General features: G+C 68.0%; 73 protein-coding genes and 1 pseudogene (1 of these 74 cut by a window edge). 18 read left to right on the top strand and 56 right to left on the bottom strand.

The window, feature by feature from the left end; all coding sequences use genetic code 11:
* The 3 genes from FV560_RS16425 to FV560_RS16435 all read right to left on the bottom strand — a co-directional run.
* Positions 1-788 (bottom strand): recombinase family protein (locus FV560_RS16425; RefSeq protein ID WP_159622654.1); only part of this gene is annotated, 788 nt, incomplete at its 3' end.
* Positions 785-970, bottom strand: coding sequence for a hypothetical protein (locus FV560_RS16430; protein WP_159622655.1), 186 nt, complete (start codon positions 968-970; stop codon positions 785-787). The genes FV560_RS16430 and FV560_RS16425, both read right to left, overlap by 4 nt.
* Positions 967-1,266 (bottom strand): hypothetical protein, encoded by a 300-nt coding sequence (locus FV560_RS16435; RefSeq protein ID WP_159622656.1) that lies wholly within the window; start codon positions 1,264-1,266, stop codon positions 967-969. The genes FV560_RS16430 and FV560_RS16435 overlap by 4 nt, the downstream gene beginning before the upstream one ends.
* Positions 1,267-1,318: 52 nt before the next feature.
* Between FV560_RS16435 and FV560_RS16440 the strand changes: the two are divergent.
* From FV560_RS16440 to FV560_RS16450, 3 genes and pseudogenes are all read left to right on the top strand, one after another.
* A pseudogene (locus FV560_RS16440) lies at positions 1,319-1,948 on the top strand (CpaF family protein); the annotation flags it as partial.
* A gap of 106 nt (positions 1,949-2,054) precedes the next feature.
* On the top strand, positions 2,055-2,804 hold the full coding sequence (locus FV560_RS16445; protein ID WP_338049713.1) for a type II secretion system F family protein: 750 nt from the start codon (positions 2,055-2,057) through the stop codon (positions 2,802-2,804).
* The gene (locus FV560_RS16450; protein WP_159622766.1) at positions 2,804-3,736 is read left to right on the top strand and encodes a type II secretion system F family protein; all 933 of its coding nucleotides are present in this window, start codon (positions 2,804-2,806) and stop codon (positions 3,734-3,736) included. Before FV560_RS16445 ends, FV560_RS16450 begins: the two co-directional genes overlap by 1 nt.
* Before the next feature lie 554 nt (positions 3,737-4,290).
* Here the strand turns inward: FV560_RS16450 and FV560_RS16455 are convergent.
* The 5 genes from FV560_RS16455 to FV560_RS16475 form a co-directional block, all read right to left on the bottom strand.
* Positions 4,291-4,593 carry a hypothetical protein gene (locus FV560_RS16455; protein ID WP_159622659.1) on the bottom strand — a complete coding sequence of 101 codons (303 nt, stop codon included), beginning with the start codon at positions 4,591-4,593 and terminating at the stop codon, positions 4,291-4,293.
* 41 nt (positions 4,594-4,634) lie between these two features.
* Positions 4,635-4,853: a hypothetical protein gene (locus FV560_RS16460; RefSeq protein ID WP_159622660.1), complete on the bottom strand. Its 219-nt coding sequence runs from the start codon at positions 4,851-4,853 to the stop codon at positions 4,635-4,637.
* Between the two features lie 122 nt (positions 4,854-4,975).
* A complete protein-coding gene (locus FV560_RS16465; RefSeq protein WP_159622661.1) occupies positions 4,976-5,386 on the bottom strand; it encodes a hypothetical protein in 411 nt (136 codons plus the stop codon).
* A 41-nt stretch (positions 5,387-5,427) separates the two neighbouring features.
* Complete coding sequence (locus FV560_RS16470) at positions 5,428-6,414, bottom strand: peptidoglycan-binding domain-containing protein (protein WP_159622662.1); 987 nt, start codon at positions 6,412-6,414, stop codon at positions 5,428-5,430.
* A gap of 65 nt (positions 6,415-6,479) precedes the next feature.
* Positions 6,480-6,812: a hypothetical protein gene (locus tag FV560_RS16475; protein WP_159622663.1), complete on the bottom strand. Its 333-nt coding sequence runs from the start codon at positions 6,810-6,812 to the stop codon at positions 6,480-6,482.
* Between the two features lie 161 nt (positions 6,813-6,973).
* Here FV560_RS16475 and FV560_RS16480 point away from each other — a divergent pair, with 161 nt between their 5' ends.
* Positions 6,974-7,288, top strand: a complete 315-nt coding sequence (locus FV560_RS16480; protein ID WP_159622664.1) for a hypothetical protein — start codon at positions 6,974-6,976, stop codon at positions 7,286-7,288.
* A 35-nt stretch (positions 7,289-7,323) separates the two neighbouring features.
* On the opposite strand, the gene FV560_RS16485 is transcribed toward FV560_RS16480, so the two are convergent.
* The 5 genes from FV560_RS16485 to FV560_RS16505 all read right to left on the bottom strand — a co-directional run bounded on the left by FV560_RS16485 (position 7,324) and on the right by FV560_RS16505 (position 14,365).
* Positions 7,324-7,935 carry a hypothetical protein gene (locus FV560_RS16485; RefSeq protein WP_159622665.1) on the bottom strand — a complete coding sequence of 204 codons (612 nt, stop codon included), beginning with the start codon at positions 7,933-7,935 and terminating at the stop codon, positions 7,324-7,326.
* 64 nt (positions 7,936-7,999) lie between these two features.
* Entirely contained in the window at positions 8,000-8,863 is an 864-nt protein-coding gene (locus FV560_RS16490) for a hypothetical protein (protein WP_159622666.1), read from the bottom strand.
* On the bottom strand, positions 8,860-10,617 hold the full coding sequence (locus FV560_RS16495; RefSeq protein ID WP_159622667.1) for a DUF5047 domain-containing protein: 1,758 nt from the start codon (positions 10,615-10,617) through the stop codon (positions 8,860-8,862). Before FV560_RS16495 ends, FV560_RS16490 begins: the two co-directional genes overlap by 4 nt.
* Positions 10,617-11,432 (bottom strand): hypothetical protein, encoded by an 816-nt coding sequence (locus FV560_RS16500; RefSeq protein ID WP_159622668.1) that lies wholly within the window; start codon positions 11,430-11,432, stop codon positions 10,617-10,619. Before FV560_RS16500 ends, FV560_RS16495 begins: the two co-directional genes overlap by 1 nt.
* Positions 11,432-14,365 carry a tape measure protein gene (locus tag FV560_RS16505; RefSeq protein WP_159622669.1) on the bottom strand — a complete coding sequence of 978 codons (2,934 nt, stop codon included), beginning with the start codon at positions 14,363-14,365 and terminating at the stop codon, positions 11,432-11,434. Before FV560_RS16505 ends, FV560_RS16500 begins: the two co-directional genes overlap by 1 nt.
* A 60-nt stretch (positions 14,366-14,425) precedes the next feature.
* On the opposite strand from FV560_RS16505, the gene FV560_RS16510 reads away from it, so the two are divergent.
* Positions 14,426-14,890 (top strand): hypothetical protein, encoded by a 465-nt coding sequence (locus FV560_RS16510; protein ID WP_159622670.1) that lies wholly within the window; start codon positions 14,426-14,428, stop codon positions 14,888-14,890.
* Here FV560_RS16510 and FV560_RS16515 read toward each other — a convergent pair.
* From FV560_RS16515 to FV560_RS16635, 25 genes are all read right to left on the bottom strand, one after another.
* On the bottom strand, positions 14,887-15,171 hold the full coding sequence (locus FV560_RS16515; protein ID WP_159622671.1) for a hypothetical protein: 285 nt from the start codon (positions 15,169-15,171) through the stop codon (positions 14,887-14,889). The genes FV560_RS16510 and FV560_RS16515 overlap by 4 nt on opposite strands.
* A gap of 59 nt (positions 15,172-15,230) precedes the next feature.
* A complete protein-coding gene (locus FV560_RS16520; RefSeq protein WP_159622672.1) occupies positions 15,231-15,893 on the bottom strand; it encodes a hypothetical protein in 663 nt (220 codons plus the stop codon).
* A 97-nt stretch (positions 15,894-15,990) separates the two neighbouring features.
* Positions 15,991-16,500: a phage tail tube protein gene (locus tag FV560_RS16525; RefSeq protein ID WP_159622673.1), complete on the bottom strand. Its 510-nt coding sequence runs from the start codon at positions 16,498-16,500 to the stop codon at positions 15,991-15,993.
* A gap of 1 nt (position 16,501) precedes the next feature.
* Positions 16,502-16,729 (bottom strand): hypothetical protein, encoded by a 228-nt coding sequence (locus tag FV560_RS16530; RefSeq protein ID WP_159622674.1) that lies wholly within the window; start codon positions 16,727-16,729, stop codon positions 16,502-16,504.
* Positions 16,730-16,748: 19 nt separating this feature from the next.
* On the bottom strand, positions 16,749-17,162 hold the full coding sequence (locus tag FV560_RS16535; RefSeq protein WP_159622675.1) for a hypothetical protein: 414 nt from the start codon (positions 17,160-17,162) through the stop codon (positions 16,749-16,751).
* Positions 17,162-17,518, bottom strand: a complete 357-nt coding sequence (locus FV560_RS16540) for an HK97-gp10 family putative phage morphogenesis protein (RefSeq protein WP_235020184.1) — start codon at positions 17,516-17,518, stop codon at positions 17,162-17,164. The genes FV560_RS16535 and FV560_RS16540 overlap by 1 nt, the downstream gene beginning before the upstream one ends.
* Positions 17,518-17,922 carry a DUF6093 family protein gene (locus FV560_RS16545; RefSeq protein WP_159622676.1) on the bottom strand — a complete coding sequence of 135 codons (405 nt, stop codon included), beginning with the start codon at positions 17,920-17,922 and terminating at the stop codon, positions 17,518-17,520. The genes FV560_RS16540 and FV560_RS16545 overlap by 1 nt, the downstream gene beginning before the upstream one ends.
* A gap of 59 nt (positions 17,923-17,981) precedes the next feature.
* Positions 17,982-18,377 carry a hypothetical protein gene (locus FV560_RS16550; protein ID WP_159622677.1) on the bottom strand — a complete coding sequence of 132 codons (396 nt, stop codon included), beginning with the start codon at positions 18,375-18,377 and terminating at the stop codon, positions 17,982-17,984.
* A 49-nt stretch (positions 18,378-18,426) separates the two neighbouring features.
* Positions 18,427-19,497, bottom strand: a complete 1,071-nt coding sequence (locus FV560_RS16555; RefSeq protein WP_159622678.1) for a phage major capsid protein — start codon at positions 19,495-19,497, stop codon at positions 18,427-18,429.
* Positions 19,498-19,511: 14 nt separating this feature from the next.
* On the bottom strand, positions 19,512-19,865 hold the full coding sequence (locus tag FV560_RS16560) for a DUF2190 family protein (RefSeq protein WP_159622679.1): 354 nt from the start codon (positions 19,863-19,865) through the stop codon (positions 19,512-19,514).
* A 1-nt stretch (position 19,866) separates the two neighbouring features.
* A complete protein-coding gene (locus FV560_RS16565) occupies positions 19,867-21,354 on the bottom strand; it encodes a hypothetical protein (protein WP_159622680.1) in 1,488 nt (495 codons plus the stop codon).
* 192 nt (positions 21,355-21,546) lie between these two features.
* Positions 21,547-22,602, bottom strand: a complete 1,056-nt coding sequence (locus FV560_RS16570; RefSeq protein WP_159622681.1) for a phage minor head protein — start codon at positions 22,600-22,602, stop codon at positions 21,547-21,549.
* Between the two features lie 3 nt (positions 22,603-22,605).
* Positions 22,606-24,159: a hypothetical protein gene (locus FV560_RS16575; RefSeq protein WP_159622682.1), complete on the bottom strand. Its 1,554-nt coding sequence runs from the start codon at positions 24,157-24,159 to the stop codon at positions 22,606-22,608.
* Between the two features lie 3 nt (positions 24,160-24,162).
* Positions 24,163-25,656, bottom strand: coding sequence for a phage terminase large subunit (terL, locus tag FV560_RS16580; RefSeq protein ID WP_159622683.1), 1,494 nt, complete (start codon positions 25,654-25,656; stop codon positions 24,163-24,165).
* Between the two features lie 160 nt (positions 25,657-25,816).
* On the bottom strand, positions 25,817-26,590 hold the full coding sequence (locus tag FV560_RS16585) for a hypothetical protein (RefSeq protein ID WP_159622684.1): 774 nt from the start codon (positions 26,588-26,590) through the stop codon (positions 25,817-25,819).
* A 67-nt stretch (positions 26,591-26,657) separates the two neighbouring features.
* Positions 26,658-27,029, bottom strand: coding sequence for a DUF6221 family protein (locus FV560_RS16590; RefSeq protein ID WP_159622685.1), 372 nt, complete (start codon positions 27,027-27,029; stop codon positions 26,658-26,660).
* Positions 27,026-28,009, bottom strand: a complete 984-nt coding sequence (locus FV560_RS16595) for a hypothetical protein (protein ID WP_159622686.1) — start codon at positions 28,007-28,009, stop codon at positions 27,026-27,028. Before FV560_RS16595 ends, FV560_RS16590 begins: the two co-directional genes overlap by 4 nt.
* A complete protein-coding gene (locus tag FV560_RS16600) occupies positions 28,006-28,263 on the bottom strand; it encodes a hypothetical protein (protein WP_159622687.1) in 258 nt (85 codons plus the stop codon). Before FV560_RS16600 ends, FV560_RS16595 begins: the two co-directional genes overlap by 4 nt.
* Before the next feature lie 32 nt (positions 28,264-28,295).
* The gene (locus FV560_RS16605) at positions 28,296-28,973 is read right to left on the bottom strand and encodes a hypothetical protein (protein WP_235020185.1); all 678 of its coding nucleotides are present in this window, start codon (positions 28,971-28,973) and stop codon (positions 28,296-28,298) included.
* Positions 28,970-29,179 (bottom strand): DUF7848 domain-containing protein, encoded by a 210-nt coding sequence (locus tag FV560_RS16610; RefSeq protein WP_159622688.1) that lies wholly within the window; start codon positions 29,177-29,179, stop codon positions 28,970-28,972. Before FV560_RS16610 ends, FV560_RS16605 begins: the two co-directional genes overlap by 4 nt.
* The gene (locus FV560_RS16615; protein ID WP_159622689.1) at positions 29,176-29,766 is read right to left on the bottom strand and encodes a RuvC family protein; all 591 of its coding nucleotides are present in this window, start codon (positions 29,764-29,766) and stop codon (positions 29,176-29,178) included. The genes FV560_RS16610 and FV560_RS16615 overlap by 4 nt, the downstream gene beginning before the upstream one ends.
* A gap of 14 nt (positions 29,767-29,780) precedes the next feature.
* On the bottom strand, positions 29,781-30,248 hold the full coding sequence (locus FV560_RS16620) for a hypothetical protein (protein WP_159622690.1): 468 nt from the start codon (positions 30,246-30,248) through the stop codon (positions 29,781-29,783).
* Positions 30,245-32,839 (bottom strand): bifunctional DNA primase/polymerase, encoded by a 2,595-nt coding sequence (locus FV560_RS16625; protein ID WP_235020189.1) that lies wholly within the window; start codon positions 32,837-32,839, stop codon positions 30,245-30,247. Before FV560_RS16625 ends, FV560_RS16620 begins: the two co-directional genes overlap by 4 nt.
* 2 nt (positions 32,840-32,841) lie before the next feature.
* The gene (locus FV560_RS16630) at positions 32,842-33,642 is read right to left on the bottom strand and encodes a helix-turn-helix domain-containing protein (protein WP_159622692.1); all 801 of its coding nucleotides are present in this window, start codon (positions 33,640-33,642) and stop codon (positions 32,842-32,844) included.
* Between the two features lie 85 nt (positions 33,643-33,727).
* The gene (locus tag FV560_RS16635; RefSeq protein WP_159622693.1) at positions 33,728-34,063 is read right to left on the bottom strand and encodes a hypothetical protein; all 336 of its coding nucleotides are present in this window, start codon (positions 34,061-34,063) and stop codon (positions 33,728-33,730) included.
* A gap of 22 nt (positions 34,064-34,085) precedes the next feature.
* Between FV560_RS16635 and FV560_RS16640 the strand changes: the two genes are divergently transcribed.
* The gene (locus FV560_RS16640; RefSeq protein ID WP_159622694.1) at positions 34,086-34,388 is read left to right on the top strand and encodes a hypothetical protein; all 303 of its coding nucleotides are present in this window, start codon (positions 34,086-34,088) and stop codon (positions 34,386-34,388) included.
* 293 nt (positions 34,389-34,681) lie between these two features.
* Here FV560_RS16640 and FV560_RS16645 read toward each other — a convergent pair whose 3' ends face one another.
* From FV560_RS16645 to FV560_RS16720, 16 genes are all read right to left on the bottom strand, one after another.
* The gene (locus FV560_RS16645; RefSeq protein ID WP_159622695.1) at positions 34,682-35,074 is read right to left on the bottom strand and encodes a hypothetical protein; all 393 of its coding nucleotides are present in this window, start codon (positions 35,072-35,074) and stop codon (positions 34,682-34,684) included.
* Complete coding sequence (locus FV560_RS16650; RefSeq protein ID WP_159622696.1) at positions 35,067-35,252, bottom strand: hypothetical protein; 186 nt, start codon at positions 35,250-35,252, stop codon at positions 35,067-35,069. Before FV560_RS16650 ends, FV560_RS16645 begins: the two co-directional genes overlap by 8 nt.
* Positions 35,245-35,736, bottom strand: a complete 492-nt coding sequence (locus FV560_RS16655) for a hypothetical protein (protein ID WP_159622697.1) — start codon at positions 35,734-35,736, stop codon at positions 35,245-35,247. Before FV560_RS16655 ends, FV560_RS16650 begins: the two co-directional genes overlap by 8 nt.
* Entirely contained in the window at positions 35,733-36,005 is a 273-nt protein-coding gene (locus FV560_RS16660; RefSeq protein ID WP_159622698.1) for a hypothetical protein, read from the bottom strand. Before FV560_RS16660 ends, FV560_RS16655 begins: the two co-directional genes overlap by 4 nt.
* Positions 36,002-36,616, bottom strand: a complete 615-nt coding sequence (locus tag FV560_RS16665) for a hypothetical protein (protein ID WP_159622699.1) — start codon at positions 36,614-36,616, stop codon at positions 36,002-36,004. Before FV560_RS16665 ends, FV560_RS16660 begins: the two co-directional genes overlap by 4 nt.
* Positions 36,613-37,044 (bottom strand): hypothetical protein, encoded by a 432-nt coding sequence (locus FV560_RS16670; RefSeq protein ID WP_159622700.1) that lies wholly within the window; start codon positions 37,042-37,044, stop codon positions 36,613-36,615. Before FV560_RS16670 ends, FV560_RS16665 begins: the two co-directional genes overlap by 4 nt.
* Before the next feature lie 98 nt (positions 37,045-37,142).
* A complete protein-coding gene (locus FV560_RS16675) occupies positions 37,143-37,961 on the bottom strand; it encodes a DUF2303 family protein (RefSeq protein ID WP_159622701.1) in 819 nt (272 codons plus the stop codon).
* On the bottom strand, positions 37,954-38,331 hold the full coding sequence (locus tag FV560_RS16680) for a hypothetical protein (protein WP_159622702.1): 378 nt from the start codon (positions 38,329-38,331) through the stop codon (positions 37,954-37,956). The genes FV560_RS16675 and FV560_RS16680 overlap by 8 nt, the downstream gene beginning before the upstream one ends.
* A 101-nt stretch (positions 38,332-38,432) precedes the next feature.
* Complete coding sequence (locus FV560_RS16685) at positions 38,433-39,209, bottom strand: hypothetical protein (RefSeq protein ID WP_159622703.1); 777 nt, start codon at positions 39,207-39,209, stop codon at positions 38,433-38,435.
* A gap of 41 nt (positions 39,210-39,250) precedes the next feature.
* Positions 39,251-40,102, bottom strand: coding sequence for a hypothetical protein (locus tag FV560_RS16690; RefSeq protein WP_159622704.1), 852 nt, complete (start codon positions 40,100-40,102; stop codon positions 39,251-39,253).
* Complete coding sequence (locus FV560_RS16695) at positions 40,099-40,566, bottom strand: hypothetical protein (RefSeq protein WP_159622705.1); 468 nt, start codon at positions 40,564-40,566, stop codon at positions 40,099-40,101. The genes FV560_RS16690 and FV560_RS16695 overlap by 4 nt, the downstream gene beginning before the upstream one ends.
* Positions 40,566-40,856, bottom strand: a complete 291-nt coding sequence (locus FV560_RS16700; protein ID WP_159622706.1) for a hypothetical protein — start codon at positions 40,854-40,856, stop codon at positions 40,566-40,568. The genes FV560_RS16695 and FV560_RS16700 overlap by 1 nt, the downstream gene beginning before the upstream one ends.
* Positions 40,853-41,233 carry a hypothetical protein gene (locus FV560_RS16705; RefSeq protein WP_159622707.1) on the bottom strand — a complete coding sequence of 127 codons (381 nt, stop codon included), beginning with the start codon at positions 41,231-41,233 and terminating at the stop codon, positions 40,853-40,855. Before FV560_RS16705 ends, FV560_RS16700 begins: the two co-directional genes overlap by 4 nt.
* Before the next feature lie 103 nt (positions 41,234-41,336).
* Positions 41,337-41,588 carry a hypothetical protein gene (locus FV560_RS16710; protein ID WP_159622708.1) on the bottom strand — a complete coding sequence of 84 codons (252 nt, stop codon included), beginning with the start codon at positions 41,586-41,588 and terminating at the stop codon, positions 41,337-41,339.
* Positions 41,589-41,662: 74 nt separating this feature from the next.
* On the bottom strand, positions 41,663-41,854 hold the full coding sequence (locus tag FV560_RS16715) for a hypothetical protein (RefSeq protein WP_159622709.1): 192 nt from the start codon (positions 41,852-41,854) through the stop codon (positions 41,663-41,665).
* Positions 41,851-42,126 carry a helix-turn-helix domain-containing protein gene (locus FV560_RS16720; RefSeq protein WP_159622710.1) on the bottom strand — a complete coding sequence of 92 codons (276 nt, stop codon included), beginning with the start codon at positions 42,124-42,126 and terminating at the stop codon, positions 41,851-41,853. The genes FV560_RS16715 and FV560_RS16720 overlap by 4 nt, the downstream gene beginning before the upstream one ends.
* Before the next feature lie 201 nt (positions 42,127-42,327).
* Here FV560_RS16720 and FV560_RS16725 point away from each other — a divergent pair, with 201 nt between their 5' ends.
* The 11 genes from FV560_RS16725 to FV560_RS16775 all read left to right on the top strand — a co-directional run bounded on the left by FV560_RS16725 (position 42,328) and on the right by FV560_RS16775 (position 49,121).
* On the top strand, positions 42,328-42,885 hold the full coding sequence (locus FV560_RS16725) for a helix-turn-helix domain-containing protein (RefSeq protein ID WP_159622711.1): 558 nt from the start codon (positions 42,328-42,330) through the stop codon (positions 42,883-42,885).
* Complete coding sequence (locus FV560_RS16730) at positions 42,885-43,475, top strand: DUF6932 family protein (protein WP_159622712.1); 591 nt, start codon at positions 42,885-42,887, stop codon at positions 43,473-43,475. Before FV560_RS16725 ends, FV560_RS16730 begins: the two co-directional genes overlap by 1 nt.
* Positions 43,472-44,392 carry a hypothetical protein gene (locus FV560_RS16735; protein WP_159622713.1) on the top strand — a complete coding sequence of 307 codons (921 nt, stop codon included), beginning with the start codon at positions 43,472-43,474 and terminating at the stop codon, positions 44,390-44,392. The genes FV560_RS16730 and FV560_RS16735 overlap by 4 nt, the downstream gene beginning before the upstream one ends.
* Positions 44,393-44,423: 31 nt before the next feature.
* Entirely contained in the window at positions 44,424-44,834 is a 411-nt protein-coding gene (locus tag FV560_RS16740) for an ImmA/IrrE family metallo-endopeptidase (protein ID WP_159622714.1), read from the top strand.
* Positions 44,835-45,044: 210 nt separating this feature from the next.
* A complete protein-coding gene (locus tag FV560_RS16745; RefSeq protein ID WP_159622715.1) occupies positions 45,045-45,263 on the top strand; it encodes a hypothetical protein in 219 nt (72 codons plus the stop codon).
* Positions 45,260-45,496, top strand: coding sequence for a DUF3263 domain-containing protein (locus FV560_RS16750; protein WP_159622716.1), 237 nt, complete (start codon positions 45,260-45,262; stop codon positions 45,494-45,496). The genes FV560_RS16745 and FV560_RS16750 overlap by 4 nt, the downstream gene beginning before the upstream one ends.
* Positions 45,496-46,962, top strand: coding sequence for a recombinase family protein (locus tag FV560_RS16755; protein ID WP_159622717.1), 1,467 nt, complete (start codon positions 45,496-45,498; stop codon positions 46,960-46,962). The genes FV560_RS16750 and FV560_RS16755 overlap by 1 nt, the downstream gene beginning before the upstream one ends.
* Entirely contained in the window at positions 46,959-47,609 is a 651-nt protein-coding gene (locus FV560_RS16760) for a hypothetical protein (protein WP_159622718.1), read from the top strand. The genes FV560_RS16755 and FV560_RS16760 overlap by 4 nt, the downstream gene beginning before the upstream one ends.
* Before the next feature lie 173 nt (positions 47,610-47,782).
* Positions 47,783-48,154, top strand: a complete 372-nt coding sequence (locus FV560_RS16765) for a TadE/TadG family type IV pilus assembly protein (RefSeq protein ID WP_159622719.1) — start codon at positions 47,783-47,785, stop codon at positions 48,152-48,154.
* 8 nt (positions 48,155-48,162) lie between these two features.
* On the top strand, positions 48,163-48,630 hold the full coding sequence (locus FV560_RS16770; protein WP_159622720.1) for a pilus assembly protein: 468 nt from the start codon (positions 48,163-48,165) through the stop codon (positions 48,628-48,630).
* Positions 48,627-49,121, top strand: coding sequence for a pilus assembly protein TadG-related protein (locus FV560_RS16775; protein WP_159622721.1), 495 nt, complete (start codon positions 48,627-48,629; stop codon positions 49,119-49,121). Before FV560_RS16770 ends, FV560_RS16775 begins: the two co-directional genes overlap by 4 nt.
* Positions 49,122-49,196: 75 nt before the next feature.
* Here the strand turns inward: FV560_RS16775 and FV560_RS16780 are convergent, their stop codons facing one another.
* Positions 49,197-49,706, bottom strand: coding sequence for an anthrone oxygenase family protein (locus FV560_RS16780; protein WP_159622722.1), 510 nt, complete (start codon positions 49,704-49,706; stop codon positions 49,197-49,199).
* A 351-nt stretch (positions 49,707-50,057) separates the two neighbouring features.
* On the opposite strand from FV560_RS16780, the gene FV560_RS16785 reads away from it, so the two are divergent.
* Complete coding sequence (locus FV560_RS16785) at positions 50,058-52,187, top strand: heavy metal translocating P-type ATPase (RefSeq protein WP_159622769.1); 2,130 nt, start codon at positions 50,058-50,060, stop codon at positions 52,185-52,187.
* A 149-nt stretch (positions 52,188-52,336) separates the two neighbouring features.
* Here FV560_RS16785 and ehuA read toward each other — a convergent pair whose 3' ends face one another.
* Positions 52,337-52,564: the final stretch of an ectoine/hydroxyectoine ABC transporter ATP-binding protein EhuA gene (gene ehuA, locus FV560_RS16790; protein ID WP_275401916.1), read on the bottom strand. It continues 573 nt past the right edge of the window; 228 of the gene's 801 nt are visible here — the last part of the coding sequence; its start codon lies off the right edge, out of view — the gene reads right to left on this strand; the stop codon is at positions 52,337-52,339.

Here is a 52,564-nt window from a genome sequence, read left to right on the forward strand (position 1 = left end):
CGCAGCACCTCCGAGCCGCGCGACTTGCCAGCGTTGCCCGGGGTGTAGGCAGTCATTCCAGCCAGCACAGGGTTCCGCAGCAGATCCTCGACGGTCTTGTATCGCCAGCCCTCGCGCTTGCGGTGCGTCTGCGACGCCCGGGGGAGCGGCGCGTTCGATTCATTGAGCCACTGCACCACGCTGTAGATGGTGTCGCCCCGCTGCGCGCGCTGAACCATGCCGCGCACGTACTCGATACGCTCCGGGTCTCGCGAAAGAACCTTGCCGTCGCCGTCGGGGTTCGGCACGTTGCGCCAGCCGTACGGAACCGTCCCGCCCACCACACGCCCAGCCCGCAGCAGGTGGCCCCGTGCCGCCCGCACCCGGAGCGATATAGCCTCCGCCTCCATCTCGGCGAAGCCCGCTATCAGCCCGGCGAACGTGCGCCCGGTGGCGGTGGTCATGTCCAGGCTGTCCTTGACGGCCACCAGCGCCCGGTCCTGCTCCTGCAGCGCGGCCACCGACGCCCAGAAGTCCGTGATGCGCCGCGCCAGCCGGTCCACCTTCCACACGATGACAACGTCGTACGGCTCAGGGCTGGCCAGCAGCGCCCGCCACCCCTCGCGGTCCACAGGGCGGTTGGCCGTCGCGCTCACGCCCTCATCTGTGAAGGTGCCCACCACCTGCCAGCCCTGCGCGGCGGCGTACTGCTCGCCCGCCTCAATCTGCCGCTCAATGCTGACCGACTCTTCGCTGGTGATGCTGATGCGGGCGTACACCACACAGCGGCGGGCGGCGCCCGGGCTCATGCCTCGCTCCTTGCGTCGAGGTCCGCCTCGATGGTGTCCACGAGGCGCCGCCGCTCGGCGGCGGTGAGGTCCGCGTCGCGTGCTATTGCCATGGTCACCCCGAGAGCGTAGTTCGTCAGCTCGCTGTACGTCCGGGCAGCAGCGGCGAGCGACTGCCAGTTGGCCACCATCGCCCCGGTCACCGGTTCGCCTCCGCCTGGATCTCCCGCTCGACGGCGACCAGCGAGACCATCACCCAGCGGATGCGGCGCCCGGCACCCTTGCGGATGTACGCGTGGTTGGTCATGCGCGTCACGAGCTGCCCGGTCCGGGTCGGGCGCGGGGTGGCGAGGGTCTTGACCTCGTACCGCTTGCCCGAGGGCAGGTACACGGTGCAGATGTGCATGTCGCCTTCGCCGAAGGCGTCTGTGCGGATGACGGCCTCGATGCCGCGCTTGGTCGCCAGGTCGTAGAGCTCGGTCGCCTTGTTGGTGCTCATGGTGCCCTCTCCTTAGGACGGTGGGGTTGGCGGCGCTAAATGTACTTGGAACCTTCAGGGCAACACCCAATCGGGGAAAACCACCATGATCAACGCGCTTGGCGGGTCGATCCCAGCGAACGAGCATGTGATCACATGCGAAGAGGTTTTCGAACTGCAGCTCGCAGGACGAGACGTGGTCTCGCTGCAGTGCCGGCAGCCCAATCTCGAGGGCACCGGCGAGATCCCGCTGCGGCGCCTTGTGAAAGAGGCGCTGCGCATGCGTCCGGACAGGCTCATCATCGGTGAGGTTCGCGAGGCCGAGTCTCTTGACATGTTGATCGCGTTGAATGCGGGTATCCCCGGCGCGTGCACGATCCATGCCAACTCGGCCCGGGACGCCGTCGTGAAGATGTGCACGTTGCCCTTGCTGGCCGGTGAAAACGTCTCGGACCGGTTCGTGGTGCCGACTGTCGCAGCAGCGTTCGACCTGGTGATTCACCTCGACCTCGACCACACCGGGCGACGGCAGGTGAGTGAGATCGTGGCGCTGTCCGGCCGTGTGGAGCAGGGCGTGGTGGAGGTGTCCACCGTCTTCGAACGTCGTGGGGGTGAGCTGGTCCGGGGCGACGGATTCCCGCCGCATCCCGAGCGCTTCGTGCGCGCGGGCTTTGACCTCACTGAGCTGCTGGCGAGGCGTTGAGCGTATGGGGACAGTAGCCGGCCTGCTGCTCGGTGCAGGGCTGCTCTGCATCTGGTGGTCGTGCTGGCCACGCGCGCAACGATCACCGTCGGCACGGACCAGCCGCGTGCAGGATCTCCTCGTCCAGGCGGGGATGCCGGGCGTCGGTCCGGGTGGCCTCGTCGCAGTCTCGCTGGCACTGGCCCTGGTGGTGCTCGGCGTCGTCTACGTCTTGACGACGTCCCTTCCGATTGCCGCTGCGTTCGCCGTGCTGGCCGGCCTGGGTCCGCAGACCTACGTGCGTGCCCGAGCCCGACGGCGCAGGGTCGCCCTGCGGGAGCTGTGGCCCGACGTCGTGGATGACCTCTCGTCAGCCATCCGAGCTGGTATGAGTCTGCCGGAGGCGCTGATCAGCCTGGCTGACCGGGGCCCGGAACAGTTGCGCGGCGAGTTCACATCCTTCGCCGAGGACTACCGGGCGACGGGCCGGTTCGCCGACTCCCTGGACCGGTTGAAGGCGCGTCTGGCCGACCCGGTCGCGGATCGGCTCATCGAGGCACTGCGCCTGACACGCGAGGTCGGCGGCACGGACCTGGGGCGCCTGCTGCGCACCCTGTCGCAGTTCCTGCGCGAAGATCTCCGGGCGCGCGGTGAGCTGGAGGCGCGGCAGTCCTGGACCGTCAACGGTGCCCGGCTCGCAGCAGCGTCGCCGTGGCTGATCCTCGCCATGCTCAGCACCAGGCCGCAGACGACCGACGCCTTCAGTTCACCGCTCGGCGCCGTGGTCTTGCTGCTCGGCGGGCTCGCATGTGCGGGCGCCTATCTGCTGATGGTGCGCATCGGCCGACTCCCCGAGGACCAACGGGTGATGCGGTGATGTTCGGACACCTCTCACTGACCGGGGCGGGCATCGGCATGATGTTCGGCCTGGGTTGCTGCCTGGTGGTGTGGCGCCTCGCCGCGCGGCGGGTACGACTCATCGACCGGGTCTCACCCTATCTGCGCGACCAGGTAGGCACGTCCCGCCTGCTCGAAGCTCCGGCGACTCACACGCCCTTCCCCACCGTGGAACGCATGCTCCGCCCAGTGATCGGCGATGCCGCGGCGTTCTTCGAACGTCTTGGGAGTACAACGATCAGTATCCGGCGCCGCCTCGTGCGGGCCGGTCATCCGATGACGGTGGAGCAGTTCCGGACCGAGCAGGTGATCTGGTGTGCGCTGGGACTCGCTGCGGGACTGCTGTTCTCCTTCGTGCTGGCCGCCGCCCGAGGGACATCGGTTGCCGCGTTGGTGGTGCTCGTCGCTCTCGCCGGCCTGGCCGGCGTCCTTGCCCGCGACTACATGCTCACCCGCCAGGTCCAGGCTCGGGAGAAGCGCATCGTGAGCGAATTCCCCACGATCGCCGAGCTCCTCGCCCTGGCGGTAGGGGCCGGAGAGGCGCCGGTGTCAGCCCTCGATCGGGTGGCGCGAAGCACGCGCGGTGAGCTCTCCGGTGAGCTGACTCGCACGCTCGCCGACGTCCGTTCCGGGCGTAGCCTCACCGACGCGCTCGAGGGGCTGTCGCAACGGACGGACCTGCCGGGTATCGCACGCTTCGCCGAAGGCGTGGCGACGGCGGTCGATCGGGGAACGCCGCTGGCCGATGTTCTCAGAGCCCAAGCCCAGGACGCCCGCCGGGTGGGGCACCGAGCGCTGATGGAGGAGGGCGGCAAGCGGGAGATCGCAATGATGGTGCCCGTGGTTTTCCTGCTGCTACCCATCTCGGTGGTGTTCGCCGTGTTCCCGGGCTTGGCGGTGCTCTCCCTATGACCTGTACGAACCGATCCGAGACGACGAGAGATGACGCGCACGAGGCGAAGGAGACGATGATGCGACGCAGGCTGATCCACTGGCGGAGGCAGGTGGCTGCACGCTTGTACGAAGCCCCGGAGCGGGGCGATGTGCCCGGCTGGGTTTTGGTAACTCTCATGACTAGTGCCTCATCTCACCCGGGTGGAGAGGTCCGACCGCTCGCGCCATGATGGTGGCCATGCCGAGGGTGTGTGCTGTGATCGGGTGCGAGAGCCCCGTGAAGAACCGCAGCCTGTGCTCGTTGCACTACTCCCGCACCCTGTACGGGCGCCCGCTGTTGGGTCCGTCGCTGATGCGCGAGGGAGCGTGCCGTATGTGCGGGGCCACGTGGTGTGTCCTGCCCGGCAAGCGGCAGCCGAAACTGTGCGGGTCCAAGACGTGTCTGCGGTTAGCGATGATCGCTGAGGCGCGGGTGCGTACGCGGGAGCGTGACGAGCGGATCGTCGAGCTCATGCGGGCCGGCTGGAAGGTGGATGCGGTGGCCGAGGAGGTGGGGTCGACGCCGTCGACGGTCAGCCGGATCGCACGGCAGTCAGGGTTGCGGCGGTACCCGTACGCTCCACGTCGCCGGCACTGACCCACGCCCCGATCGTCCGCCGGCGATCGTCGAGGATCCGCACCAGCACGTCACCGCGGACTGTCCACCGCGTCGCCACCGTGCGCAGCTGCTCGGCACCGTCGACCGCCCACACGATCGTGGCCACCACCGGCACCGGCGGGGTGAGGCGGCACTGTACCCGCCGAGCCGGCACCGGGCGCGCGTTGAGGATCGGCTGGGTGCGGTCCGCGAGCTGCCACCACGACTCCACGGTCATGAGAGGGAGTCTCGCGCCAGGGGGTGACACTCCACGCTCACTCAGGACAGGCTGAGTAGGTAGTCCAGAAGAGCCTGCAGGCCGGGCAGGATCTTCAGCAGCACGAGCATCACGCGGGCGGCCAGGCCGTCGATCCGCTCGGAGAGCGTGGGGCGCTCCCGGGATACCTCACAGCGAGCGCTGAGCTGGAAAGACCGGCCCTCCTCGCTGGTGCTGTGGACATGGAGCAGGACCAGGGACTTCGACTTCTCGGTTGACATGCGATGAACTTGGCATTCCGGATCTCCTACCGTCCCGTCCTGGTTGCGCATGCCCCCGACGCACGAAATCGCCCCCACCCAGCCATCAGGCCAGGTGGGGGCGAATGCGCACCGGAGGTTCGCTACTCCTCGAGCAGTTCTTCGGTCGCCGACTCCGGCAGGTAACCGATCAGCGTCCGGATGAGCGTCACGGCTGCAGTACCAGCGGCGGTGACGGCGATGTCGTGCCAGGCAGCGTCCTGGATCAGCGTCACCGATGCCACCCCGGCTGCGACAGTCTGACCCAGGGTGCGTGCCACCCGGTACACCGCTGCCTTCCACGCCGGCACCTGGGTGCCGGTGAGTTCGGGCATTCGGAACAGTGCGGTGGCGAACGACGCGACAGCGACGGCACCGAGGAGGCCGCCGGCGTAGGCGAGCTCCACGTTGCCGGTGCCGATCTGCGACGCCAGCGGGATGAGCGCGGCGAGGACGGTGTACAGGACGCGCCACCCGGTGGCCTTCCACCAGGCGCCGGTGAACAACGGAGTCATAAGGATTCCCTTCTGTGTGCGCGCGTGGCGCGGGGTTGGCTTCATAGGTACTTGCGCTGCTGGTTGAGGTAGGACTGCAGCGCCTTCACGCTCATCGGTCCGAGCCAGCCGTCGATCCGGCCGGAGTACAGGCCCTTGGAGCGCAGGAACGACTGCAGCGCCTTGCGGGTCATCGGGCCGCGGATGCCGTCAATGCGGCCCTTGTAGAACCCGAGGTCGCGCAGCCACTCCTGCTCAGCCCTGATGGACAGGGACCCGAAGTCGCCGTCAATGTCGCCGTGGTAGTAGTCCACCTCGGGGGCGTCCAGGAGGATCTGGTACGCCGTGGCGGTGACCGGACCGAAGTCGCCGTCGCGGCGGAGCTTGGCGTACTTACGGCTCTTGCGCGGGGTCTTCTTGCCTGATCCGGTGACCGGCGCAGGCTTCTGCTTCGGCGGCCTCTTGACCGGCACGCCCTCGATGTAGTCCTGCGCCAGGTCGAAGATCTCGTCCAGCTGGTCGATGAACGCATCGGTTGGGCAGGTCTTGCCGAAGACGGTCGACCAACGCTGCCCGGTCTGATACCCGGACCAAGTCTTCCGGTTGGCCTTGTCGAACGCGCCGAAGTTGCCCTTGCAGCCGAGGCGGTGCCAGGCCAGACCGGTCGTGTCGTTGTAGCTGGCGATCCGGTTCGGCACCCCATGTTCGGTGACCAGGTGTGCGAATGCTCGGGCGTCGTTGTCGATCTGGTTGCCGCTCATCCGGTCGCCCGGGCGGCCCTGGTGCTCGACAGCGAAGGTCTTGCCGTTGCCGTCGAGGTCGGCATAGGCCTTGCGGTGGATCTCCTGGTGCTGCCGCATTGCCTCGTCCAACGGGTTGTACGCGTGGGCGTACGTCCTCCCTGGACCTTTGCCGGGACCGTAGATGTCGTCGGCGTCGGTGACGGCCATGTGCACCGTCATCCGCACCGGCCGGTTGGACAGCAGGGACCGCTTACTGATCGGGTCCCAGACGGCGCCGGGTAGGCGCCCCTTCTTGAGCGTGACCATGCTTGGATGCCTCCTGGCATGCGAAAGCCCCGCGCTCTGGCGGGGCTCGGGTGGGGGTGTCGGGGTCAGGCGCCCTGGGGGCGCGCGGGCGGCGGGGGTTCTCTTCGTGCCCAGATGTGCGCCTCCAGGACGTCGATATGGTCACCTTGGGCGCGGATGAGGACAGCGTCGGCGCGGCGGGCCGTCCAGAGTCGGTCGATCTCGCCCTGCATGCTCGCCTGCCTGGTCTCGCTGTCACGCAGGCGGGTCTGCAGGATCTCGACGTGCTGCATGATCGCTGAGGCGCGGTCGCGTTTCGTCTCACGGCTGTGGACCAGGGCGGCGCCGACGATGACGCCGACCACTCCGATAGCGGCGGCGACGATGGTTGCGATCGCCGCAGGGGGTAGGGCGGTCATACGACTCCTCGGAGGTCGGGGCCGATAGGTGGATTTACGTCAACGGGGACTGGAGGGCGCAGAACGCCACCGCCGTGGCTGCCCGTCGAGAGGGAGGAACGGGCACCGTTTCGATCCCGGAGGGCGGTCCGCACACCATCAGCGCCGGCACGGTGCAATACATGCACGGCGGCATCACGGCCGGGGCCAACGGCTTCTATGTCCCAGTCGACGGCATCTACATGGTCTCTGGCAGCATCCGTCTCGACCTGACCCCACCCCACGAGTTCCAGCTCCGGATCGTGGTGGGCGGAGTGGGCACGGTCATCGATCAGAGCGGATGGGAAACCCGGTACCTCGCAACCGCCACGACAGTTCAGATCGCTGCCGGACAGGACATCTTCCTACAGGTCTGGAACAACGGCACTGATCCAGTCGACATGCTGGACGGGATCGGTGCTCCGCATCTGGCCGTAGCGCTCATCGCGCGGACGTGACGCCTCAGTGACTCAGGGACACATCGGGTGACGGGTCACGCCTCCCAAACCGCTACCCAACGCGAGGTCGCGCCACTGGACGTGGCATCGACCTGATATCGGAGCGCGACCGACCCCGACGTCGTGACGTTCACGTGAGAGAAGTTCGATCCCGCCGACCCGGAACCGAACGAGATCTCCTTCGGGATCGGCATACCTACTGCAAGAGAGCCGAGGGCCACATTCTGGGCTCCGGACGTGATCGCGACGCCCGTTTGCTGCCAGGTCATGGTGACCATCGACGTGCCCGCTTCTGGGTCGGTATCGATGACAGCGGAGGCGTAGACCAGGGACCACCCGGATTCGACGGCGATGACGTCGGTGCCGGTTAGTCGCTCGCGGCGGAGGCGAGAGTCTCCTGCCTCGTAGGCCCGCACCCAATCCCCGTTGACGTAAATCCACTTAACGGCGCTCGACCCGGACCCGGTGAACGCTTCCATGCCCTCGACGGGGGAGGGGATCTCGGCCTCCAGGGCGGGCACGTCGGCGAAGCGCATGTTCAGTCGCCCGGCCGCCCACGTGACGATCGCGCTCATCTGGTTGGGACCGTCAGGCGGATCCGGGGGAGTCGGGTACGGGCCCTGCTGGACTGGCTCATTTGCGGGCATGCGGTCCTCCTGGGCATGGGTGAGGCCCCGATCGCGCTGGGCGTCGGGGTGAGGGCGGGAGAGGTCAGACTTCGGGCGGTGGGGTGTAGGTGAGTACCAGGGAAATCGCGAAACTGGCGGTCTCGTCGATGTCGTCGGTGTATAGCGCCAACCCGGTAGCGGCCCCTGAGATCAGGTCGTCCTGGAGTGCCTGCGGGATCGGCCATGTGGCCTGCTCGCCGTCACCGGCGCCCCACTCGGATGCGGCGGCCAACTGCCCGGGCAACCAGGGCCCGTGCGTGAGTGTCGGGGCGACGTTGTCAGCTGGCGGCGCTGCCTGTGTGTAGGAGTGACCCCACAGCACAGGGGAGACGAGCTGCTTGCGTGGCTGGTACGGGCCGTAGTCGCCGGCGCGGTCGACCCGCTTGACGCGAGCTAAGAGGCGCACGCCTGTCGCGCCGCCAGGGATCCGGTCGGGCAGGTCCTCCCAGGTGATCATGGTCGCCCACACGATGATCGGCGCCACGAAGTCGGGCGGCTCATCCCCGCCCTGGCGAGGGTCGGTGCCCTGCGTGGCCCACTCGATTCCATCCGGGTAGAAGAGGGTGGGGGACCACGTGCCGTCGTTGTCCTCGTCGGACATCTCCCAAGCGACCTCGTCAGTGGACGGCAGCGCCCGGGTCACGGGCTCCGGCTCGTCCACCTGGACAGTGGAGATAGTTCCGGTCACGAGTAGTCCATGAGTCCTGTCCCAGTGGACCGTGACGACGTCTTCGACGACGGGGGAGTAGGCGGATGCCTGCCATGGCACCCCGGAGACGGTCTCGCCACCGAGATCCAGGGTGAGCGTCCCCGTAGGGGCGTCAACCTCGAGGACGGTGCCGAGTCGCCACCCCGAGGTCGTCATGCGGGCGAGCATGTTCGCTGTGGACTGCCCGAGCGATGTCATGCGACCACCTGCCGGATGTCGCGAGTGCTCATCTGGAAACGGCCCCCTGCTGCGAGATCGAAAGTGATGGAGTCGACGACGTGCCGGCGGATCGTGTTCGCGTCGGTCGGGTCGGTCCACAGGTCGATCACGTCGAGCGCCTCCAAAGCGACGTTCGGCACCGCGCCGATGTCCACCGAGGACGCGGCACCGGTGGAGCGCGCGAGCTCGGCCGCCGCGGCACGTCGTGCCTGTGTCACGGTTGTGATCGTTGGGATCGCCTGGAACTTCGTCACGTGCCCATAAGCACCGGTCGATGGTGCGCCGTAGCGAGTGGGCGAGGACGAGTCGGTGTCCGTCGCGATCGCGGACACCGGGGGAGCGCCAGAGGAAGGGTTCTCCCCGCGCGTTACCACCCGGTTGTAGACGCGCTCACGACTGGAGGATTGATCCGCGGAGACAAGCACGCCCGCGTGGTCGACCGTGTAGTACTCGATCACGTCGCGGGTGTCGCCGTCGAAGAATGGTCCCGCCACCGTGGAGGCGTACGCCATGGTGAAATCCAGCTCCACCGCGTCCGGCAGTGTCGAGGAGACCAGGCCGACCGTCGCGCGCGCAGAATCGAACTCGCTTGCGACTTCCACCGTCCCGGCCACTTCGGCCCACTCGCCCGCCGTCAGCGGGATCGGGGATAGGTCGGTGCTGGCCACAGTGGAGAACCCGTCCCGGGCGGACACCCGGGCCCAGTCCATCGTCACGTCCGCAGTGGAGCGCGCCCACAGCGACATGTGCACGGCGGTGTTGGAGCCAGCCATCGGGACACTGACCTGCGCGTACCGCTGTCCAGATCCGTCTCCGACCAGCCGCAACAGCCCGATACCGCCATCAGGGCCAGGCTCGTCTACTGCGACCGGGCCACCGAACGTTCCCCATGGGCCTAGATCCTCACCTTCGCGCGGACGTGGGACCGTGACATGGTTGGTGCGGGTCACCACGTCCAGCGTGGTCTCGATGGAAGTCGACTCCCCAGTGGTGCCGGTCCAGTCGTAGGTGGTGACAGTGCGTTGCTCCTGGGTCGAGTACTCCGACGCGATCCGCCACACCGGTGGCGAATCCAGCGTCGGAGCGTCACGGATCACAAACCGACCTGCAGCGTCCGCATAGACGACAGCTCCGATGCCCTTAGCGATCTGAGTGATGGCATCCCACCGGTCCTCATCGAACGTCGTCCGCCGCACGCGCGCGTCCTGCGTCGCAGATGGGATCACCACGAACGCCGGGTCGGTCTCCTGGATCAGGTCAGTGATCAACTGCTGCGCCGACGAGGACGAGACGGTACGAGGATTGGAGAAGCGGTCGTCCGCGATCCACGCCTCACGTGAGACACCCTTGATCTGCACGCCCGACTGGTCCAGCAGCGACCCGTCCACGTCATCAATGCGGTACATCCCGCACGGAACCCACTCCACGACACCGTTCGGATACACCAGGCCGTGGCGGAGCGTGATCTCCTGTCCGTAGTGACCCAGCGGCGCATCCCACGACTCGGGCAGCGCCGGCCGGTCACCATAGACACCCTCACGCAACCGTGGAGCGATGATCAGTGTGCACTCACGTCGCGTGATCCGGTGCGCAGCCACCGACACCCGAGAGCCCTGCGTTTCCACCGGCAGATCCGAGTACAGCCGGACGCCGCCCTTGTTCACGTCAGCGCGGATGACCACCTCATGCGGGGACTGGATCGCCTCCAGGTAGGGGCTTGTGACGGGCCACATCACGCCCCCTGGAGTAGGTCGAACCAGGTCGGGTTGGCGTCGATGACGTCCTGCCAGGTGGCGTACTGATCCATCACGCCCTGCCAGGTGGTCCCGGTCGAGCGGACACCCAGCCCGGCGGGCATGTCGGTGGCGACGAGGGAGAGGGCATAGTTCCGGCCGTCGTAGTGGGCGTAGCTCATCTGCGCCGGGTTCGCCCGCGACCACCCGGTGACCAGGTACCAACCTGGTGTCAGCTCCGGCTCGGCGGCCGCGTCCTGGATCAGCACCACCCGCGCGCGCTGGAGCAGCCCCTCCAGTGCGCGGGCAGCACCTGCACCCTTCGTGCCGACGATGATCGGCGCCTGGAGAGTGTCTGATCCCGCCCACTGTGCGATCGCCTTGGGTCGGGCGGCCGGGTCGGACTGGTGGATCTGGTAGGCGCCGCCCCGAGTCGCCGAGGACACGTCCCCGATCCCTCGGAAAATGACGTTCTGCGTGAGGTCCGGCTTCCCAGGTGCCTTGATGAAGAAGTCACATGGTGGGGCGCCCACGGTCGAGACGCTCTGCGACTCCTGTGCAACTGGGTCGCCGAACTCGTTGAACCCGTACACGGTGTACTGGACGTTGGTGTTGATTGGCATCTCATGGTCAGTGCCGATCCAGTACCCACCAGCCACCCACAGGTCCTCCACGCCCCGCACCGGGATGACCGGGTAGCCGGCCGACTGGCGTTCGATCCGGATCTGCGACACCGCAGACGGCCACATGCCGCCATCGACCACGATCCGCACCGCAGCCCACGCCGGGTCGTAGGTGGCTTCAAGGATGGGCATCATGGCCTCCCTGCGTATCGGTAGGAGTCGGCCTGCTGGGTGAGAGCGCTGCCGATCCGTCCATCGACGATCCGAGCCAGGCCATCCCCACTGATCTCCAGGCGGCCGGTGATCGCCATGCCGTCCAGAGACGGTGCCGCAACGTTCACTGTGGGGGCTGACGGCGCGGTTGGGAGGAATGTGCGGCTCACAGGACCACCGGTGGCGTAGGCGCGCATCCGGCGACCGGAGCGGATCTCGGCTCGCATCGCCTCAATCGCCGAATGCCCGCCCGCCATCTGTACCTCGCGGGCCGTGAGCATGTGCTCGCCGTTGGACGCCATGATTGGCACCGAGTCCGACGTGCCACTCCCGGGGCCGGAGATGGCACCACCGGTGGCGTAGCCCTCGGGCAGTCTCCCAAGAGCGCTGTCGCTACCCCCGCCACGCACTCGCCTGGTGTAGACGCTGATGGTCGCTGACCGGCCGTTGATGTCCCGGACCAGGTAGTCGACACCCTGGCGAGCGCTGTAGGTGTTGGCGCCGACCTGCACATCCGTGCCGCGGTCACTGGTGGAGTCCAAGAAACCGTTCACGTCCAACCATGCCGGACTCGTGTTTGCGCCCAGTTGCGTGTCAGTGGTGTCGTTCGCCCAGTCGTTCTGCGCCTCACGGACCGAGTCGTCAGCTGGGCGCGTGTTCGCGTCCAGGTTCGTATCCGTGACGTCGTCCATCATGGTGCGCTGCCACTCCGCGACCGTGTCGTCCGCGTCGGTGGTGTCCGCGTCCAAACCAGTGGGCGTGGTGGTGTTCTCCCAGTCGCCTGTCATCGCGTTGAACTCGCTGACGGCCTCAGACGTGTCAGCGTCGAGCCCGATCGGGCGGGTGCCCCGGTCAATCACATCCGAGATCGCTTGCCCGGTCCCCGCCCAGGCGTCCACAAGCTGCTGCCGCTGCTCCGGTGTGCCGTCAACGAACGCCTGCAGCGCCGCCGCGCCCTCCTCACCGGAAGCGACCATCTCCTCGACGAACGCCCGGTGCGCTTCCTGGCCTGCGCGAGGGACCTCGTCAGCGATCTGACCGAGGGCCTCGCGGTAGTTCGCAGCCCAGTTCTCTGTAGCCTCCCGCTGGGCCTCCAGCTCGGCAATCCAATCCTGCATGGACACCGAGGCGCCGTCGTAGAAGTCCTCCCACGAATCCGACGCGTCCTCCGTCGCCGCCGAGGTCGATTCGGCGATCTCGCGGTTCTTGTCGATTACGGACTGGTAGGAGCCCACGATCGAGCCGAATGACTCACCAGCCGACTGTGCTGTGCCAGCCCACTCCTCGGCCTGCTCCTGTGCAGCCTCCTGAGATGCCGCCAGAGTGTCCGACCCGCCAGCCGCGTCGTAGGCGCCCTCCTCGAGACCCACGAGCGCGTCCCGATAGGACGGCATCAGTTCGAGCAGTTGCTCCTGCGTGACACCCATCTCAGCAGCGCGATCAGCGAGCATCTCGAACTGCGCTGCCGCCTGCTCGGCATCACCACCCTGCACCATCCCAGAGAGGGAGTCGCTCATCGCGGCGAACGCGTCCCTAGCGCCTTGCACATCATCAACGAACGGGCCACCAACAGCCTGGTTGAGGCCCGAGAGTGCACGGTCTGCGCGGTCGATGATCCCGCCACCGGTGAGGGTCTGCAGCGACTCACCGAGACTGTCATACGCACCAGATAGGCCCTGGAATGCTGTGTCGTAATCGCCGGTGCGCAGCGCGCGGGACAACTCGTTAGCGCCGGCGGCGCCCCCATACATGGCATCACTGAGTGCGCGGGACGCGGCGCCGGCGGCCTGCACTGCCACGGCTACAGCTGCGGCCCGGATGGCGATCCTGCCCAGCGTGGGGCCGAAACGACGGAGCCCAGCTTGGGCTCGGGTGCCCGCGGGTCCGAGGTTCCCGAGGGCGTCGTAGAACGCGACCATCCGGGGGACCGCGAGCAACGCACCACCGGCGAGGAGGGATGCGGCGCCGGTCAGCCCGATGATGCCCGCGACGGTGGCCTTCAGTGGGCCGGGCAGGTCCTGGAAGCCGCGAGCGGCGTCAGCGAGGTTGTTCAGCCAGTCGACAAGGAGGCCACCGCCCTCGGGGTCGACGAGCACCGTGACGAGCTCGGAGGACAGGTCACGGAACGCGGCCTTCACTCGGTCGACGGCGCCGACCATGGTGTCCTTGACGTTGTCCGCCGCGCCAGAGAACCGCTCCTGCATGCCAGCAGCGAGAGCATCGAGCGCGTCCTGTGCGTCGAGAGTGCCATCGGTAATGGACTCACGGATCTCGGCGCCGGTCATGCCCATCTGGGACCCGATGAGGGTCGCGGCGTCGATCCCGCGGTTGCCGAACTCACGCAGGTCAGTGGCGGTGATCTTCGCGGACGCGCTGATCTGGGAGAAGATGCGGGACAGTTCGGCAACGTCGTGGTTGGAGCCGCCGGCGGCTGCGACACCGTTCTCGATCGCGTCCAGATAGGGGATGACGCGTTGGGCTTCGATGCCGAAGCCGAGCATCTGCTGCTGCGCCTGAAGCCACACGTCCCTCGCGAACGGGGATTGGCGAGCGAATTCATCGAACTCGGCCATCTGCGCCGCCACCTGCTCGGCCGATCCGAGCATGGTGGTCAACGCGGCACGGGACCGTTGCTGCAGGGTGTTGTATGCGATGCCAGTACGTCCGGCGGCCACGCCTGCGGCCGTGATGCCCGCGCCAAAAGCCGTGAGCCCGGCGCCGGCGGTCGTCCACGCCTGCTCGTTCTCCCGCGCAGACTGCACGATGCTGCGCACAGCCGTCTGCGACCGCTGGGAAGTGCGCTCCGTAGCGCTGCCGACTTCCTCCACAGACCGGGACGCCTGCCCCATCGCCCGGGTGAATTCGGAGATCTGGGCGACGAGTCGGACGACGACGGAACGCTGCTCTGCCACGAGGGAACCTCCCCTCGTGCGGGTGCCATGCGGTTGACTGTGCTGATGGAGAGATCACTGATGACAGCCATCGCTGCGAGCGTGCTGTTCTTAGCCGGATGTACCGCCAACGACGGCGAAGCGAGCGCCGCTCCTGATGAGCCGAGCAGCTCCGCGGCTGTAACGGAGGAGCCGAGCGAGGCCGAAGCCTCGGAGATCGACGTGCAAGGTGCTGTCGGGTTGGGGGGCGGCGCAGTGCTGCATGACGTACCCGAGGACGGGATGTGCATGGGCCACTCAGAGTGGACCGTGATCAAGGAGGGCGTGCAGGTCACGATCGAGGACGCAGCCGGTTCCATCGTGGCGACCACCACGCTGAGGGCCGGCGAGCGCTATCAGGACAGCGAAGACTGCCTCTGGTGGTTCGAGGCGTCCGTTCCTACCGGTGGCGAGTTCTATTCCGCCCATGTGCTCGATTGGTCTTCGGACGTCGTGCCAGAAGATGAGGTGAGCTTCACCCCGTTTGCAGTCCTCCCAGCCGGTTAACCCGTCACCGGGATCACCAACGGCGGCAACGGCTTGTCTGCCGGGCGGGTGTCCACCACATGCAGCACCGCACCCGGGTCAGGCTTCTCCGTGTCCGCCCGCGCCCGGTCCGCGGCCGCGCAGGCGTAGCAAACGTCCCACTCGGCCTCGAACCACCCATCCATCTCCGGATTGAACGCCCGCCCCACCGGGTGACCGCACGAATGCAGGCCGGCCTCGTATGTCAGGAGCCCTTCAGCGAGGGTGCGGTCACGTTCCGACCAGCTGCTCAGGTATTCCATCGGGCGCACCTGCCATGCCCGGGCTGCCCGCAACGCCAGCAGCAGCCCGGGCTGTTCGGTCAGCTCGTCGGCAACCCTTTTGGGGCCACCACCTCCACGTCACCATTCGTGGCCTGCGAGATCTTCTGCACCAGAGCGGTGAGCTGCTTCTTCCCGTGCGGACGAACCGCGATCCGCCGCACCTGCTCCAACGAAACACCCGTCACGCTCCCCTTCGGGGTGACGACCTCATCCACACTGGCGACGATGAACCGGTAGTTCCGCTCGTCCATCGCGACAGCGATCTTCTTCGCCACGGCATCACGGTGGGGCAGCCACTTCTCATAGGCTGCCGCGTACGCCTCCTCGGAGGAGTACTGGTGCCGCTGCGGCTCCGGGCGCGCCTCGGGGAGCGGGTGCTTCTCGGTGATTTCATCGATGAGCTCCTGCGCGAGGGCGTGGCCCCGCCACACCGCCTTCGACGCCTCCCACTGCTCAACGACACGTTCCATCTCCCTGAGGAGATGGTTCACGCGGGAGGTCTCGCCCATGGACTCTTCGCCCGCCGGCGCGTTCTCGTCGGCGCGGGTGGCTTCGTCGTACTGGCGCTTGAGGTCCTCCATGACGGAGGCGAGGGCGGGGTTGTTGTAGATGGGGTGTTCCCACCGGGCGGTGGTGCCGGAGTCGATCCAGTCGAGCAGATCGAACTCGGCCGCCTCAGGGGTGGTGGTGTTCTCGGACACGGGGTGCTCCTTCACGGGGTTTCACGGGTCTGCACGGGTTGGACCTGCCGGGGCCCGGGACCCGTGAACACAGGCCCCGGCAGGTGACAAAGAGGGATCAGACGCCCGCGGCGACGACCCCTGTTTCCTTCCACTGCACACCGAGCGGCACGATGCGCTTGATGAACCCGGTGAACCGGTCCGTGGGAACCTGCGGCTCATCGGTGACGACCTCGTACACGACGTACTCGTCTCCCTCGGCCCAGTCGACGTCCTCCTCGGGACCGTCCCGCTCGACGAGCCACAGCGTGGTGCCCTTCGTCTTGAGCAGGTCCCACACCTCCATCGCCGCCGGGTCGGGCTGCCCGGTCTCGTCCAGGTACCAGAACGGGGTCACACTGCCCTCGTACTGGGTGGGTCCGGGGGTGTTGCCCTCGCCCTTGCGGCACATCTCCTGCTCGGTGATCGGGGTGGACCCGGTCGCGGAGAGCCGGTAGTCGGACTTGTTGATCGAGCACGCGGCCTCGGTGCCAGCGCCGAGCTCGGTGATGGTGATCGCAGCCACATCTGCGGGCTTGGTGGTGAGCGCGGTCAGCTTGACCCGACCGTCAGCCAGAGTCTTCGGCATGTCACTTCTCCTTCGTGGTGTTGGCCCCGGTCGGGGACTCCTGAGTGGCCGGCTCGGTCACCTTCGCGGCGTCCGTGCCGGTCTGCGGCTTCGGCTCCTGCGCCTTCTGGCGGGGGGTCTTGGACAGGTGACGCCCGAACTTGCGGTGCCCGATGAAGTACTCGGGCACCCGGTGCTGCAGCTTCTTCCCGGTGCGGGTGTCGTAGGCGTCGACGAACTTCGTGGCCATCACGGCCTCCTCGAGGTGGTTAGGGGATCTGGACGGTGAACAGGACGGGGTAGAACCACCGGTGCGGGCGGGTGGTGGTGTCCTCGGTCGCGAACGTGGGTACGTACTCCTGCCGCACGAACCCGCTATCGGGGGTGAGTCGCACCTTCTGGGTGAACGCGGCCAGCGTGCGGGTGAGGGCCCATTCGGCGTGCGAGATGGTGCCGCCGGCGCAGGTGACCTGGAACTGCCACCGCCCGGACCCGACGTCGCCGCACAACGCCTCGTCGGAATCGCCCGGGCGGCCGGTGTTGCCCGGGTAGAGCCGCACGTATGGTCCGACGAGTTCGTCAGGACCGACGGGAGCGTCCTCGTTGACCGATCGCAGCAGCTGCAGTCCCTCGTTGATCAGGAGGGTTTCGGCGGCGACGCGGAGCTGGCGTGGTGTGGGCATCAGAGCGCCTTGTCGATGATCTGGCCCATCGCCTTCTCGAACCCGGGTCCGTTGCGGTCTAGGGCCGGGCCGAGGAACGCTCGGGGTGCCATGCGGGAGGTTCCGAACTCGACGAACGCGCCGTAGTTCACGGTCGGGCCGACCTCGCCGGTGATGGTGTCGGCACCGGTGCTGACCTGGCGGGAGATCGAGTTCTGCAGGGCGCCGGTGTCGACCGGGGCGAAGATCTTCGCGTCACGCTCCACATCGGCGGTGACCTTCTGTACCACGGTCTCGGCCAGGGGGCGCGCCCGTTCGCCCGCGCGGGCGAGGTCTACGGCGAGGGTGTGGAAGCCGGAGCCTTCGATCATGACCATCAGGGATTCACCGCCTCCGTGGACTCGTTGTGCGTGCAGAACAGGTCCCGCTCGAACCGCTCACTGCCGAGGAGCACGTCGGTGACCGTGAACATCTCGCCCGGCAGGTTCGGGTCGTTGATCGCGTCGGTCACATGGACCTCGTAATCCGGGTGAATGGCGGGCGCGTCGGCGGGGATGGTGATGAGGTAGCCGCGGTACTCGACCTGCACACCGGCCTGGACAGCCTCGCGGCCGGAGGCGATGCGCTGCACCCGGCACGGGGCATCCTCGGTGGCCTGCGGGTCGGGGTACACCTGGAATGGGACAGGCGGGCCGTAGCTGCCGGTCTGCTCGTCCCAGGGGCCGCGGGTGGTGCGTGCAGGGTCCGTGATGACGCAGGTGGCGTTCATGGATGTGCGCATCGCGGGCTGGTGATGCGCTGACCAGCCGGTCGGGATGATCCGTGTCGACGGGAACGGCATCAGATCGCCTGCTCTGTCGCTTCCGGGCCCGGGTAGGGGTGGAACTCGATCACGTCGAGGAAGCCGGCGTTGTCGTCCTCGTCGGCCTGGCCGCGCAACTGGCGGGCGAGGGCGCGGAGAGCGTCGGCGACCTTCGCCCCGTCAGTCGTCAGATCTTGGGAGCGGATCACCTTGGACACGAGGACCTCGGACACGGCGATCGCGTCGAGGGCGGCCGCCGCGGCCCGCTTCACCCCAGCCTCCATGGCGAGGAGTCCGTCGATCTGGTCGTCGGTCAGGACCAGGTTGCTCTCGTTGACGTCGGCGATGAGGAGGCGGACCTGCCCGACCTCAGTGTTGTAGTCGATGGCCACGAGCTCACCTCCACTGTTCAGGTAGGTGCGGGTGGGTGTCATCCCTGGTGATGGCAGGGGCGACACCCACCCGCCGGTTGGGGCGCCTGGGTCAGGACGCGCCGGTGGAGGCGTACGTCGCCGTCGGGACCACAGTCCCGGCGCCGGTGACGTGCCGGACCCGGTACTGGATGGTGTCGTCGTCGAACGACCCCTCCTCCGGAGCCACGGCGCCACCGCCGACCCGGTTGCCGGCGTCGGCCTTGACCCGCAGGTCCGGGTCCTCCTCACCGCGGAGGAAGCCGGTGACGAGCGCCGGGCGGTTGTTGTTCTGGTTCGGGTTCGGGAGCACGAACCAGTTCGTGGCCGCGTTCGTCCCGGTGTTGACGACGGTCAACCACGGGTTCACCACGAGCTCCACCAGGCCGGTGAGGTAGTTCGACTCCACCGTGGTGGTGTTCCCGTCGGTGCGGCGGATCTCCGTCGCGTTCAGGATCCGCCGAGCCTGCATCTCCAGCGTTGGCGGAACCATCAGGACGGCACCGGAGACCACGATCGGACGCTTCTCGTTGTCCTTGCGGGTGCTGATGTTGGTCAGCGCCGCTTCGAGCGACTCGGTGCTCAGCGCCGCGGTGCCCGGGGCATTCTTGTTCGCCGTCTTGAAGAAGTCCGTGTTCAGCGCGGTCCCACCGCTGTTGAACAGGGTCTTCGCGGTGACGATGTCCTCGGTCTCCCGGGCTGCGACAGCGAGTCGGGAGGGGAGGTTGCGGAATGCGTCGAGGTCGTCGTTCTTCAGCATTTCCCACGTGAGCGGGAACCGGTCGCCGTACTTCTCGACCTTGAACTCGTACTTCGCCTCCGACAGCTTCCGTGCCTTGTACTCGGTGGCCTCCGGCACCCGGGTGAGTCCGGCGCGACCGCCCAGGAGGTCGATGAGCGACTTCGGGCGGAAGTCGGGCACAGTGGAGCGGGTGGAGTACCGCTGCCACACAGCCGGGACGCTGGCGTACTCGCCGAGCATCTCCCGGCTGTACGCGGCACCGAGGAGGTACGGGAAGTCGCTGGTCGTCAGCGTCTCCAGGACCTCGGCGCGTGCACGAAGGTCGCCCTTCAGGACTCGGTCGAACAGGCGGCGGGCTTCGACGATGCGCCGGTTGCGCCCCTGCGTCTGGGTGGTGCTCATGATGCGGTCTCCTCTCAGACCTGGGCGGTGCGGACGGGGATCGGGCCCTGCGCGGCCGCCTTCGTGGCGAGCGCGTACCCGAACAGGGTGTTGTCCGTGGCGGTGGCGGACAGGACCGGGTTCCGGGTGGAGCCGTCGCCCTGGTAGTAGACGGGCGTGCCGACAGCGGCGATCGCGCCGTCGACCTCGAAATCGTGGGCGCCGTCCAGCCACACCGACGCGTGGGTGGAAGCGTTGCCGCCCTCACCGCGCTTCGTCTGGGCGACGCCCTTGAGGGAACCCACGATCACCGGGTCACCCGGGAGGGTGCCTGCGATGACGGGCAGGGACAGGTGGTCTGCGTGGCGGTAGACCTCGTTCGTGGCCATCTCAGGCCTCCTTCCGGGTGATGCCGAGCTCACGGTCGAGCTCTTCCTCGGTCAGGTCCTCCGACTCCGAGGCCCGCTTTCCGCCTAGGCCGCGGACGCTGCCGGCACCGTCGGTCTCGGCGAGGCGTGCGGCCTCGGTGGTGACGGTGGTGGTGAACGCCTCGGTGTCGAGGCGGCCCTCCTTGGTGCGCGGCAGGTCGGCCAGGAGGCCGCGGGTCTGCAGCTGGTCGAAGTCGTAGTCGGCTTCGGCGACGATGCGCGCCGCGGCCGCGGCGTCGGCGGTCTGGCGTGCTTCGTCACGCTCGGTGATGGCCTGGTCGCGCTCGGACTCGAGCGCGGTGGCCCGGCCGGCGTCCTTCTCGAGCTGAGCCAGCCGGCTCTCCTCGATCTGGATCTGTGCCATGGTGTCCTCCCTGGACTCGTTGGCGGTGGACTGCCCGGCCGGACGGCTCGGGACACTTGGGGCCGACGCTTCGTCGGCGTTGATGGGGATGTACTCGGTGCGCACCCGCACCTCGGTGCGGTCCCCGGTGAGCGCCGTGGCGGCGTCACCAGTGGTGGTGTAGGTCTGGGCGTAGGTGCCGGCGTCGTCGCCGCTGTCGAGTTCGAACCAGACCGTGGCCTCGTCGAAGTCGCGGACCCACACCCACCGGTCCTGCTCGCCGTAGGCGTCCTTCACCAGGGCGGACAGTTGCTCGCGGCGGTCGTTCGCCGTCGCTTCCGACGCGCCCCGGCGGGCCTCGGTGACCTCACCGGTCGGGGGCTCGTCCCACAGGTCCCGGGCGTAGAGGTCGCCGGCGTCGGTCTGCACGCGGGACGTGAACGCCCCGAGGGCGTCACCGATCCCGGCGGAGAGGGTGATGCGTTCGTCCCGGGTCAGCTTGCCTTCGCCGTACATCTCGTCGGCGAGGTTCGTGAACGCCTGGTGGATGCGTGCCTCGAACCAGCCGCCCACGTTCCTGGCCTCCACGGCCTTCGCACGGGCGGACTCGATCACTTGCAGCACCCGGCCACCACGGCCAGCCTTGGTGACGAAGTCGACGGACTGGATCTCACTGATCTGGGTGGCGATGAGGCCCTCGTGGCCTTCCCATTCACCGTGCTCGCCCTCGATGTACCCACGGATGGACAGGCCGATCGCGTCGGCCATCTCGTTCACCGCGGTGCGGTAGGGGGAGAACACGCGCACGTCAGCGTCGAGGGCACGCGCCTCAGGGACGTAGATGGCGTCGGTGGTGGTGACGCCAGCGAGGTCCCGCACGGACCGCTCGGGCCGGTCCATGTCCTCCGTCGTGGACGGGTGGTCGAAGTACACGTGCGTCCCGGCGGGAAACACGCGGGCCTCGGCCGCAGCCCGGAGGGTGGTGTCGGGGTAGATCGCCGAGCTGCCGCGGCCGGCGTCGATGAGCCGCACCCGCAGGTGCCCGGACGCGTTGGTCGCTTCCCGGATCGGGCGGGCAGTGTGAGTGAGGGTGATCGAGGTGGCCACGACAGTTCGCCTCCTGGTGGGGGATGATGGGCCGGATGGCCAGCGAGGATCGGGTGGATTGCGACGCGCACGACTGGGTGCTGCGTGAGGTCGTCATGGACTGGGACGGGTCACACCTGCTGCACGAATGCCGTGCGTGTGGGGCGGAGGCGTTGGAGGGTCCGGACGAGCTGACGGGGCGGCCGCCGACGATCAGGCGGTCAGCGCCGCCACAGGGGTGACGGTGTAGGAGTCACGCCACCCGGTGGTGTGTCGCAGGCGGGTGAGGTCGTCCCAGCTGATGTCACCGTCCTGCAGCAACTGCAGTCGGCGGGGGCCCATGATGCGGGCCTGGTCGGTGGCCGCGAGGTTGTCGAACCATGCGCGAGCGTCGGGGATGATGTCTGGCGGTTCGTCGATGTCGAACCCGAGTTCCCGCCATGTCTTGGTGACGGGTAGGCGTGCGCAGCGGCCCTGCTGGTGATCGTGTGGTCCCGCCTCGCTGGTGGGGTGGAGGCTGCCGTGCTGGGCGAGGCAGGAGGGGCAGGTGCGGGTGTCCAACGTGGCCATCCACCGCCACCCGGTCAGCGTGGTCTCGTTGGCGATGTCCTGTGCCTGCGCGGCCGCCCTGTACGCGTCAAGCATCTCGGTCCGGGAGATGACCAGCGCCCTCGTGAGGCCCCCGTTGAACCCACCCTCTAACCGTCGCAGCATCAGGGCCGCGACCTGACGCGGGTTATCACCAACGGCCACGCCACGGATCAGCTGCGACCGCATGACCGCGATCGCTTCTACGGACAGGGGCCGGGTGGCGGCGTGAATCTGTGTCGTGGTGCGGGTGACGATCTGTTCCAGCTGGGCGGGATCGACCCGGTTGAACCGGGCGACGAGTTCCGCCGTCGAACCAGCCGCGGGCGGGAGTTGTGAGCCGGTGATGCGCGCCTGCCACAAGGCGGCGTCGCCGGTCAGGTCGGGCAGGTCCTGCAAGATCCGCACGTCCAGGTCCTGTGCGAGGCCGTCGAGGGCGTCCCTGGTGGCGTCCATCGCCCGCCACACCCGGTCCGCCCGCGCCAGCTGCGCCCTGGACGGCCACCCGTTCGCGGTCGAGGCGGCAGCGAGCTCGGTGAGCGCAGCGTCCCACTCAGCGGCGAGCTCGTCCCACGCCGTCGCCCATCCACGCACGAGGTCGCGGCCGGCCTGGTCGACGGAGTCACCGACACGGATCCGGAGCCCTGCAAGGAGGCGGAGGGTGTCGGGGGTGACGGCCACGGGTTACACCTGCGGGGTGTCGCCGCGGCGGTAGGCGTCGATCGCGGCCTGCCCGGCGGACATGAGCGGGTCGATCCACTGGTTTTGGTCGTCGGTGACGGTGTCGATGATCGCCTCCGGGTCATCCACCCCCAACGCCTGCAGCAGCAGCCGCAACGTCGTCAGTGGCGGCATCTTCTGGGTGGAGTCGGCTTCGACGATCGCGGACACGATCTTGTCCACGTCGACGTCGTCCAACGGGGGGAACACGACGTCGATGGTGCGGTCCAGGTCACCGGCCAGTTGCAGCTGCTCGCGGCCGGAGAAGTCATCCCGGATCAGCGTCCCGGTGAGTGGCCCTTGGGGTGCGCGGACGGCGGAGCGGATGACGTACTCGGCGATGTCGCGGTACAGGTTCGCCCACACGGACCGGCGTTGCCCCATTTCCAACCGGGTCGGCTCGTCCAGCGTTTCTGCCACGGCGCGTGCACCGGTCTGCCCCGGGTCGGCGAGCAGCGTGGTCACGGGCAGGCCGAGGGCGGCGGCGATGAGTGACGCGAGGGGGCGGCCGGATTCGGAGTCCAGGGTTGCACCGGTCTTGGGGACCGCTTCGAGGGTCACGTCGGGGGACATCATTGCTGTCGCGCCGGCACCAGTGTCAGTGCCCGCGGCGGTGCCTGGTGCGGGGCGGCGTGCGAGAGCCCGCCGCATCTCCTGCGACTTCGTCGGCTTCCCCGTCGTGGCACGCCAGGCGTACTGCGACAGGGACTTCATGAGGGTCGCCCAGTCGGCGAGGAACTCCCGGTACGCGCGAGCCCACGGCAGGGCGGCGTACACGTCCCCGATGCCGAAATCCCACCCCTGCAACGCGTTCACCTTCGAATGCACCACGGGTGCGTCCCACAGGACCTCGTTGCCCTGGATGAACCGTGGCCGCAGGCGGGGGCGGTATCGGATGCCGGGGTAGAACGTGGTCCTCGTGACCGTCTCGACACGGCCGTCGAGGCCGATATGGGTGCGGGTCCAGTCGCGGCGGTAGAACCACGGCTCAGTGTCATCGTCCGGGTTGGTGATGATCTCCGTCATCTCAGCGAACGGGATGGGGCGGACTTGCACGAACCCGGTCCTGGGGTTGGTGAAGCAGGCGAGGAACACGTTCCCGTCGGTGCCGTGCGCCCATTCCAGCGTCTCCTGCGCCTGGTCGCCGTACAGGGCGGCCTGGTTGCCCGGGTCGTCAAGGTGCGCCTGTAGTACCTCGTTGACGGTGTCGTCGACGGCGTTGATCTGCATGCCGCCGCCGAAGATGTACCCGGTGCGCACGGCCAGGCCGCGCTTGATGAGAGGGTGCCCGACAGCCATGATCCGACACAGCTCGGCTGCCCGTTGCAGGCCGGCGCGGGAGAACTCTTCCTGCGACCGCGCCAACAGGCTGGTCCAGCCCTCATCTTCCAGTGCGAGCTCGGCACGGCTGAGCGCCTCGCGGGCGAGTTCGAGGCTGTTCTGCGCCTGGGCGGCGGTTTCCTGGGCGGCGGTGACGACAGGGGTGCGGGCGAGGAGCCGTTCCAGGATGCCGGCCATGGTTCACCACCCCCCGGTCAGGTACGTGTGCGGGTCGTCCTCGAGGAGGTCAGCGTCGGTGAGACGGTCGTCGCCGGTGAGGATCGGCTGCAGGAGGAGCCGGTTCACGGCTTGGGAGAGGGCGTCGATGGTGTCGTCGTGGGTGCCGTTGGGGAAGTCGCGGGCTTCCTCGGTCAGGTACACGATCGACGGAAGGACGCTGGAGTCGGGGAGGACGATGTCACCGGAGTGTGCGAACGGGGACACGGCGACGGCGCGGGAGTACTTCGACCCCTCCGGCTCGACCGGGATCAGGCCCGGGACGGTCGCGGACAGGAGGCTGATGACAGCGGGCCCGTTGGCCTTGTCCTCGACGAACTTCGCGACCGCCTGCGGCCACCTCGCTGTCATGTCCCGCACGGCTTGCAGGGTGGCGTTGATGTCCATACGGGCGCGGGCCTGGTCGAGGAGCCAGGCTTTGCCGGCGATGAGGGCCCACACGTGCCCGACGACGTAGTCCGTGCCGGCGGAGTCCTTGAACGTCATGTCCCAGGACTGCACGACCTCCACGTCCTGACCGGGGACCCAGCGGGTGCCGTCCTCGCGTTCCAACCATGGGGGCTGGTTGTAGGTGGCCCATTCGGCGGGGAACACGCCGCCCTTCTGCGGGGACGGGTGGCCTTGGTAGAGGGACGCCCAGGTGCGGGGGCCGGAGCGGACTTTGATCGCCGCCCACTGTGCCACTGTGCGGCCGCGGGCTGATTGGAGGTATTCGCCGACCTCACGACCGAGAGGGTCGGTTTCGCCCTTGTCCGGGTTGTGGTCGGCCTCGGCGGGAATGTTGATGACCTTCCACAGGTGCCCGTCCTCGGCGTCGACGAGGCGGCCGGCGAGGTCGTCGTGATGCCACCTGGTCAGGATGAGGACGACGGGGGCGCCGGGGGCGAGGCGGGTGGCGGCGGTGTCGGTCCACCAGTCCCACGCCCGGTCGCGGTAGACCTTCGATTCGGCTTGGACGCGGTCTTTGATGGGGTCGTCGATGATGAGGAGGTCGACGGGGCGGCCGGTGAGGGCGCCGCCGACGCCGGCGGTGTACACGCCGCCTTCGTGGTCTGCGAGTTGCCATTCGTGTTGGGCGGAGAGGTCGTCGCGGACGGTGAGGCCGAGGTCGCGGGTGTGGGTGGTGATGTCGTCGCGGATGGCGCGACCCCACCGGCGGGCCATGGATGCCTCGTAGGAGGTGATGGCGATGCGGAGGTCGGGGTTCTGGGTGAGGGCCCAGAGGGGGAAGCGGCGGGACGCGCGCTGTGACTTGCCCTCTTGTGGGGACATGCTGATGATGACCCGAGCGTCGGGGGTGGCGTACGCCGCGGTGAGGGCGGCGTCGATGAGGTCGAGCGCGGGGGTTTGGATGGTCTTGTGGTCGAGCTCGGCGGCGAGCTGGCCGGGGGTGGCCCATCGGGGTGGGGGTGGTGGTTCGAAGGCGCGTGCGGCGTGTTCTGCCCAGGTGATCGACATGGCCGATCACCCCCGGGGCGGTGGTCAGTCGTCACATGCGAAAGCCCCTCTCGTGAGACGGAGGGGCTGGATAGAGGGTGCGTGTGGGCGCGCTGAACACCCGGAACGGTGACAGGCTATCGCAACCAGCCGCCACCGGTGCGACTGCGGTGAGGGCGTGTCACTCATCCTCCGTTCGAGGTTCGACGAGCTTCGAGTACCCGTAAACCACCAGCAATGCGGTCACGAGAGCAAGGCCTGCCGACCAAAGAGCGATGTCCTGCCCGTACTGCGACTCATCGATCCAGGCCTCCAGCTTGCCCTGGTAGAACGAATCGCTCGCCAGAAACGACCCAACCGAGGTAGCGATGATGCGCCACTCACGTGCCGTCAGGCGACGTGTCCGGGCGACGGCGCCCCCTTCGTCAACCTCCTCCGGGAACTCCATCTCGAGCAGCTCGTCCGTGATGAACGGCTCCACGTCCGGCTCGACGTCGAGCAACCGATGCCCGACCCCAGCGAAGTCGAACCGTGGCATCGCGTCAAGCGCGAGCGTGCCGATGACGTTGACATTGGGCATGTCGAACGCACGCAGATGACCGTCAAAGATCTTCGTGATGCTCGACAGCTCTCGGTCAAACAGATCGGCGAGCCCGAGCGCAGGCAGCATCTCAGCCACATTGCCGACGATTGGAGGCTGAGATGACCCGATCATGTCCGCGAGAGCTGACCATGCCCCCTCGATTCTCAGGGGTGGGCCGGCGAGTTGGTCAACCATAGAGCGAGTCGCTTCAAAATAGTTCGACTCTGCGAAGAGACCAGCTGTGATAGACGACATTCCCTGGAAGGGGGCCATCGCGTTGGCGATTGCGTCGACTTGAGGTTGCAACGCAGCTATCACTCCCTGGTACGGCTCAATGAAGGCGCTCAGCGGCTGCACTGGGTCGTAGCTCATGCTCCCGATCCTGCCACCCCTACGCCCTCGTTGCCCAGAAGGCCAGGTGAGTGAGCTCGCTGCACATTCACGGTAGCCAGCTGTCGTCGTAGTCGGGGTGATCGGCGTAGACGGCGGCGAGGGCCCGCAACGTCGGGCACCACCCACTCGGGACGATCCCGTTCTCCTGATCCACGTCGCACGTCCAGCAACCCGGAACCTCGCCGAACCCGGACGTGGTATCGCCCAGGTAAGGCTCGTGTTCCTCCATGATCGCCCGGTGCGCCCTGACCTCGGCCAGCACGCGGGACGAGCTGGCCATCAGAACCTCCCCAATCGCGCCCACTTCGGCCCAGCCGATGCCGTTCGGGCCGGCACCTTCGTCGTTGTTCGGGTCGTAGGGCCCAACCTCAGCCTCGTCCTGGTCCAACCGAGCCGCCAGGAACTCCACGATGCTCATGCCCCCGATCCTTCCACCGAGACCGCCTCACTGCCCAGGAGGTCCCCCAACCGGTACACCGGCCGCCCCCTGACGTCCTCGCCCCGTTCTGGGATGCGTCGGGGTGCGCCGGCGGCTGCGCGGTCGCGGTCGCGCTTGAGCCGCTGGTTGATCGTGTTCCGCCGCGCCGTGGGGACCGCGAGGCGGGCGTCCTCGACGGTGACGAGGGCGTCCGGGTGGGTTTCTGGGAGTGCGCGGAGGGTGGTGAGGTTGAGGTAGTCGAACCGGTGTCGGTCGCCCCATGTGGTGCCGCAGCCGGTGCAGCGCAGCACGTCGGAGAGGCCGCGGTCGTGAGGGTGGCCGTCGGGGTCGGTCCAGTCACGCACGACCTTTCCGCCGCAGTGCACGCACGGGGCGGGTTCGCGTTCGGGGGCGAGGCCGGCGAGAGTGCGGATGCGGGAGCGGACGAGGCGGGCTTCCTCGCGGTAGGTGTGCCACTCGGAGGCGTCAGGGTTGGCGGCGGCCCAGGTGAGGGTGCCGGCGAGCCAGTCGAACACGCTCCCCGACCATGGTGGAAGCTGCTGTGCGTCGGTCCAGGCGTCGGCCCAGCCGTGGAGGACGTCGAGGACGTTGTCGGGTTGGCGGAGGAGGTCGATGACGGTGCCGCGGGTGGCGGCGATGGCGGCGAGCTCGACGGGGTCGTCGTCGTCGGAGCCGATGCCGAACGGCAGCCCGTCTCCGCCGCCGGTGGGGGTGTGGTCGTAGCGGATGGCCTTGATGCCGAGGATTTCGCGGGCGTTCCCGGGCAGCTGGTCGACGAGGGTGGCCGTGGTGGTGAGGATGCGGCGTTCGGCGGTCAGGCAGGGCCGGCAGATCGCGATGGCGTCTTCGAGGGGCCGGTCGCCGCAGGTGCCGCACACGGGTGTGGTGGCTTCGCAGTGGGCGCATGCGAAGCCGGTGTCGTCTGCTGGGGTCCAGGTGTGGGTGTGGTGGTCGGTCATCGGCGGTTCCTCCGTCGCGTCTTGGCCCTGTAGGCGGCGTGCATGCTGGATCGGCGGGTGGTCTCGGTGCGGCGCAGCGCCCTGGTCCGGGTGTCGCCCGGGCGGGCGTGAACGGCGGCGTACTGGGCGGTCGATTCGTCGAGCCAGTCTTGGAGGTCCTGTCCTGCTACCGAGACCGCCTCCTGCAGACGGCGCATGGCCCCGGTGAACGCGGTCGTGTCGGCGATCAGACGTACTTCGACCTGTCGGAGCATGGGCCCTCCTCGTGGGTCCGTCCCGTGGGACATCAGGTCTCACCCCTTGAAACCTGACGATCAAGGCTTGAAGGTTGATCACCGGCGATCGCCCGCAGATGCCTCGCCGCCACGCCAGGCGCCAACTCCGCCTGCGCCGGCGTCAGCTGCAGGTCGTCGAGGATCCGTCGGATCACGACGGCGACGAGCTCTCCCTGCTGCTCCGCTAACCGCACACGGCGCTCTTCCACACCGGCCTTCAGCGCCGCGGTGCAGACGGCGACGAAGTGCGCGCGTTCGCGGTAGTACAAGTCGAGCCAGACGTTCACCGCGGCCGCCTCGGTGGTGTCGATGCCGGGTTCGGCGCCGGAGCCCTTGTCGACCCGCTTTGTCTCGCCCCACGTCAACGCATCCGGTTCGAGCTGCTGCACCCGGCCCCGCAGCCACTGCACGTGCCCCGCGGTCCACCGGACCTCCTCGAGGAGCGCCTCCGACGGTGCGACGTCGACGGGCAACCCGAAGGTGACGACGGCGGCCCTCGCTTCGGCTTCGGCGATCCGGCGGGCGGCAGCCTTCTTCGCCTGCGGCGACTTCCCACCGTGCACCGCGCACACGCGCTGCCCTATGGCGGGGCGGCGCTTGCACTGCTCACCGCTACCCTTCGACCGCGCAGTGCACCGCGGGGATTCCATGCGGTCAGGCCCCGGGTCCGGTGTCCGTGAGGTGCTCATGGCTCGATCCACTCCCCGCACCCCGGGTTGCGGTTGATGTGCCGGATCGCCCACAACATCGCAGGCGCCGGGCGGCGGTGACGGCGGGAGCGTTTCCCACAGGTACCGCAGATGATGCGGATGCGGCAGTGGCCGCGGCGGTTGTGGGTGTGTTCGACGGTGCCGGTGTCGCGGGAGAGGCGGTAGGGGCGGGCTGTGGTGCTCATGCTGCGCTCCCGACGGCGTTCGGCCAGGCGACCTTGGTGAGGGCGTCGGTGTGGGTCTTGGGCAGGTCGGCGATGGGGTGGCCGGTGTGTTCGGCTCCCATGGCTGCGAGGACGAGGGCGTCGGCCTGGTTGTTGTCGCGGACGTCGACGTGGGGGTATCGGCGGGCGACGTCGAGGAGGACGGCGTCCTTGGCGGCTGTGCCCTTGCCGGTGGCGTACCTCTTGAGCTGCCCGATGCCGACAGGGACCAGGGGCACGTCGTCGGCGAGGTGGTTGACGAGCATCCAGAAGAGGCCGTTGAGCATGGAGGTGCCGGTGTTGGACTTCGACATGGCGGGGGTCTCGATGAGCACGAGATCCGCTTGGGGCTGTTGGGGGTGCTGGTCGCCGGTGGGGCCGTAGCCGGTGGTGGCGTTCCATGCCTGGTCGACGATGTCGCGGAGGCGCTCGAGTCGTTCCTCGAGGGTGGCCTGGGCGCTGCCCTTGGTGGTGATGGTCCAGACGTCGACGTGGAGCTGGTCGTCGGTGTCGATGCGGGCGATGCCTGTCGCGGTGAGGGATGGGTCTATTCCTACGATGATGGGCACAGCGTTTTCCTTTCTCAGAATGGGATGGGCCCGTCGGGGTCGAATACTGCGTGGTCGGGTGCAGGTAATGGGGCTCGGGCGATGGGTGGTTTTCCGCAGGCGTGCCCGATGACGACTAATTGTTGGTCGGTGGGGGTGGGGGCGAATTGTGCGAATCCGATGTGCGGCCAGTAGCGGGCTTCTATTTCCCAGGTGCCGATCGATCCGGCGAGCCAGTACGTGGGCAGGTGAAGGAGAATCGCTGCCGCCTCGTCGGCTGGGGTGGCGCGGTAGGGGTCGATGGTGGCTTCGCCGGCGACGCGGTGGTGGTCGAGGCCGTACAGGACGCGGCGACCGCAGTCACGGCAGCGTTGTGGGCGTGCTCGTTGGGAGAGTTTCGGTGGTGTGCCGTGGGTGGTTTCGTAGTGGCGCACCCATGCTGGCTCGGTGCTCGCTGCTGGTGGCCGCTGCTGTGGGATGTCGAACAGGGCGGGTTCGCTCATGACGCACCACCGCCGTCCCAGATCTCGCCGGTGGTGATGTTGACGTACTCGCCGAGCTCGTAGTTGAGCGTCCAGCCTTCACCTGCTGGTGGGGTGGTGCTGGGTGTGTCCCGGTTGGGCGGAGACACCGGGTGTGTCGTGTGGCCCGTGAGTGTGTCCGTGTCCCCTACGGGGGGGACACGGACGGACACACCCACTTCAGTGTGTCCGGGAGACACCGGGACACACCGGGACACACCTGGGTGTGGGGGCTCATCTGAGGGTGCGATGAGCCCGTCGAGGGGTGGGACGTAGGCGTCGGCTTCGGGGTCGGTTCGTTGCCGGTAGACGTTGATGGAGGTGAACAGGCGGGACCGGTTCGGGCCTTGCTCTTCGGTGAAGTGGGCGGCGTCGACGAGGAGGTTGATGGCGTCGGTGACCATGGATTGTCGGGCGCGGCCGCCGTCGTCTTTGAACGCGGTGTGCAGCTGGCGCAGGCTCATGGGTTCGCCGCGGCGTTCGAGGATGCGGGAGAGCTTCTCCATGACGGCGGTGGGCTTGAACGGCTTGTCGTCGTCGCTGTGGTGGTGGTCGGTGACGTTGTCCTCGGGTGGGTCGATGCTGACCCGGATGAGTTGGTCGGTGTTGGTGGAGTCGATGTGGACTTGGGCTGCTTCCTGTGTGCGGTCGGTGGCGCGGTATTTGCCGCAGTGTGCGCGGATTTCCCCGGGCCGGTCTTTGCCTATTCTGAGGGTGACGGTGCCGGACATTCCTTTACCGATGGGTTCTTTGATTTCGACGGAGTAGGAGGCGCCGTCGATTGCGGCCATTTTCGCCTGCCCGCCAATGGCGAATCGGCCGCGGGTGTCGGTGTTTTTGATGACGTGGTCGATGAGGATGACGGCTGCGTGGGTGCGGCGGGTGAGCATGCGGGGGACCATGCGGTGCCAGGTGGCGATGTCGTCGTTGTCTTTGGAGGCTCCGCCGAACTGGCCGAGGGCGTCGGTGACGCCGTCGACGATGACGAGCTCGTAGGTGTTGTTCAGGAGGGCGGCCCATTCGGAGGCTTCGGCGATCGCATACGGGGACGCTTCGGGGCGGACGTATGTCAGGTGGCGGGTGATCTGGTCGGGGGTGGCGCCGAGGAGGATGAGGCGGCGGGTGATGGGGCCGGCGTCGTCTTCGAAGTCGATGTACAGGATGGGGCGGTTCTGTTGGAGGAGGTCGGCGGTGAGGATCTGCGCGACGAGGGATTTGCCGGATTCTGATTCGCCGTGGAAGTCGTGGACTTTGCCGGGGTAGATGAGGGGTTGGCCGTCGGTGCGGGTGAGGAGGGTGGGGGTGTCTGGGGTCCAGGTGCCGTCGAGGTAGGGGGTGAGGTTGATGGGCCGCCAGGATGGTGGTGGGCCCTCGTCGGCGTCGTCAGGGTCGGGGGCCGTGCCCGGCGGGCCAGTAGTCGATGCACTCGCATCTGGCGCAGGATTCGACGACGTTGTTGCTTCGGGTGATTCGGTAGAGGTGCTGGTCTCGGTTGTGGCCGCATTGGCAGGTGGGCATGGTGGCTCCTGGGTGGCGGGTGTGGTGTTGCGGATGAGGTCGGCTGGGGAGGCTGGTGCGCGGTCGATGAGCCCGTGGAACGGGTTGGCGCAGGGGTCGCCGGCGGAGTCGTCGGCGGTGGTGGGGTGGGCGTTGCGGATGGCGCCGGCGAGCATGCGTTCCCACTCAAGTTCGGCCTCGTGTGCCGATCGGGTGTGGTCGGCGGTGACGGTGGTCAGGAAGACGGTGCGTAGTTGTGCGAGAGCATCCAGGGTGCCGGGGTGGCCCTCAGCGGCGAGGTGTGCGATCCGTTGGGTGGCTTCGAGGGCGATGTCGTGGCGGGCGCCGTGCCCGGGGTGGGTGAGCTCGGCGGCACGCTGGTCGAGGGTGCGTTGGACGGCGGGGCAGGGGGTGCCGGTGGGGCGTGCTGCCAGCCAGGACGTCGCCTCGGTGGTGGACAGGTCGGAGGGTGTGTGGCTGGTGCCGTCATCGGGCCGTGAGTAGGCGTCCACCCATGCCTGGGGGAGGTGGGGGAGTTGGTCTGGTTGTGGGAGTTCGTGGAGGGCGGTGATGCTGTCGGGGTTGATCCACCTGTAGGTGCCGCCGTTGGGGTGTGTGCTGGGTGGGGCGACGGCGTACCGGTGGGCGTAACGGATGGTGTCGATGCCGGGGCCGATGGTGTTGGGCCACACGCGGCCGGTGGGGATGCGGTAGAGGCGGATGCCTGAGATGCCGTCGTCGCGGCTGGTGGTGCGCCAGGTGGCTGGGAGGGGGCCGTGTTGGGTTTCGGCGAGGTGGAGTGTGGCGGCGCCTGGTTTGCCGTCGTAGTTGTCGACGTCGAGGCCGATGATGTCCTCGGGCAGGCGGAGGGCGATGTTGCCGGCACCTTCGGGGCCGTCTGCCCATGCCTGGATGTCGGCGCCGCTTGGCCAGATCCCTTGGTTGCCGGTGAAGCCGCGGGGGACGGGGTGCTTCTGCCCGGCGGGTAGTGGCAGTACCCCGTCCCATCCGGCGGCCCGGTAGGCGTGCGCGTGGGCCGCGTATGGGGTTGGTGGTGGGGTGTCCGGGTGGGGCATGGTCACGCGGGCCTCCGGTCGGTCCTGCTTGATGTCGTGGCCTCCCACTGGGTGGGGATGCCGTTCCTTTGACGGATGCGGAGCACTGTGCGGTCGGTGACGCCGAGCTCGTGGGCGATCTCCCGGTCGGTGCGGCCCTCGGCGGTGAGGTGGCGTACCTGTTCGACGCGGTCCGCTCGGGCGCCGGTGACGTCGTCGACGGGCCTGCGCACGCCCTCGGGGGTGGCGTCTGGGTTGTCGATGGTGTCGTCGTCCCAGGCGAGGGGCCCGGCCCAGCCTTTGCGTGCGGCTCTGTTGCGGGTGATTCTGCTGGCGCCTGGGCGCATCGAGAGGGCCTGGTAGGCGGTGAGGATGCGTTCGTGGTTGGTGCGGGAGATCCACCGGCCGGTCTTGTTCAGGAGGTTCAGGACGATGCGTTCGTTGACGGCGGCGTCGCCGGTTGCGGTTGCGATGGTGGTCGCGGTGTGGCCGAGTCGCATGAGTGCTTGGATGCGGCGGAGTGCCCCGATCTCGGGTACGAAGTCCTCGGCGCCGGTGCGGTTGAGGAGTTGCGCGGGGGTGACGGTGAGGATGCGGGTGGCGGTGCGGCGTTGCACGTGGGTGTGGTCGCCGCGGATCAGGTGGGTGATGAGGGTGGCGGAGACGCCGGCGGCGTCGGCGATGCCTCGTTGGGATGCGCCGGTGGTGAGGAGGTTGCGGAGGTGTTCGCGGACGGGGGTGGGGTCGGTGAGGCGGAGGTGGCCTTGGGAGCGTTCGTATCGCCATTGCTTGTAGTAGCGGTTCGGGTCGGTGGTGGTGGTCATGGTCGGTTCCGTTCGATCCAGAGCATGGAGGCGAGTCCGGTGAGGGCGAGGGCGATGTAGACGACAGCGGCCCAGTCCCCGGCGGTCATGGCTGGTCCTCGAGGAGGGTGAGGAGGGATTCCTGCCCTGGCGCTTCGTCGGGGCGCTCGGGTGCGGGGTCGGTGTGCTGCAGGTGGGTGGTGTGGACCTGGTAGGTGCCGCGCATCCACGACGACGCTGTGGTGAGGTCGGCGACGTTCGTCAGGTGGTTGACGGCTTGCACGGTGAAGACACGGTCGCCGGTGCAGACGGTCACCTGGTCGCCGGCGGCCACGACGGTGGGCTTCGTGGTGTCGGTGTAGGTGCAGCCGGGTGTGAGGAGAGTGCGGCCGTCCCAGGTCGGGTGCGGCGTCCATCCGATCGGGGCGTAGCGGTCAGACATGGCGTACCTCTACGGTGTGGGCATGCCTGACACCCCGAGCGATAACCGCTCTCCCATGCCTGTTGAGGTCCGCAGTGACCTGTCCGAGATCAAGGGATTCGCGACCCTGATCGTTGCGGGTCTTGCGCTCCACTGGATTGGAGGTGTGCTCGCGGCCTGGGGTGTGCTCCGGACCGACTGGGCGGGCTTCTCGCCCGAGTTGCCGGTGTATGCGTGGGTCGGAGTGCTCGCCGGAGTCGGCGGCATCGTGTGCATCCTCATGGGGTTGTATCGGCTGCTGGGAGGCCTGCACTCGGCGATCGCGCACACCGTGTTCCGTCGATAGGTCACCCACGGTCACACCCCCTATCGGGCGATGTGGGCTCCACGTACAGGTCGCATCGCGGTTCGTGTCCCTGCTGGCTCCGGTTCCACCAACACGTGCAGACGCCTCGCGGTGACGGATCACTCGAAGGCGCGGGATCGGGCGATGTGGTGCGTGTAGTGGGCTCGGCAGGAAACTCAGGCCACGCGCACGGGCACTGGTCGGGAATGTCGTCCTCGACCTCGCGCCCGTTGGAGTCGGTCCAGCACTCCCCGGCGTCGTGATGATCTTCGGGGTGATCGCAGGTCAGGCAGTCAGCCACGATCGCCACCTCCATCGGGCGATGTGGTGCGCCGGTCGATCGCCTGGACCCACTGCGTAGCGACAGCAGCGATCTGCACCAGTTCGGTGCGGAGTGCGGCCGGGTCGGCCTCGGCCAGCGCCTCGAACACCTCTTCAAGGAGAATGTCGCGCCAGGTGACCTTCCCGTTCATGGCGTTCTCGTCGGTCTTGCGGGTGAAGATCGTGGCCAGTTCGGCTGCGGTGCGGAAGTCCAGGTTCGGGTCGGTCGAGTAGAGCGTGATGGTGGCGGCACCGGTGCCGTCGGGGTGGTTCTGCTCGCCCCACTTCTGGTCCTGGCGTCCGCGCTCGGCCAGAACATCAGCCAGCGCGATCGGGATGCGGGTCGTGATCGTGTGCTCAGCCATTGCTTGCTCCGTCGGTCGTGAGGGCTGTGTTGATCCGGTCGAGGTCACCGGGGTCGTTTGCTCGCCACTGGTCGGCGAGGCGCGCGAGCTGCTGGGCGTCGTCGTTGTCGAGGAGGTGCGCGGCGCCGTCGAGGGCGTCGGCGATGAGGTCGGCGACACGGGTGGGGAGGTCAGCCACGGTCGCCACCTCCATCTGTGTCGTCGTCCAGGGCGGCGTAGATGCGGCCAGCGGCGTCATAGTGCACGTGGGCCGTCTTGGCCATGACGGCTGCGTGGTCCGGACCACCTGGGAACCGTCGCGCCTTCTCGGCCTTCGTCTCGTGCCACTCGGCCAGGTCCCGCAGCCGCTGCACCTTCTCGGCCAGGCGGTCGGCTCGGGTGCGCTGGGCACTGCACGAGCACGGCGTCACCCGCGCTACCGCATCGGCCAGGGCGCCAGGTGCACGTAGTCGAGCGTTCTCCTCGGCAAGGCGGTCGCGCTGGTCCCGGCGGTGCTCCGCGTTCGCCTGAGCGTGCCGGAGTCGCTCCTCCAAGTCCGCCACCTCGGCGCGCAGCTTCGCGTCGTGGGCAGCCATCGACTCGTGGAACATCTTCCGCGAGGACATCCTCGCGACGGCGAGCAGGTCTTCGCGGTGGTTCCATTCGTCCCAGTTGCGACTCATGTCCAGCTCCTTCGTTCTCCGAGCACCAGTGACCCGCCGGCGGCCTCACACAGGTGCTCGGCGGGCCCGTGGGTGCGGCCGCAGTCAGGGCACCGGGGCGGGGTGAGGTCTGTTTCGGTGAGGTACCGGTCGGGGTCGGGTGCGTCGGCGTCGACTGGGTCGTGGTCTCCGGTCGGTTCCGGCTGTTGTTCGGCCTCGTGGCGGGCGTACGCGGCTAGCGTGGTGTGGGCGTACTGGTCGGGCCCGAGGCTTGGGATCAGCGCAGTCACGGCGCGCCTCCGCCCTGGGCGATGTTGGCGGCGGTCGAGCGCAGCAGGTCTGACACTGTGACTCCGCTGCCGTCGTCGCGGCGGAACAGAATCCAGTCACTCGGGAAGCGGGTCGAGTCTGCGAACTCCTGCAGCGCTTCAGCCTTGGCCTCCTGCCGCACCTGCTCGACGGTCAGGGCGGTGATCCGAACCTCACCAGCGCGTGTCACCCGAATCAGGGGGCGGGCACCCTCGATAGATCCGGGATGCCAACTAGCGCCATCGAGGGTGAGTGCGTGAAGGGCCCCCTCAGCCTCCTCCACGACGAAGAACAGCCCGCCGTCCTCGTCCACGAGAACGTCACCGGCACGCCATGGCTTCCTGGCATCCTCGCTCGGCGGGGTGCGCTCAGCCGCCTCCACCTGCTCGGCGGTGGCCGTGAGTGCGGGGCGGTCGGGGCGATAGAGGACGGTGGCGGGGAGGTAGTGGGACAGCTTGTGCAGCGACCATTCAGGAGGTGCGGCGCAGAACCACTTGCTGCTCTTCTGCCATGCGTCGCCGTCGCGGTCAAGCACCACGCTCCCCACGGGCAGCGCGTCCAGTTCGGCGGCGGTGGTGATCTGCTCGTTCACTGGTTCCACCCCCAGTCCGGATCCGCCACGGGGTGCTGCTCGCATCGGTCGCCGTCGGGGAGGGCGTCGGCCTCGCACATGACGGGGCGGCCGTGGTCGTACTCGATGTGGGAGCAGACGAACGGGCCCTGCGGTTCGGGGTCGCGTGGTAGCGGCCGCTGGTAGTCGACGGGGATGCGGCCGGGGGATTCCTTGACGGCGGCGAGGCCTGCCTGGGATGAGAATCGGGGTGTTGCCGGTCGCACCTCATGCCCGCACGCTTCCCAGCGCGTGTGCTCCTTGGCGTGGCGGCACGGGCTGATCCCGTCCGCGTATTGCACGCCGTTCAGCGGGTGCGGAATGTAGACCTTGGCGGCGAGTTGCCGCGCGTCCGTGTGCACGGATCGCACGTCCGCGTTGTAGATGTCAGCAAGGCTGAACCTGATCACTGGTCATCCCCTTCCGGGTCGGTGATGGGTGGGTGTGGTGCCCCGCCCTCGGCTCGCACGAGGGACGCCCGCTGGGTCCGGGTCGGGGCTGCCCGGGGTCAGCCGGGTTGGCCGTGGAAGATCGGCACGCCGTCGGGCACGCCGGTGCGGATGGCGTCGAGGACGTCGTCGAACGCGGCCCGCAGCACGTCCTCCGGCCGCTCCAGCACGAACCCGACCCGCAGCACCGACTCGTGCAGCCGATACCGGAACCTGGCGACGACCCGGTACGCCTTCGCGCCCTCGAACGGGATGAGCCCGAGCTCGAAGGTTTCCGGGATGTCCATGCGGCCGGACTTGCCGCCCTTGGCGTCGACCTGCTCCTTGTACGACAGCTGCACCTCACCGGTGCTCAGGCGTTGGGAGGAGTCGAACGCGGCCGACTTGGTGGCCTGGAACGTCTGCGCGAGTTCGAGCATGTCCGCACCGGTCGGTTTGACGATGTCGACGAGGCGGTTCTCGATGTGCTCGGCGAACGTCTGCTGATCCACCATCTGCCCGGAGAGTCTGTTCCAGGCCTTCCACGCTGGTGGTTGCACGAGCCCGAGGGAGACACGGTGGTCACCCCACCCGGGCGCGGTGTCGCCGTTGCCGTCGAGGATGGCCACCACCTCGGTGCTGGTGGCGTCGGCGTAGATCTCCGTCCCCGCGGTGGTGTGCCGGTTCACGTACGCGGTGAACGAGGCGGCATCACGAACGACGGGGCGACCTTTCTTGCGCCGGGGGAGGGAGGTGTGGGCCGACAGGTCCAGGAGGTGCTTGTTCCCGTCGCCGTCGGTGATGACCTGGTAGGGGTGCTCGTCCGGGTTGACTGGGTGCGGCCTGGTGGCGGCGTATGCGGTCGAGACGATCTCTCCGGCGTCGGTGCGCTCACTCATCACCAACCACCTCCTGAGCCCGTGCGGGCGCCTCAGCGAGATCCGACGACCCGCCGAACAGGGACAGCTGGTTCGGGTCGTTGCGGACGAGGTCGCCGGTGGGGTCGATGTAGAAGATCGACGCGACCCGGTCGTGCTCGGGCAGCTTCGTCTTGATCTGATCCGAGGTGACGACCGCGTCCGTGGAGCCCTTCATCGGCTCAACCGACAGGGTGTATGTGACGGACCCCTTCTTGCCGGTGTCCTTCACGCGGGCGACGAGGTCATGCAGCGCCTCGGACAGTTCCCGGTGGGAATGGCCGCGGCCTTGTTCGAGGAGCACGGACGCGAAGTCCCGCGGCTCCCTTGGTGGTGGTTCCTTGTTCACCATCACGGTGTCCTTCCTGATGCGGTGGGTGGGTTGTTGCGTGCCCCGCCGAGGGCTTGCACCTCGGATGCCGCTGGTTCGGGGCTGCCGCCCGGGGGAGGGGTTCAGGCGGCGGTGGTGGAGGCGCGCAACGCGGCGACGGCGTTGATGTCGAGGCCGGTGTGTGCGGCGATCGACTCGTCCGGCTGCCCCACCTGAATGAGGGAGCGGGCCATCGTGATCGCCGGCGCCTCAGCCGGAGCAGTCGCCGGAGCCTGAGCGGGCGCCTGCTGGGGCACGGGCGCCTGGACGGGAGCCGGTACCTGCTGCGGTGCCACCGGGGTGGGCGTCGACACCGGGGCCTGCGCAGGGGCAGACACCGGCGGGGGTGCCGGTGCTGCAGGCTGACCACCCACACCCTGCTGCGGCTGGTCGGACATCAGCGCTGTCGACGCAGCCGGGGTGTAGGTGATCTTCCAGAACTTCCGGGACCGCTTGTCCATCGGGTCCTCACGGTGGGTGAACTCCACGTGGATCTGCGCACCGACCTCCAGGCCACGCGCACCAGTCGCCTTCACCGCGTTCCGGACGGCCTCCTTGAGGTAGCGGCCCTCGATGTAGAACGTCCGCTTGCCGTCGTCGTCGGTGATGTTGACCGGGTCCCGCTCGTCCGTCTGGACGGTCACGATGACGCCCATGATCGGGTCACCGGAGGGGAAGAACTTCAGGTCCCCACCGCCGGGGTTGTTCTTGTCGTAGTCGCGTTCCTGCCGGGTCTGCGGGGGCTCGGTGATGGTGCCCGTGCGGGGCTGGCCGGGGTTGGGTTCGTCGAACTTCCATGCCGGGTTCCCGGCACCGCCGCCCATGAGGACGGAGTTGGCGTCGTACGGCGTCTGAGTCATCTCGTGCTTCTTTCTCGTCTTGCCACCCGGGGGTGGCGGGGTTAACCCCTGGCCGCGGGCGCGACAGGGGAGTCAATGAGCCCGGCGAGCTGGTCACCAGGCGGCCGGTGCCCCGGCTTCGTCATCCCGGCCGGACGGTCCGGGTAGCGGGGGCAGTCGAAACACCCCTCAGCACGCGGCAGGCTGGTGATCCAGCCGTCACGCACCTCAGCGCCAGCGGTCGCGAGGGCCTGCAGGTTCACCGCGAACTGCGTGGCACGATCCAGCGCGTCGACGGCGACCTGCTCGTCGTACGGTTCGTGCCACCACACCGCCCGCGTCATGGACTGCTCGTTACGGGGCAGGTGCGCGATCGCGACGTGCTCCACGCGGTACCCGGCGTTGACCCAGCCGCGGCCGTACAGGTGCGCCTGCACCCGGTGCTCCGGCTTCGGGCGCTTCTTCGCCGCCCGCAGGGTGGTGATACCGACGATCTTCCAGTCGACGGTCATCCCGGTGACGGTGTCGAACAGGTCGCACGTGCCCCACACGTCCGTCCCGGCCACTTGGCCGACCAGGACCTTGTGCTCGGTGAGGTAACGGCGCCCGGTGGTGTGGTTCGCGTTGCGGTGGTTCTCGTGCTCGATGAAGAACACCTCCAACGCGGAGTGCACGGCGGTGCCGACGAACGGCAACCACCCGAGCTCGGCGTTCTGCGACCAGCCGGCCAACTGGGCGGCCAGGCAGTGGTCGCACGGGTTGCCGATCTCGGAGGGCCCGATCTCGACCTGCAGCGACCTAGGGGCGTTCATGATCGAGTCGGCGATGATCCGCTCGGCATCCTTCAACGCGGCAGCGGGGTCACCACCGGCGTACGGGGCGTGCACCGGCGGCAGCACCGCGGTGGCGGTCATGATGCACCGCCCGTGATCTGCAGGCGACCAACCTGACCGGAGGCGTACGCCTCCTCGACGGCGGGCAGCACGTCCTCGGCCACGGTGCGCCCCGACGGGAGCACGGTGTGGGGGAGGAACTCGACCTCGAACGTCACGATGCCGGCCGCGACCGCCTCGAGCTTGGCCTTGACCATGAGCGCGAGGGCCCGCCACCGCTGCCGGACGGCCTGCTCGTACGCCGTCTCAGCCGCGCTGGCCGTCCGATCCTTGCCCGTAGGCGTCAGTCGGAACTCGTCAGAGTTGCGGTCGGGCAGCGGGAGCACGAACCGGATCTGCCGGCCGTCCATGACGAACCCGATCGCGGCGCGCGCGCCGTCCCACCCGTAGGTGAAGGAGCTGGCGCCGTACCGGGTCAGGGTCCGTTCGATCTCGGCGCGCGACCGGTCGGAGGAGACCTGGGTGCTCTCGGCGTAGCGGGCCATCAGGCATCCGCCGCTGCGGTCAGGCTTCGCTTGAGCGCAGCGAACCCTGACTCGAACCAGGTGGGCGCCACCGGCAACTGGCTGATCAGTGGGTCGTCCGCGTACAGGGTGTCGTTCATGCCCGGCCTGTCACCACGGACGACGACCACACGGTAAGCGCGCCCGTCGAGGACGAACGCCTCATACGTCACCTGCGCGACAGTGAAGTGCTGGCCGCGGCAGTTGGTAGAGGTAGGCCCGTCGACGACCGTGATGGTCACCTGGATGCGGGTCACGGGTCCGGCGCTCATCGCTGACCCGCCTCACGGATCGTGACGACCTTCGCCCCCGGGCTCCGGTACTCATCCAGCGCGGCGGGCGCGAACCGCTTCTTCACCTCGGCCGTGTCCAGGGACGCCTTGTAGAGGTTCGGGTGCTGCGTGATCGGGTAGTCCTTCGCCAACGCGGCCGTGTCGAGCCGCATCGGGCATGTCACGACGGCGTCGTACTCCCCGAACGGATGCTTTCCCTCGTCGAGCTCGTCGGCGATGAGCGCCTTGAGTTCGGCTTTGCGGTCGGTGAGGGCTTTGATGTCGGCGTCGGTCTTGGCGTGTTCGAGGACGAGCTGCTCAATGCGCAGTTGCCGGTCGGTCTCGTCCTGCTGCTTCTTGGTGGTCTTGGTGTTCACGGGTCTTGCTCCGTTCAGGTGAGTGCGATGACGAGGAGGAAGCCAGCGCCGACGAAGAAGACGAAGGTGGCGGCTTCAGCGAGGGCCCAGGCGAGACGGCGCATCAGGACACCGCCGACAAATGCCGCGGCCTGGGGTCAAGGGCTCCCTCGACGTGGGAGGCGAGTCGGCGGGCCTGGGAAGGGGAGAGGACGATCTCGACGCCGCCGGCGTAGATCGCGACCCGCCCACTGCGGTGGTCGACGTCGAGGCGGGTGTCCTCGTGGATGCGGATGACCGCATGCCCGCGGGTGGTGCCGTCGACGCTGGTTTGGGTGACCTGGCCGGTGTGGTTCATGACGGTGATGTCCTGCATCGCGTACGCTCCTTGTTGTTGGGTGAAGCCCGGTCCGGCGTGGTTGTTGTGGCCGGGCTTCGCTGTGTCCGGGGTCAGGCCGCGCCCGACTCCCGTGTGTCCAGACCGCGGCGGGCCCGGATCCGCTGCTCGAGTTCCGCGAGCGGGGGACCGGTGGGCGTGTACGCCGCCCGCGCTGCTTCCTCCACCGGCAGTTCGTCGAGCTGCGCGTAGGCCTCGGCGATCGCTGCCCCGGCGGCCCGGATGGCTTCCTGACGGGTAGTCACGCCGGCACCTTCCGTGCGATCTCCCGCGTGACAGTGGACACTTCGGCCACGAAAAGAGAGCCCCTGGGTGCATCCAGGCACTTCTCAATGGCCTTGGCCCAGTCGGGCCGGATGTAGGTGCGATGCCCGGATCGCAGGTGCCCGATCGTGGCGCGCGAGCATCCGACCTTGTCGGCGAGCTCGCGCACGCTGAGGTCGCGGTACTTCATGTACTGCGCCAGTGCGCTAGCGCTGATGAGCCGCACGTCGAACCTTCTCTCTCGAACGATCACTTCATCTCCCTCCTGAGAGTAGACGACTGTGGTGTGTCACGCAAGAGACTAGACACATTAGACGCGGTTGTCTACTCCCAGCGCCGGGTGCCGTCACGGTCTGATCGTTGGAATCGCGTACTTACAACCGTGGAATCTGTAGACGTTGCGTCTACTCTGGTGCTGGCGTACCGAGCGCGTGACACTGGAGAGTCTGTAGACGTGAGCAACGAACCGACCGGCCCGTGGGTCGAACCCATGATCCGCGCCAAGGCGACCGACCCCCGGAACGGGCGGCCGTCATGGAACCGGCTGGCAGAGCTCGCTGACGTCTCCACTACCACGATCACGCAGATGGTCGAGGGGAAGCGCCGGACGAGCCCCCAGACGATCGGGAAGATCGCCGACGCCCTCCACGTAGACCCGGAGCGCGTGTCGGAGTGGATCGGACGCGACCAGCCGGTACGCCGGGCGTGGGAACCGCCCGGCGAGGTCAACTTGCTCACAGCTCGACAGCAGAAGGCGCTGGCCGAGCTCATACGGGCGATGGCTGCCCCTGAGCGAGAGGAGGTGGTGGGACATGCTGATGCCGAAACCGGTCCCACCCCCATGAACCCCGCCGGCACCCCGCCGGCCACCAACGTACGAACCCTCCACACCAACACGGGCGTGGAGGGCATGCCGCCCATGCCGGACGACCTCGCGGCCATGGACGGCGAACCAGGCAACCCGCCAGACACCACCACAGGCGAGCACGACCAGCGGGGGCAAGAGGACTGATGGTGCTTGAGTTCACAGTGGATGGGCGCCACATGGAGCCCGGGCGAACCCGACTCTCCTGGTACCAAGCCAAGGAGGAGCTAGTCGAGGCCGAGCGGTTCGTGGGATCGGAAACGCGCTCCACTCTGTGGGAAGGGCTGGAGCAGTACGTAGCCCGCTTCCTTGCCATCGAAGAGGAGCATCAAGACCGACTAGCCGGACGACCACTGGTCCACTACCTCTGGTTGGGCGGGAGCTTCGTCAGCGCGAAGCATGACCCACGCAACATTGACGCCACGGTCTGTGTGGATGGTCCCGCAAAAGATGCCCTCAAGGGTGTTCCGAGAGGGGCCTCCCAGGTCAACAAGCTCTTCTCTCGCGAGCGAGTGCTCGAAGAACTCGGCGTGAGTCCGATCGAGCTCCTCTATCGTCCGGTCCGCTCTGTCTTCCGGCTCGATGAATTAGGTTCCCCGGAGCTTGACTATCTCAGGCAGCGCGGAGGGTGGGATGATTGGTGGCAGCGATGTCGGATGGAGGGTGAAGACTCGACTCCTGAGCCGACGGTCGAGTCTGCACCGCCGAAACGAGGGTACGTGGAGGTGACGTTGTGAACCGCGAAGTCCGGAACGCTCTTGCGCATCGTCTCGGTGCTGCCCGGGAGTGGCTAGCATCGCAGCCTGACGTCGACGAAGACGCGCTTGAGGTCGAAGTCAACTCGCGCCGCAACCAACTAGCGGCGATGCGCTCCTTCGATCGTCGTGCGCGCCTCGGCGAAGAACTTGTCGTACGCCTGGTCGGTGAGGGCACCGATGAAGGACTCCTGGATCTTGAGCTCTCGTCTCTCCTGGATAGTGTCCGCCGTGCCTTCGACGACGGCGGCAAGATCTCGATGGCGCTTGCTGGTCTCAGCAGGGGCAGCACCGTGGTGCACTTCCGCCCGGTAGCGCCAAAAGTCGAGGGAGACGTCATGGACGACACCATGGTTCAAGTCGATACATCGCCAGCTGAGGCAGTCGGTCGTCGCTTCGTAAAGCTCGTCAGCGCTGCGGAAGGGGAGAACGATTTGCGCCCGTGGCTCGACATGGTTGATGGCCTCGATCGCTTCACGGCGACCCTTGAGAAGCGCGACCTCAGTGCTCAAGTGAGTTGGCTTGCGCTCTCGGGAGACATCACGACGTCTTGGCTGACCGCGGTCGGCCGCGCTTACGTCACGCGGCAGTCTGTGCCGAGGTCACGGTTCGAGCGGACCTATGTCCACGGCCGCGTGACAGAGTTGCGCGAGTCCGGCTTCGTGAAGCTCAAGACGGCGTTGTACCGGAACGCGCCAGCGCATGAGGTGCACATCGAGCCCGACCAACTGGCTGACTTGCGACTGACCCTTGGGTCGAGCGCCCACTTTGAGGTCGAGAAGCAAGTCGCTGTCGATTCTCTGGACCGCGAGCTGTCGACACGACTTACCTTCTTGCGTTCACTCGCGGGTCAGCGAACGGATGAGCGCCAGATCTTCGATCGCGGTGACCTGGATTGAATGTCGTTGGTCGGTCGTACGGTCGACCACCATGTGGCACCCCTGGCGAACACTCCGCACTCTCACGCACGTCGACGTCCACTGGACCGACCAACCGCGGGGGCGGATCGCAGCCACTGACGGGCGCCGCATCTGGATGGACACCCGCCTGCTGCAGGTGCAACGCCGCGTAGCTGCCACCCACGAGTTGATCCACATCGAACAGGGCCACACGTCCGGGTGCCACCCGCGTGTGGAGGCGTGGGTGCGTGTAGCCACCGCTCGCCGCCTCATCACCATCGACGCCCTGATCGATGCCCTCCGCTGGACCGAGGACTGGCATGAAGCAGCGGACGTGCTGTGGGTGACCGTCGAGGTCCTCAAGGATCGCATCGACCATCTCACCCCCGACGAGACCGCGACCCTCATCCGCGTCTACGAGGAGACCGAGGGTGGCGCCTGAGTGTGTCCCAACCCAGGCGGGACACACCGACTGCATCCGGGGCCTCTGAGTGTGTCCCGCTCCCCGTAGGGGGGAGCGGGACCGGGACACACCCAACCAGGTGTTTCCGGACACACCTGGGACACACCCGGACACACCAGCCCCGGGAAGCCAATGTCAGCACCCACACCTACGATCCAGAACAGACCCGAAGCACCCGTGGAGGACCCCGTGAACACGAACACACAGCGCCCGAAAGACCCGACCATGATGCTGATCTTCAGCCCAATCGCACTCGTCCTCGGGATCCTCCTCATCGTCATCGGCGAAGACGCCCAGCTCGTCACCCTCCTCGGAGTGTTCCTCGTGCTCGCATCCATCATCTGGGGCGTGCGAGGCCTACTCCGCCTGCGGAAAGTCCACCAGTGGGCGCAGGAGCGGCGCTCATGACCACTCAGGCCGTCGACCTCCCGGACACCGACCGCGCGATCCTCGACCTCGAAGCACGGTTCTGGAAGTACGCCGGCGCCAAGGAGACCGCGATCCGCGAACAACTCGACCTGTCCGCCACCCGCTACTACCAGCGCCTCAACCACCTCATCGCCACACCGGCCGCCAACGCGTACGCCCCCATCGTCGTGAACCGACTGCGACGGGCCCTTGCCAAGCCGCGGCGGTCATGATGCCCCCGAACCAGAAGCGACACCTACAACCCGCACCCGAACGACCCCTCCGCGCCGTCCTCTACCTCCGCCAATCCACCCACCGCGAGGAATCCATCAGCCTCGAAGTCCAGGAAGCCTCCGGCCGCGACCACGCAGAACGCCACGGCTACCAGGTCGTCGCCGTCGAAGCCGACCCCGGTATCACCGGCCGCACCTGGAAACGCCCCGCCGTGCAACGCGTCATGAACATGATCGAAGCCGGTGACGCTGACGTCGTGATCCTGTGGAAGTGGTCGCGCCTGTCCCGGTCACGGCGTGACTGGGCGGTCGCCGTTGACCTCGTCGAGCAAGCCGGCGGCCGTATCGAATCCGCCACCGAACCGATCGACGTCGCCACCAGCTCGGGCAGGTTCGCCCGCGGTGTCATGGCCGAGCTCGCCGCCTTCGAATCCGAACGCATCGGTGACACGTGGAAGGAAGCCCACGCCCGCCGCGTCGCGCAGGGGCGACCCGCGAATGGGAAGCCCCGGTGGGGGTACGCCTACGACCCGGAGGAGAAGCTGCACAAGCCGGACCCGGAAACCGGGCCGGTGTTGGCGTCGCTGTACCGCCGCTATATCGCCGGTGAGTCGGTGTACGGGTTGGTGCGGTGGCTCAACAGCAACGGGTACGAAACGCTCCCCGGCTACTCCGCCTCCGGTGCTGGTCCCTGGTCTGATCGGTCGCTGCGGCGGGTACTGGACTCTGGGTTCGGTGCCGGTCTCATCAACGTCCGTGGCGAGCAACGTCCCGGCGCCCATGAAGCGGTGATCAGCATGGGGGAGTGGGACGCGTACCAGGTCGCCCGCCGAGAACGGCGCGTCGAGCGCACGACGGAACGGTCCCAATACCTCCTCTCGGGCATGGTCCGCTGCCAGTGCGGGTCGTCCATGAACGGGGGGCAGTTCGGTGGGGCACGGGAGCCGAAGTACCGGTGCAAGCAGGCGCATGCGCAGGACCGCCACCCTGGCGGGTACGCGTCCATGCGTGTCGTCGAAGGTGCGGTGCTCGCCTGGTTGCGTGACCTCGCCGCCGACGTGGAAGCGGCGGGGGAGGCGTCTTCGTTGCAGCAGCGGTCAGCACGCCGTCAGGAGTCCCTGGCCACCCGACTGACACGTGAGGTGGAGAGGGTGAATGCCCAGTTGCTGCGGGCCACCCGTGGCCACATCGCGGGCACGATCCCGGAGTCGATGTACGCGCAGATCCGCGACGAGCTCACGCAGCAGTTGGAGGGGTTGCAGGCGCGGCAGCAGGCGGCCGCTGTCGCATCGAGGCGGGCACCGGCGCCCGAGCTCGCACGTGACCTCCTGGCCGACTGGGAGGTCCTGTCGGTGGAGTTGCGGCGGGGTGCGTTGCGGCAGCTGATCGACCGGGTGGTGGTGACGCCGGCGCGGCCGCGTTCTACGGTGAGGGTGGTGCCGGTCTGGGAGGGTGAGGACCGATGACAGGGTGGGTCAAGATCGTCGAGGGAGTGCCTGTGGACGCCGCTTTGGCATGGGTGGCTGCGATTGCAGCTGCCGTGACTGCTCTGGCAACGATCGGCCTTCTGGTTGGGGCCGTCGGGACACTGACGAGCGCTCGCCGCCAACTCAGCTTGCTGAGAGCGCAAGCTGAGCGGGAGGGCCGTCCATACGTCGTCGCAGAAGTCGTCCCCGGATTTCATGGAGCTGGATCATGGGATCTGATCGTGCGCAACTACGGAAGAACCAGCGCACGTCAGATCACCTACACCGTCGAAGGCCTCACGAAGAAGAACCCTGAGGACCACATCGCCACACCGCTGGCAAGCTACCTGGAGTCGGAGCGCTGGCTGGCGCCGGGCGCGCGAGAACGAGTGATGTGGAGGCACGATCCCGCCAAGGGGATTACAGAGTCGGGGGTTGATGCAAGGTCGACCGTCAGGGTCAGATACAGAGACGAGCTGGGGACCCCGTTCTCCGACACTTTTGTCTTCGATACCGGAGTTCTGGGTGCGATTGCCCCAGTGCCGACGACAGGCCCCGAAGCAACTTCCGGTGCTGACAAACCGATGCGCAACCTTGCCCATGCGCTGCGCGCGATCGCCTCCCACATTGGAGAGTTGCGGCGCTAACTCGGGTGACTCCACGGGCGAGTGACGTTGATGACCGGTGCCAGCGTTCACCCCGGGTGAGCCCAGGTATCAGTCACCCTCATGACTGCAGGCCTCGTGGTCCTGATCTGGGCGCTTGCGGGCGAGGCACTCACCCAGGTGTTCGAGACGGCGATGGACCGCGTGCTGAGCCAGTGAACGACTCCGAGCGCGGCTCGGCGTTGGTCGACTTCCTGCTGGTCTCGGTATTGGTGACCGCCCTGGTCCTCGGCGTGATCCAGCTCGCGCTGACGCTCCATGTGCGCACGGTGCTGGTCGACGCCGCGGCTGAGGGGGCCCGGTACGCGGCCCTGCACGAGAGCGCCCTCGCCGCCGGACAGGACCGGACGGCCCAGTTGATCGGGATGACCCTGCCCGAGGACTATGCCTCCGACGTCAGCGCGGAGACCGGATCGATCGACGGAGTCGACCTGGTCGAGGTGCACGTTCGAGCGCCCATCCCCGTGCTGGGGTTGTTCGGCCCGTCGGGTGTGCTCACCGTGACCGGGCGGGCGGTGGCCGAATGATGCGTGCGATGCGATGGCTGCGCCGTCGGTGGGCTGCGGTGCGGGCGGGCACCGACCGGGGGAGTGCGGTGGTGGAGTTCCTCGGGGTCGCGCTCATCCTGCTCGTGCCGACCGTCTACCTGATCGTCACGCTCAGCCGCGTGCAGGCGGCCGCCTTCGCGGCGGACGGTGCGGCTCGGGATGCGGGCCGTCTGATCGCGCAGGCCGACACGATGGCCGAGGGAGTCTCGCAGGCCGAGCTGGCCGTGGAGCTGGCGTTCGCCGACCAGGGTTTCACCGTCGACGGGGAGCATGCGCTGGAGGTGACCTGCCAGGAGGACCCGTGCCTGAGCCCTGGCGCGTACCTGCACCTGGAGGTGAGTGCCGACGTGGACCTCCCGCTCGTGCCGGAGTTTCTCGCCGGTGCCCTCGCCACTCAGGTGCACGTCCAGGGAGAGGCGCTCACCGCCGTCGACGACTTCCGGGAGTTGCCGTGACTCAAACGTTGCTGACCCGGCTGCGCGCACGCTGGCGGTCGCAGGGCCACGACGACGGTCAGATCCTGCTGCTCTCGCTGGTCTACGGCGTGGTCACGCTTGCCCTCGTGCTCGTCGTGGTGTCGGTGAGCGCGATCTACCTCGAACGCAAGCGGCTGCTCTCGCTCGCCGATGCGCTCGCCGCGGATGCGGCAGACGCGGTCGACGAAGCGTCCTTCTACGGCGGTGCGGCAGTCGATCCCGGTGACCTTCCGCTCACGGATGCCTCCGTCCAGGGTGCCGTGGCCGACTACCTGGCAGCGGCCCCGGCCGGGGTGGCAGAGTTTGAGGATTTCGGCGTGGTTCCGCCGACTGGAAGCCCTGATGGCCTGACGGCGCAGGTGTCACTGACCGCACGAGTGCGGCCCCCGCTGGTGCCGTGGGCGATCATTCCCTTCGCTGACGGGTTCGTCATCGACGTGACCGCCTTCGGAGAGGCAGACGACGTCTGAGCGGCGACCGCTTGCTGTACGTTGCGGTCGCCCGATGCGCTTGACGCGTTCGCCCGAGTCGCCGCCTGGCTGAGTTCAGGCCACCGCCGCGATCGCTAGTAGCACGAGGCTCAGCGTCGAGGCGACGGTGCGCACGAGGTTCCACCCCACCCACACCCGGTCGAACTCCGCCCGCATCGCGGCGATCGCCTCGGCACTTGCGTCTTCGAGGCGCATGTCCCGCACTCGGTTGTTGAACGGCAGGATGACGGTCAGCGTCGGGAGCCAGAAGCCGGCGGCGTACAGCAGCGCGGCCGCAGCGAGCAGGACCGAGGACGTCGTGCTGAGGGACGACAGGCTCACCACGAACACGACCGGCAGCAGGATGGACGTCCCGAACACGACCACGCCGAACACCGGCTGCCAGTCGACGGAGGGCGCAGTCGGCTGCAGTCTCCGGTCGATCGTCTGAAACCCGGCGAGCGACTCCCGCGCCGGTGCATCGCGCAGCCCGGGCACGATCAGCGTCGTGAAGGTGAAGAAGACCCCCGCGGACAGGCCTGTGGTCACGAGAGCGATGATCAGCAGCACCTGCACGATGTCCATCGAAGCCTCCGGGATCCAGGGACCAGCCGCTACAGCACCGACCACGCCACCAGTGCTGTGATCGCGGCAGATGCGCCGAACACCATGGTCCCGGATCGAGGCTCGTGATGGAACACCGCGGCACGCTTCCGTGGCCGGGTATGGAAGTGCGCCTTCGCCCGGAGATGCGCCGGAGTGACCGGGGTGCTGCCATGGAGGTGGCGGTGCGGAGGCCACCGGCACGATGCTCGCGGCTCGGGTCTGTCACCGCAACGAGAGAAGCCCCCTGGCTGCAGCCGGAACCGGCTCGGAATCATTGCCTGGAATACCCCTAGGGGGTATCGTGTTCAGAACGACATGGCGAACGACAGGATGCAGATGAGCACCCACGACCACAGCAAGCACACCGGTCGCGAGCACGAGGAACCCGGCGAACAGGGCCCCAGCGGTCACGGTCACGACGAGCACAGCGGTCATCGCCATCACCAGCAGCAGGGCGGCCATGACCACCATGAGCACAGCGACCACCACCAGCAGGGTGGCGATGACCATCACGCCCACCATGAACACGGCGACCATGTCGCCCAGTTCCGCCGGCTGTTCTGGATCATGCTCGCCCTGGCGGTGCCCACGGTGGCCCTCTCACCGGCCTTCGGGCACCTGCTCGGGTACGCTCCGCCGTCGGGAACTGCGTGGATTCCCGCCGTGCTCGGCGTGGTGATCTACGTCTGGGGCGGGCGGCCGTTCCTCACCGGCGCGGTCTCGGAGCTGCGTTCACGCGCGCCCGGCATGATGCTGCTCATCGGCATGGCGATCACTGTGGCATTCCTCGCCTCGGCCGGTGCCACGCTCGGGCTTCTGCCGCACGACCTCGAGTTCTGGTGGGAGCTGGCCCTGCTCGTGGTGATCATGCTGCTCGGCCACTGGATCGAGATGCGATCGCTTGCCCAGACCTCCTCCGCGCTGGACTCTCTCGCCTCCCTCCTGCCGGATGAGGCCGAGCGCGTGGACCACGGCGGTGAGATCGTCACGGTCGCCCCGGGTGAACTGACCCAGGGAGACATCGTGGTCGTCCGCCCCGGCGGGCGCATCCCCGCCGACGGCGAGATCATCGACGGCCGGGCTCACCTGGACGAGTCGATGATCACCGGGGAGTCCGCTCCGGTTGCGCGTGGGGAGGGAGAGACCGTGGTGGCCGGCACCGTCGCCACCGACTCCGGGCTCCGGGTGCAGATCACGGCCGTGGGGGAGCAGACGGCGCTCGCGGGCATCCAGCGGATGGTCGCCGAGGCGCAGTCCACCTCCACGAAGGTGCAGCGGCTGGCCGATCGCGCCGCGGGCTGGCTGTTCTGGTTCGCGCTCGGCGCGGCCGTGCTGACCGCGGTGGTCTGGCTCGCGCTCGGGAGCCCGGATCAGGCGCTGATCCGCGTGATCACCGTGCTCGTGATCGCCTGCCCGCACGCGCTCGGGCTGGCGATCCCGCTGGTGGTCTCCATCTCCACCGAGCGGGCCGCACGCGCCGGAATCCTGGTCAAGGACCGGCTCGCGCTGGAACGTGCCCGAACGATCGACACCGTGCTCTTCGACAAGACCGGCACGCTGACCAAGGGCGAGCCCGCTGTGCAGCACATCGCCGGCGACGACACCGACGAGGTGCTGCGCCTGGCTGCGGCCGCCGAAGCCGACAGTGAGCACCCACTGGCACGAGCCATTGTCCGGGCGGCCGAACACCTCACGTTGCCCGCGGCCTCGGGATTCTCCTCGGAGCCGGCCGTCGGCGTCCGAGCACAGATCGAGGGCCAGGAGGTGCGGGTCGGGGGACCGGCATTGCTCGGCGAACTCGGTGCGGCCGCGCTCCCGGAGACCACCGCATGGGCTGAGCGGGGCCACACGGTGTTGCACGTGAGCCGCGCGGGAACCGTGATCGGCGCACTCGCCCTCGCCGACGACATCAGGCCCGAGTCACGCCAAGCTGTGGCAGATCTGCACGCCGAGGGCGTCCGGGTAGTCATGATCACCGGTGACGCCGAACCGGTCGCCCAGGCGGTGGCCGAGGAACTCGGGATCGACCAGGTGTTTGCCCAGGTGCGCCCCGAGCACAAGAACGCCCGAGTTCGTCAGTTGCAGGACGAGGGCCGGGTGGTGGCGATGGTCGGCGACGGCGTGAACGATGCCCCGGCGCTCGCCCAGGCCGATGTGGGTATTGCGATCGGAGCCGGCACGGATGTGGCGGCCGCCTCAGCGGGGGTCATTCTCGCCGGCGACGATCCCCGGTCGGTGCTGCAGGTGGTGCGGCTTTCCGCCGCCAGCTATCGCATCATGGTGCAGAACCTGTGGTGGGCCAGCGGGTACAACCTCATCGCCGTGCCGCTCGCCGCGGGTGTGCTGGCGCCTATCGGGTTCGTCATGCCGATGGCGGTAGGAGCGCTGCTGATGAGCGCCTCCACGGTCGTCGTGGCCCTCAACGCCCTGCGATTGCGCCGCATCGACCTGGGAACCTGACCGGGTCGACACGGGCGCGTTGAGCCGGGGTGCCCAGCTGCACGAGTCGACGCATCTGTGTCGCTCCGGTAACTGAGACCGGCTCAACCACGACGGCGGAGCTCACCTTCCGTAGGTGAGCTCCGCCGTCGTGAGGTGTGGCTAGGTCGTCACAGGACCGCGCGCAGGAACTCCTTCGTGCGCTCGTGCGTGGGGTTGGAGAACATCACGTCGGGCTGAGCGTCCTCGATGATGTGCCCGCTGTCGAACATGAGCACCCGGTCGGAGACGTCCTGGGCGAACTGCATCTCGTGGGTGACGATCAGCATCGTGATGTCGGTGTTCTCGGCCAGATCGCGCAGCACCTGGAGCACATCGCCCACGAGCTCGGGGTCCAG

The sequence above is a fragment of the Ruania rhizosphaerae genome, from assembly GCF_009805705.1.
Taxonomy (GTDB): Bacteria; Actinomycetota; Actinomycetes; order Actinomycetales; family Beutenbergiaceae; genus Ruania; species Ruania rhizosphaerae.

What these genes read in the sequence shown, in the direction of transcription:
- FV560_RS16470 (WP_159622662.1), bottom strand. Translation starts at nt 6,414, where the DNA reads ATGGTCACGCTCAAGAAGGGGCGCCTACCCGGCGCCGTCTGGGACCCG.
- FV560_RS16630 (WP_159622692.1), bottom strand. Translation starts at nt 33,642, where the DNA reads ATGACCACCACCACCGACCCGAACCGCTACTACAAGCAATGGCGATAC.
- FV560_RS16700 (WP_159622706.1), bottom strand. Translation starts at nt 40,856, where the DNA reads ATGAGCGCCGGACCCGTGACCCGCATCCAGGTGACCATCACGGTCGTC.
- FV560_RS16510 (WP_159622670.1), top strand. Translation starts at nt 14,426, where the DNA reads ATGACAGCCATCGCTGCGAGCGTGCTGTTCTTAGCCGGATGTACCGCC.
- FV560_RS16530 (WP_159622674.1), bottom strand. Translation starts at nt 16,729, where the DNA reads ATGGCCACGAAGTTCGTCGACGCCTACGACACCCGCACCGGGAAGAAG.
- FV560_RS16455 (WP_159622659.1), bottom strand. Translation starts at nt 4,593, where the DNA reads ATGACCGTGGAGTCGTGGTGGCAGCTCGCGGACCGCACCCAGCCGATC.
- FV560_RS16755 (WP_159622717.1), top strand. Translation starts at nt 45,496, where the DNA reads ATGCCCCCGAACCAGAAGCGACACCTACAACCCGCACCCGAACGACCC.
- FV560_RS16640 (WP_159622694.1), top strand. Translation starts at nt 34,086, where the DNA reads ATGCCTGACACCCCGAGCGATAACCGCTCTCCCATGCCTGTTGAGGTC.
- FV560_RS16525 (WP_159622673.1), bottom strand. Translation starts at nt 16,500, where the DNA reads ATGCCGAAGACTCTGGCTGACGGTCGGGTCAAGCTGACCGCGCTCACC.
- FV560_RS16545 (WP_159622676.1), bottom strand. Translation starts at nt 17,922, where the DNA reads ATGCGCACATCCATGAACGCCACCTGCGTCATCACGGACCCTGCACGC.
- FV560_RS16485 (WP_159622665.1), bottom strand. Translation starts at nt 7,935, where the DNA reads ATGCCCGCAAATGAGCCAGTCCAGCAGGGCCCGTACCCGACTCCCCCG.
- FV560_RS16770 (WP_159622720.1), top strand. Translation starts at nt 48,163, where the DNA reads ATGCGATGGCTGCGCCGTCGGTGGGCTGCGGTGCGGGCGGGCACCGAC.
- FV560_RS16575 (WP_159622682.1), bottom strand. Translation starts at nt 24,159, where the DNA reads ATGGCCGGCATCCTGGAACGGCTCCTCGCCCGCACCCCTGTCGTCACC.
- FV560_RS16595 (WP_159622686.1), bottom strand. Translation starts at nt 28,009, where the DNA reads ATGACCGACCACCACACCCACACCTGGACCCCAGCAGACGACACCGGC.
- FV560_RS16785 (WP_159622769.1), top strand. Translation starts at nt 50,058, where the DNA reads ATGCAGATGAGCACCCACGACCACAGCAAGCACACCGGTCGCGAGCAC.
- FV560_RS16635 (WP_159622693.1), bottom strand. Translation starts at nt 34,063, where the DNA reads ATGTCTGACCGCTACGCCCCGATCGGATGGACGCCGCACCCGACCTGG.
- FV560_RS16480 (WP_159622664.1), top strand. Translation starts at nt 6,974, where the DNA reads ATGCACGGCGGCATCACGGCCGGGGCCAACGGCTTCTATGTCCCAGTC.
- FV560_RS16560 (WP_159622679.1), bottom strand. Translation starts at nt 19,865, where the DNA reads ATGGCCACGAACGAGGTCTACCGCCACGCAGACCACCTGTCCCTGCCC.
- FV560_RS16600 (WP_159622687.1), bottom strand. Translation starts at nt 28,263, where the DNA reads ATGCTCCGACAGGTCGAAGTACGTCTGATCGCCGACACGACCGCGTTC.
- FV560_RS16500 (WP_159622668.1), bottom strand. Translation starts at nt 11,432, where the DNA reads ATGCCCATCCTTGAAGCCACCTACGACCCGGCGTGGGCTGCGGTGCGG.
- FV560_RS16535 (WP_159622675.1), bottom strand. Translation starts at nt 17,162, where the DNA reads ATGCCCACACCACGCCAGCTCCGCGTCGCCGCCGAAACCCTCCTGATC.
- FV560_RS16675 (WP_159622701.1), bottom strand. Translation starts at nt 37,961, where the DNA reads ATGAGTGAGCGCACCGACGCCGGAGAGATCGTCTCGACCGCATACGCC.
- FV560_RS16750 (WP_159622716.1), top strand. Translation starts at nt 45,260, where the DNA reads ATGACCACTCAGGCCGTCGACCTCCCGGACACCGACCGCGCGATCCTC.
- FV560_RS16555 (WP_159622678.1), bottom strand. Translation starts at nt 19,497, where the DNA reads ATGAGCACCACCCAGACGCAGGGGCGCAACCGGCGCATCGTCGAAGCC.
- FV560_RS16710 (WP_159622708.1), bottom strand. Translation starts at nt 41,588, where the DNA reads ATGCAGGACATCACCGTCATGAACCACACCGGCCAGGTCACCCAAACC.
- FV560_RS16685 (WP_159622703.1), bottom strand. Translation starts at nt 39,209, where the DNA reads ATGACTCAGACGCCGTACGACGCCAACTCCGTCCTCATGGGCGGCGGT.
- FV560_RS16495 (WP_159622667.1), bottom strand. Translation starts at nt 10,617, where the DNA reads ATGTGGCCCGTCACAAGCCCCTACCTGGAGGCGATCCAGTCCCCGCAT.
- FV560_RS16620 (WP_159622690.1), bottom strand. Translation starts at nt 30,248, where the DNA reads ATGAGCGAACCCGCCCTGTTCGACATCCCACAGCAGCGGCCACCAGCA.
- FV560_RS16780 (WP_159622722.1), bottom strand. Translation starts at nt 49,706, where the DNA reads ATGGACATCGTGCAGGTGCTGCTGATCATCGCTCTCGTGACCACAGGC.
- FV560_RS16655 (WP_159622697.1), bottom strand. Translation starts at nt 35,736, where the DNA reads ATGAGTCGCAACTGGGACGAATGGAACCACCGCGAAGACCTGCTCGCC.
- FV560_RS16610 (WP_159622688.1), bottom strand. Translation starts at nt 29,179, where the DNA reads ATGAGCACCACAGCCCGCCCCTACCGCCTCTCCCGCGACACCGGCACC.
- FV560_RS16740 (WP_159622714.1), top strand. Translation starts at nt 44,424, where the DNA reads ATGTGGCACCCCTGGCGAACACTCCGCACTCTCACGCACGTCGACGTC.
- FV560_RS16465 (WP_159622661.1), bottom strand. Translation starts at nt 5,386, where the DNA reads ATGACTCCGTTGTTCACCGGCGCCTGGTGGAAGGCCACCGGGTGGCGC.
- terL (WP_159622683.1), bottom strand. Translation starts at nt 25,656, where the DNA reads ATGTCGATCACCTGGGCAGAACACGCCGCACGCGCCTTCGAACCACCA.
- FV560_RS16490 (WP_159622666.1), bottom strand. Translation starts at nt 8,863, where the DNA reads ATGACATCGCTCGGGCAGTCCACAGCGAACATGCTCGCCCGCATGACG.
- FV560_RS16760 (WP_159622718.1), top strand. Translation starts at nt 46,959, where the DNA reads ATGACAGGGTGGGTCAAGATCGTCGAGGGAGTGCCTGTGGACGCCGCT.
- FV560_RS16690 (WP_159622704.1), bottom strand. Translation starts at nt 40,102, where the DNA reads ATGACCGCCACCGCGGTGCTGCCGCCGGTGCACGCCCCGTACGCCGGT.
- FV560_RS16605 (WP_235020185.1), bottom strand. Translation starts at nt 28,973, where the DNA reads ATGAGCACCTCACGGACACCGGACCCGGGGCCTGACCGCATGGAATCC.
- FV560_RS16730 (WP_159622712.1), top strand. Translation starts at nt 42,885, where the DNA reads ATGGTGCTTGAGTTCACAGTGGATGGGCGCCACATGGAGCCCGGGCGA.
- FV560_RS16450 (WP_159622766.1), top strand. Translation starts at nt 2,804, where the DNA reads ATGTTCGGACACCTCTCACTGACCGGGGCGGGCATCGGCATGATGTTC.
- FV560_RS16585 (WP_159622684.1), bottom strand. Translation starts at nt 26,590, where the DNA reads ATGAGCTACGACCCAGTGCAGCCGCTGAGCGCCTTCATTGAGCCGTAC.
- FV560_RS16695 (WP_159622705.1), bottom strand. Translation starts at nt 40,566, where the DNA reads ATGGCCCGCTACGCCGAGAGCACCCAGGTCTCCTCCGACCGGTCGCGC.
- FV560_RS16680 (WP_159622702.1), bottom strand. Translation starts at nt 38,331, where the DNA reads ATGGTGAACAAGGAACCACCACCAAGGGAGCCGCGGGACTTCGCGTCC.
- FV560_RS16590 (WP_159622685.1), bottom strand. Translation starts at nt 27,029, where the DNA reads ATGAGCATCGTGGAGTTCCTGGCGGCTCGGTTGGACCAGGACGAGGCT.
- FV560_RS16645 (WP_159622695.1), bottom strand. Translation starts at nt 35,074, where the DNA reads ATGGCTGAGCACACGATCACGACCCGCATCCCGATCGCGCTGGCTGAT.
- FV560_RS16460 (WP_159622660.1), bottom strand. Translation starts at nt 4,853, where the DNA reads ATGTCAACCGAGAAGTCGAAGTCCCTGGTCCTGCTCCATGTCCACAGC.
- FV560_RS16435 (WP_159622656.1), bottom strand. Translation starts at nt 1,266, where the DNA reads ATGAGCACCAACAAGGCGACCGAGCTCTACGACCTGGCGACCAAGCGC.
- FV560_RS16550 (WP_159622677.1), bottom strand. Translation starts at nt 18,377, where the DNA reads ATGACACCCACCCGCACCTACCTGAACAGTGGAGGTGAGCTCGTGGCC.
- FV560_RS16540 (WP_235020184.1), bottom strand. Translation starts at nt 17,518, where the DNA reads ATGGTCATGATCGAAGGCTCCGGCTTCCACACCCTCGCCGTAGACCTC.
- FV560_RS16475 (WP_159622663.1), bottom strand. Translation starts at nt 6,812, where the DNA reads ATGACCGCCCTACCCCCTGCGGCGATCGCAACCATCGTCGCCGCCGCT.
- FV560_RS16515 (WP_159622671.1), bottom strand. Translation starts at nt 15,171, where the DNA reads ATGGAATACCTGAGCAGCTGGTCGGAACGTGACCGCACCCTCGCTGAA.
- FV560_RS16625 (WP_235020189.1), bottom strand. Translation starts at nt 32,839, where the DNA reads ATGCCCCACCCGGACACCCCACCACCAACCCCATACGCGGCCCACGCG.